A 43,069-nucleotide genomic window follows, 5' to 3' on the forward strand; every position below is an offset into this window, starting at 1 on the left:
CGCACAGGTCACCGTCAACGCGCGCACCACCGATCCGGCCGCGTTCCTGAAGAAGGAGATCGGTGGCGCGCACGGTGCGCTGGTCACCGCGGTTTCGCCCAAGGCCTTCGAACAGGCGCTGGGCATGGTCCGTCGCGGCGGCACGGTCTCGCTCAACGGCCTGCCACCGGGCAACTTCCCGCTGGACATCTTCGGCATGGTGCTCAACGGCGTCACCGTCCGCGGTTCGATCGTCGGCACCCGCCTGGACCTGCAGGAATCGCTGCAGTTCGCCGCCGAAGGCAAGGTTGCCGCCACGGTCAGCACCGACCGCCTGGAGAACGTCAACGAGGTGTTCGCGCGCATGCACGCCGGCACCATCGAAGGCCGCGTGGTGATCGACTTCGCTGCCTGACCCCCCTGTGCATGGCCGCCGTGTCCGTTTCCCTCTCCCACGGGCGCGGCGGCCATGCCGATCTGCCGGCAGCGCCGCGCACCCCGGCGGCCGTACAATGCGCGCATGCCCGGCACGCTCAAGACCGTCTTTCTCTCCCTGCTCGCACTGATCGGCGCGCTGCTCGCGCTGGCCCTGGTCAGCAGTGCCGCGGGCTGGCTGCCATCGCTGCTGGGCATGACGCCGGGAAGCGAGGCCCAGCTCGGCTGGGACCTGGCATTCACCGTGCTGGGTGGCATCGCCGCCATTGCCTTCGCCACGTATTACGCGCCGTGCTGGCCACGCGCGCATGGCACCTCGATCTGGTCACTGCTGGTGCTCGGCGCGGGCTATGGCCTGTGGATGATGGGCGGCGATTTCCCGCACTGGTTCGTCATCGGCCTGCTGGTTTCGCTGCCGGTGCAGCTGCTGCTGGGCTGGTGGTTCGGCCGCCGCGCATCGCGCGATCGGCGCTGAGCGGATACCGGTAGTGCCGGCCGCTGGCCGGCAACCTCGATGATCCTGCAGTTGCCGGCCACTACCGCTGCAACGTCGCTGTTTCAGCCCGTGAATTTCCAGACATAGGCAACGTCGGCAACTGCTGTTTCACCCCATGAATGCCCGGACATGGGTAGTGCCNGCCGCNGGCCGGCAAGCCCAGCAAACCTGCAGTTGCCGGCCGGCGGCTGGCACTACCGCTGCAGCGTCGGCAGCGTCTGCTTCAGCGCCTCGATGCCCTGCCACGGATCCGCCTTCAAACGCTTTGCCCGTGCCAACGCCTTGGCCATCGGAAACGCATCGGCCGCGCTCACCCGCGCCAGTTGCTCCCAGCGCAACGGCACCGCGACTCCCGCGCTCTCCCGCGCACGCAGCGACCACGAGCACACGCTGGTCGCTCCTCGTGTATTACGCAGCCAGTCGATGAAGATCACCCCGCTGCGCTTGGCCTTGCTCATCGTCGCCACGTAGCGGTCCGGCGCCTGTTCGGCCATCGCCTGTGCGAACGCTTCGCAGAACGCTTTCGCGTCGTCCCAGTCGGCTGCGGGTTGCAGGGGTACCACCACATGCACGCCCTTGCCGCCCGACAGCCGCACGAAGCTCTGCAGCCCGGTTTGCTGCAGTCGATCGCGCACATCGCGCGCGCCGCGCTTCACGTCGGCCCAGCTCACGCCCTCACCCGGATCAAGATCGAACACCAGCCGGTCGGGATGTTCGGGATCGGCCACCGTCGCGCCCCACGGATGCAGTTCCAGGGTGTTCATCTGCACCAGCTGCAGCAGGCCGCGTTCGTCATCGATATAGACGTAGTCCTCGCGCCCGCTCTTCTGCTGCAGCGGCACCGCATGCACCGCATCACCCAGGCCCTGGCCATGGTGCTTCTGGAAGAAGCAGGCCTTGCCGACGCCGTCGGGACAGCGCAGCAGCGACAGCGGTCGCCCACTGATTTCCGGCAGGATCCAGCGTGCCATCTGCCGGTAGTAGTCGGCGACATCACCCTTGCTGAGTTTCTTCTTCGCAAACACCATGCGCTCGGGATGGGTGATGGCAACGTCGTCGCCGTCATCGGCCGGTGTTGCACTCATCGCCAGGTCCTCCTTCTTCTTGTCACTGCGCAGCCGCTTGAAGCTGGCCTGGCGCAGCAACCCTTCCTTGCCCCAGCCGCGGAACGCGACCTCGGCCACTGTCACCGGCTTGACCCAGCGCACGCTCGCCGCACGGAACGGCACGTGCGCCGGCAGCTCCAGCACCGCCTCCTTCACCGCCAGCGGCGCGAGCGTGGCCGCCAGCGCGCGCAGCCCCTCATCGTCGAAGCCGGTACCGACGCGGCCGACATAGCGCAGGCCGCCCTTGTCCGGCGTGGCCAGCAGCAGCGAACCGAATCCCACCCGCGAGCCTTTGGGTGCGGTGTGGCCGATGATAAGGAATTCATCGGTGTCCTCATGCTTCACTTTCACCCAGCTGCGTGCGCGGGTGTTCACGTAAGGCGCATCGGCCTGCTTGCTGACGATGCCTTCGAAACCCTCCTTGCCGCTGGCCTCGAACACGGCAGGGCCATGGTCGATGACGTGCTCGCTGAAGGCCAGCGTGCCCGGTTTGTCGCCGATCAGTTCCTTCAGCAGTGCCTTGCGTTGCAGCAGCGGCGCGCGGCTGACATCGACCCCGGCCACGCCCGGCAGGTCGAACACGATGTAGCGCAGCGGTTGCTTCGAGCTGCCGTCGATCACCCGCTGCAGCGCGGCGAAGTCGCTGCGGCCCTTGTTGTCCAGCACCACCAGTTCCCCGTCAAGACGTGCATCGCGCACCGGCAACGCCTGCACCGCCTGCACCACGTCGGGAAAATCGGCCGTCCAGTCCAGGCCATTGCGCGAGCGCAGCGTCACCTCACCTTCGTGCACATCGGCCAGCAACCGGTAACCATCCCACTTGATCTCATGCAGCCAACGCTCGCCATCGGGCGCGGTCTCGCGGTGATCGGTGAGCTGCGGCTTGAACTGATGCGGGTAGCTTCTGTCGCGCGCCCCGTCCAGCTGCAGCGCGCGCGCATGCCAGCGTGCATCGGCCTTGCGGGTTTGCGCGGAACGCGGCGCGGGAGGTGACGCTGGCGCCGCTTTCTTCGCTGAAACACGGGACTTCTTCGCGGAGGTTCGCGCTGGCGTGTGCAGCAGATCGTCCGCCTCCGCATCCCGTGCCTGCGCGTCATCGCGCTTGATCAGCAGCCACTGCACCTGGCGGCCCTTCATCGCCGTGCGTACCAGTTTCCAGCCACCGGCCAGGCGCTGCCCGTGCAGCACGAAGTCGATCTTGCCCGCAGCCAGTGCCTGCAGCGGATCACCTTCGCAGGCCCAGCTGCCGTGATCGAATACATCGACGTGGCCGGCGCCGTAGTGGCCTTGCGGAATATCACCTTCAAAGCCGGCGTAGGACAGGGGATGGTCTTCCACTTCCACCGCCAGGCGCTTCTCACCCACCCGCAGCGACGGCCCCTTCGGCACCGCCCAGCTTTTCAGCACGCCATCCATTTCCAGGCGGAAATCGTAGTGGCGGCTGCTGGCGTGGTGCAGTTGGACCACGAAGATCGGCCGCCGCTTCGGTTTGCCCCGTGCCGGTGCATCGTCCGGCTCCGGGGTCTGTCCACTGCCGCCGCCCAGCCGGCGCTTGCGGCGGTACTGATGCAACGACATGGATCAACCTGCCTTGCGTCGCGCAGGGGCTTTCTTTGCCGCCTTCTTGGCGGCCTTTTTTGCCGGTGCCTTCTTCGCCGCTGCCTTCTTCGCTGGCGCCTTGCGCGCGGCCGCCTTCTTCGCCGGCGTGCGCTTGTTGGCATCCAGGCTCTTCTGCAGCAGCGCCATGAAGTCCACCACGTTGGTGGTCGCATCCTCGCGCGGTGCCGGCTCGTCCTCCACCTGGGTGGTGCCGCCCTTGGACTTGATGCGCTTGTTCAGCACCTGCTGCAGGCGTTCGCGGAACTCATCGTGATACTGCGAAGGATCCCAGTCACCGGCCATCGACTCGATCAACTGCTCGGCCATCGCCGTTTCCTTGCTGGTGATGCGGTAATCGGCAAGCTTTCCACTGGGCAGCTTGTAGTCGTCAGGCTCGACCAGTTCCTGCGGATAGCGCAGGATCATCAGCACCAGCGCGTCATCGTTGGGCATCACCGCGCACAGGTATTCGCGCGTGCGCACCACCACCCGGGCGATACCCACCTTGCCAGTGCTGCGCAGCGTTTCCCGCAGCAGCACGTAGCCCTTCTCGGCCTTTTTACCCGGCACCAGCAGATAGGGCTTCTCGTAGTAACGCGGGTCGATCTGGCTGGCGTCGACAAAGGTTTCCACCTCCACCGTTTCATGGCTTTCCGGCGCCGCCGAACGGATATCGTCTTCCTCCAGCACGACGTAGCTGCCCTTGTCGTACTCGTAGGCCTTGACGATGTCCTTCCACGGCACTTCCTCGCCGGTGTCGGCGTTGACCCGTTCGAAGCGGATCGGTTTGCGATCGCGCGAATCGAGCATGCGGAAGTGCAGGTCGACCTTGCGCTCGCCGGACATCAGCGAGACCGGTACGTTGAGCAGGCCGAACGAAAGCGTACCGGTCCAGATCGGGCGGGCCATGATGCGCACCTGTGTTTCAGCAGGGGTAGCCAGCTTCAGCCGGCTACCGTGAAACAACCGTGTCGGCCACGTGCAGACCGTGCGGGTAGTGCCGGCCACTGGCGGCAGCTGCTTGAATCCCGGCGATGCCTGCCAGCGTCGGCACTACTGCAGCAGCGGCCTCACCGCAGCCGCGGGGATATGGTCCAGCGCGCGCCAGGCATCTTCCACTACCGGCTGCGCCTGCGCCCAGTTCAGGCGCGACTGTCCGCGCATCTGGTCCCAGTGCTCGGCCAGTTCGCCACTGGTGTCGGCCTCACCGCCACGCGGCCAGTCAGCGGCATGGGTGGTCAGCGCGAAGGCGTAGACCGGGCACAGATCGCGCCAGTTGCGATGCCCCTGCCCGCGGCGTTCCTCGTAGTCGCTCAGCATGTACTGCAGATAGTCCTGCGCCACCGCCTGCGGATCCTCCAGGCGGCGCGTCCGGCGCTGCGCGCTGCGCTGGCCAAGCGGATCCAGCAGGGCGTTGAACACGGACGGGGCGGGGCGTTCAAGACGGGGCATGGCCGGCTCCTGCAGCAGGGCGGGTGGGCAGGAATACGCGCGCCGCCGTTATCCAGTCGTGACAAAGATGTTCATGACGCCAGGTTCGCAGTGGCTTTACTTCGTCCGCGCTCTAGTGGAGGCCTACCGGAGGAACGCCCCATGACCACCACCCGTGACCCCCTGCGTGAGAACCACACCCCCGAGCCGGGCGAGCAGCGCGGCAAACACGATCTGGCCGACGCCGAGAACCGTGGCGCGGGCATGTCGGTGCCGGACGAGGGCGCACTGCCTGTCGTGCGCCGGCCTGAACAGGCCGCCCAGGACCGCAAGGACTGCGGTGACCGCAATCGCGGAGGCCAGGAAAGCCCGCTGAAGCGGCGCGAGCGCAAGCAGCGCGCCAGCGACAACCAGGACGAGGCGCTGGAAGAGACCTTCCCGGCCAGCGATCCAACCTCGCCGTTCGTACCGGCCAAGGCCCCCGACTGAGCGGTAGCGCCGGGCCATGCCCGGCGGATCGGTCACGTCCGCGCTGCGCGCTCGCCGGGCATGGCCCGGCGTTACCGGGGCCCGCCTAACGCCATGACCACTGCAGGCCAACGCTGGCGCGGCGGTCCGGCCCCGGTTCGAAGAACCGGCCGTTACCGTCATTGACGATCACCGAACCGATGTAGCGCTGGTCCAGCACGTTGTCGATCCGCGCGAATGCGCGCAGGTCACCGGCCTGCAGCGTCCAGCTGTGGCCGGCTTCCAGGTTCAGCAGCGCGTATCCCGCTGCGCGCTCGGTGGCGATGTCGTTCACCACCACATCGCTGCTGGCGGCGGCTTCCAGCGCCCACTGCCACTGCCCCGGCGACCACTGCAGGCGGGCATACGCCTGCTGCCGGGGCACGCCGGGCAGGCGGCTGCCAGCGGCAACCACGGTGTCGGGCACTGCGCAGTTGCTGGCCGCACAGGCCAGATAGGGCGAACGCACCTGCGCCTGCAGCCAGGTCCAGGCCAGCTGCAGCTCCAGCTGCTCGGCCAAGGGTTGCCGGTATTGCAGTTCCACGCCTTGGCGGCGGGTACTGCCGATGTTGCGGTACGTGCTGCGGCCATTGGTGTTGCTGGCAACGGCCAGCTCATCGTCGGTATCTGCACGGAACAGGCTCACATCGAGCTGTCTTCCATTCTCCGCGTGCCACTTGCTGCCCACTTCCAGGCTGCGGCTGCGGGCGGCCGCAAGATCCAGCGCCAGCCCGGCCTGGCCGTCGGCGCGGTAACCCAGCTCGTTGAACGTCGGGGTTTCAAAGCCACGCCCGATCGCCGCGTGCAGGCGCCACTGCGGGCTTGCCTCGAAACTGACACCCGCCACTGGCGTGGTGGCCTGGTAACGACGGCGACCACTGTCGTCCGGGTTGCGCCCGACGATGTAGCGATCATCCGATTCGAAGCGCACCGTGCTGTGCCGCACCCCGGCCAGCAGCGACCAGCGCGGGCTCCATTGCCACCACGCCTGGGCGAACGGGTCCACGTTCTGCACGATGTCGATCTGGTCGCGACGCAGACGGCCGCGTACCCCCACGGTGTTGCCGACGAAGTTCTCGTAGCCGGTGCGGTGCTGGCGCTGGCGATCGGCATTCACGCCCACCACCAGGTCCAGCGGGCGCCCCAACAGATCGCCGTTCCAGCCCCAGCGCGCGTCCAGCCCGCCGTAACCGCTATCCAGGTCGATCACGCCACCGGCATGCAATGGGTTGGCCTGCGGTCCCGGCGGAATCGGCAGGTACTGGGTCACCGCGCGCTGCCCTGCATAGCCCATCAGCTGCCAGCGCTGCGCGCCGGCTTCACGGGTCCAGCGCAGGCCTGCCTGCTGCTGGCGCACCGATTTGCGGGTGTTGTACTGCTCAGCCACCGCCGTGGCTTGGCGTGGATCGGCCGCCACCTGCGCGCGGGTCAGGCCCAGCGGGTCCTGCGCGTTGGGCGCGTGCAGCGCATTGAGCAGCAGCTCCAGGCGGCCGCCAGCGAGCTCGGTGCCAAGGCGCGCGTTGAGCGATTCACGCCGCGCGCGGCTGTGGTCACGCCAGCCATCGGTGCTGAAATGGTTGGCGGCCACGTTGTAGTCGACGCCAGGACCCGCCCCGCGCAGCTGCGCGCCGACGCTGAGCGTGTTGTCGGCACCGGCATTCACCCGCAGCCGCCACGGGTCACCGGCCTGGCCCTGCGCGCTCCACACCTGCAGCACGCCGCCGGACGAATTGCCGTACAGCGCCGAGAACGGCCCGCGCAGCACCTCGATGCGCTCGGCACCGAGCAGGCTGGCGTGCGACAGCTGGCCCTGGCCATCGGGCATGGTCGCTGGCACCCCATCGATCAGCACCCGCACCCCGCGCACGCCAAAGGTCGAACGGGCGCCGAAGCCACGGATCGACAGCTGGGTGTCCTGCGCGAAGTTCTGCCGGTCCCGGGCCAGCAGGCCCGGCACCCCGCCCAGCGCCTCGGACAGCTGCGTGCCCGGGCCGGTACGGTCGGCGTCGATCCACACCGTATCCAGGCTGGCGGGCAGGGCGAAGGGGTCAACGCCGGGCACCCGCGCGGCCTGCACCTGCACAGCCGGCAGGGCGGTCGGCAATAGCTCGGCCGCCACCGCCAAAGGCGACAGCAGCAGGGCGGACAGCGGCAGGAAACGACGTCGTGCGGCGGGATTCATGATTCAGGTTGATGGATCGGGCGGCAACGCACGCCATGGTACGGGCAGGCGGATGACGATGGCGGCGGCCAGCCCCGGCAGGCTTTGTTACGATGGGTCGGTTTCGGCCGACAGGCCGCAAGCCGCGTGGCGCAATTCCTCCCCCTTTCCGTCTACCGAACGAGTACCGCCGTGTCCTTCTTTGCAAACGTGGAACTGGTCCCAGGCGACCCGATCCTGGGCCTGACCGAGGCGTACAACGCCGACAGCCGCCCGACCAAGGTCAACCTGGGTGTGGGCATCTACTACGACGAGAGCGGCCGCATTCCGCTGCTGCGCGCCGTCAAGCAGATCGAGCAGCAGCTCGCCAACGAAGCCAAACCGCGCGGCTACCTGCCGATCGATGGCCTGCCGGCGTACACCCAGGCCACCCGTGAGCTGGTGTTCGGCAAGGACTCGCCGTTGCTGGCCGCCGGCCGCGTCACCACCGCCCAGACTGTCGGTGGCAGCGGTGCGCTGCGCGTCGGCGCCGACGTGCTGAAGAAGCTGCTGCCGCACGCCACCGTCGCACTCAGCAACCCGAGCTGGGAAAACCACCGCGCCGTGTTCAGCGCCGCTGGTTTCGAGGTGGTCGATTACACCTACTTCGACCCGACCACCCATGGCGTCAACTTCGACGGCCTGTTGGCCGACCTGGGCAAGCTGGAAGCGGGCACCGTGGTGCTGCTGCACGCCTGCTGCCACAACCCCACCGGCGCCGACCTCACCGTCAGCCAGTGGAAGCAGGTCGCACAGCTGCTGAAGGACCGCCAGCTGTTCCCCTTCATCGACATGGCCTACCAGGGCTTCGACAAGGGCATCGAGCAGGACGGCGCCGCGGTGCGCATCATCGCCGAGGCCGGCATCGACAGCTTCATCGTCGCCAACTCGTACTCCAAGTCGTTCTCGCTGTATGGCGAGCGCGTGGGTGCGCTGTCGATGGTCGCGCCGACCGCCGCTGACGCCAAGGCCGTGCAGTCGCAGGTCAAGCGCGTGATCCGCACGATCTACTCCAGCCCGTCCACCCACGGTGCCGCGCTGGTGGCTGGCGTGCTGACCAATCCCGAGCTGCGCGCGATGTGGGAGCAGGAGCTGACCGAGATGCGCGAGCGCATCCACGCCCTGCGCCAGGGCCTGGTCGAGAAGCTGGCCGCCGCCGGCGCCCCGCAGTTCGGCTTCATCAACGAACAGGCGGGCATGTTCTCGTACTCCGGCCTGAGCCGCGAACAGGTCGAGCGCCTGCGCGACGAGTTCGGCATCTACGCCGTCGGCACCGGCCGCATCTGCGTGGCCGCGCTGAACCAGAACAACCTGGAATACGTCGCCAAGGCCGTGGCCACCGTCGCCAAGGGCTGAAGCACCACTCCAGTGGTTTGAAAACAAAGGCGCCGCAATGCGCCTTTGTTTTTGCACCTGCTTTGCCTTTGCCACACCCTCCGCGCTCGCGGCGCACCCTGAAGCGCGTGGGAGGGGGAGCGATGCAGGACCGTTGGCGCCAAGGGCGCGAGGCATGCCTCGGGCGGGTTGGGCAGGATGCCCAACCCCGGTCTTGCCGTGTGCGCAGGACAGCGCACACGAGCAAGGCGCCATCGAGCTTACAGGGACGTACTTGCAGCGTGTCCCGCATCGCCTCCCCCTCCCACGAGCCTCGACAGAAGGAAGGCGCCACGAGCGCAACGCCTCTGGAAACGATTACGCCTACCCTCGCTCACCCACGCGCAAGTCAGACCAGCGACAATAGGCGTTTTCCCGTTGCCGAGACCTGCCCGCCCATGTCCCGTACCTCGTTGACCCGCTTCCTGATCCAGCAGCAGCACGCCGGCCGCATCAACGCCGACCTGCGCCAGCTGATCGCGGTCGTCGCCCGCGCCTGCACCAGCATCTCCATCGCCGTCAGCAAGGGCGCCCTCGGTGGCGTGCTCGGCGAGGCCGGTACCGGCAACGTGCAGGGCGAAGCGCAGAAGAAGCTGGATGTCATCAGCAACGAGATCCTGCTGGAAGCCAACGCCTGGGGCGGCCACCTCGCCGCCTGCGCATCGGAGGAGATGGACCACAGCCAGCCGGTGCCGGACATCTACCCGCGCGGCGATTTCCTGCTGCTGTTCGATCCCCTTGATGGCAGCTCCAACATCGACGTCAACGTGTCCGTCGGCACCATCTTCTCAGTGCTGCGTTGCCCGACCAACGTCGAACTGCCCGGCGATGACGCCTTCCTGCAGCCGGGCAGCAAGCAGATCGCCGCCGGCTACTGCATCTACGGGCCCAGCACGCAGCTGGTGCTGACCGTCGGCCACGGTACCCACGCCTTCACCCTCGACCGCGAAACCGGCGAGTTCGTGCTGACCACCGAGAACATGCAGATCCCGGCGGCCACCCAGGAGTTCGCCATCAACATGTCCAACCAGCGCCACTGGGAAGCGCCGATGCAGGCCTACGTGGAAGATCTGCTGGCCGGCAAGGAAGGCCCGCGCGGCAAGAACTTCAACATGCGCTGGATCGCCAGCATGGTCGCCGACGTGCATCGCATCCTGACCCGCGGCGGCATCTTCATCTACCCGTGGGACAAGAAGGAACCGGGCAAGGCCGGCAAGCTGCGCTTGATGTACGAAGCCAACCCGATGGGCCTGCTGGTGGAGCAGGCGGGCGGCGCTGCCTGGACCGGTCGCGAGCGCATCATCGATGTGCAACCCGACCAGCTGCACCAGCGCGTGCCGGTGTTCCTCGGTTCGCGCGAGGAAGTCGCCGAAGCGGTGCGTTATCACCAGGAGCATGACGCGAAGAGCGTCTGACAGCGGCCATCCCTACAGCGGTCATGGCAGATTGATGACATGACCGCAGGGTGACAGCAGCAGCGGCAAACGGCACCATCAAGCCCTCGCCGTCGAAGGAATGCACGCATGCACGAGCCGGGTCCTGTCGATTTCATCGAGGTCATCCACAACGCCGTCCCCAGCGACGTGTGCGCTGCGATCGTCGCGCGCATGCGTGCAAGCCAGAGCCTGAAACCAGGCGCAGTGGGCAGCGGTGTGTTCCCGGAACTCAAGCACAGCAAGGATCTGCGGATCAGCGGCGTGGATGGCTGGCAGGATGTGGACCAGCAGCTGCAACAGGCGGTATTTGCGGGTCTGCAGACTTATCTACGCCGTTATCCACAGGCATTGATCGCGCCGTTGATGTTGCAGATCCAGGACAGCAACGGCCAACCGCGACGCCTGTCGGCCGAGGATTTCCCCGACATGGCGCCGGAGCAGCTGGCGGATCTGGCGCGCACCTGCCTGCGCCCGGGCGCGATCAACCTGCAGTGGTATGCGGCGGGCGAGGGCGGCTACCCGTACTGGCACTGCGAGCTGTACCCGAAGGACGCGCAGGCCGAGACCCTGCACCGGCATGTGCTGTGGACGCTGTACCTCAACGACGACTTCGACGAAGGCGAAACCGAGTTCCTGTTCCAGGGCCGCAAGATCGCACCGCGCACCGGCAGCCTGTTGATTGCGCCGACTGCGTTCACCCATACCCATCGCGGCAACCGGCCGCAGGGCGGCGACAAGTTCATCGCCACCAGCTGGATCCTGTTCCAGAGCGCGCAGAGATTGTTTGGGGGAGGGTGAGCTGACCCGCCCTGGAAATTGGACTCAAATTTAGCGATTCTTGTTTTGTGCAGAAGATTTGACTAGGGGCTCTCGTCTGGTTGACAACGCTTGCGAGGTCGACGGCAATAAAGCATCCCACCTGCGGCTGCACCGAACACGGCCATACCGAAGCCAACAAGTTGTTCTGCTCCAAGGGGGCTACCGGACATCAGCTTACCGGCCGTTAATAGAAGAAAATTCAATGGAAGCATCCACAAGAACGCGATGCCTACCCAGTAGATGATCGTCATTTATCTAGTTCCCGCCACAGTCAAAAAGAGATGCAGGTCCACCGCCATTCTCGTTGACGCCCGTGGCGATTTCATGCGCGTGCGACAGTGAGGACACTGAGCCGGTAGGCATGGTCGTATGCCTTCCTCACCACCTGCCGGGCCTTTTGGATCACATACTCAGGAGCGCCCAGTGCAACGGGCTGCGCGCAAAGTTCATCCGGCGACTGGGTAGCTCACGACCTTTGGCTCAATACTAGGGTTTCGGCTTCCTCCATGGTCTGATCAGGGTCTTGTACATAACCCAGGCGATCCAGCCGCAGACCAATCCGATTCCCGCGACAATGATTTCCTCTTCTTCAAAGGGAGCGCCATTTAGCCCTTGATAGACGACAAAAACCATTGCTCTCAATGACAGCAAAGAAAATACGACTACAGGCGCCCAAAGTAGAATCTTCATCATTATCTCAATTGCAATCGCATGGGTCGGCGCTGGACGATTGGCCATCTAGCATCTCTTTCCCGGCTTTTGCGGCGTCATAAGCTCCTTGCAGAGTCGCTTTACCTCGCATGACGTTCCTCAGGCCTTTGAATGCACCGCGAATGGTCGTCCAGTCAGAGACGATTCCCCCCTTGGCTCCGTACAGACAACGCGTGAACCGTTAACAATAGGTTTTCGCCGAGTGTAACGGTTCTCCACGCGTCGCAACTGGCCCCAGCGCGGTGTCATCTCCATACGCCCCGTAACTTCCTAGAACAACGACCCCTGCAGCGAATCCTCGCGCGGCGGCAGCGGGCGTAGGAACCGGCTGCAATCCAGCTTCGGCCAGTGGCTGTTCTGCGCGTTGAAGCCCAGGCGTTTGCGCGCCAGCTTGAAGCGATTGCTTAGCAGCTCTGCGTAAACACCCTGGCCGCGCATGCGCGTGCCGAACTGACTGTCGTAATCCTTGCCGCCGCGCAGCTGCTGGATGGTGCTCATCACATGCGCGGCGCGATCGGGATGATGAGTATCGAGCCAATCGCGGAACAGCGGCGCCACTTCCAGCGGCAGGCGCAGCAGCACGTAGCCTGCAGTGCTGGCGCCGGCATCGTGCGCAGCCTCCAGCACGGCTTCCAGTTCGCTGTCGTTGATCCACGGAATCACCGGCGCCACCATCACGCCCACCGGAATGCCCGCCTCGTACAGGCGCTTCATCGCGCGCAGCCGTGCATGTGGAGCCGAGGCCCGCGGCTCGAGCTTCGCCGACAGATGCGGATTCAGCGATGTCACCGAGAAATGCACGCTGACCAGATTCTCCGTCGCCAGTGGTGCGAGCAGATCGATGTCGCGCTCGACCAGCGCATTCTTGGTGATCAGCGAGAACGGATGCTTCGTCTCCAGCATCACTTCGATCAGCTGGCGGGTCAGCTTGAACTTGCGCTCGATCGGCTGGTACGCGTCGGTGTTGATGCCCAGCGCGATCGGCTGCGGCACGTAGCCCGGCTTCGACAGTTCCTTGCGCAGCAGCTGTGGCGCGTTGGTCTTGGCAAACAGCTTGGTCTCGAAGTCCAGGCCAGGCGACAGGTTCAGATAGGCATGCGAGGGGCGGGCGAAGCAGTAGGAGCAGCCATGCTCGCAGCCGCGATACGGATTCACCGATTGGCTGAAGCCGACGTCCGGAGAGGTGTTGCGGCTGATGATGCTGCGAGCAGTCTCCGCGCGTACTTCGGTGCGCAGGCGCGGGGCGAGGAACTCCTCGCTGTCGTCCACTGCCCAGCCGTCGTCCACCGCTTCGCTGACGGTACTTTCAAAACGCCCCGCAAGATGGGACGTGGAACCCCGGCCCTTGATGGCGGCCTGGGCGTTGCGAGGGGGGTGCTGCATGTTGCCCTCCGGCCGTTGCGGGATATTAGTATTATTGCTAACCACAGGTGGAGCAAGCGGCCAGGATTCATGTAGCTGTAGGCGCGCAGGCACATGGGGCGACACGTTGACCCCAGACTTGTCCACAGGGTCGTCTGGCTTGGTACCGGGCGCGCGCCATCGCCGCGGCAGGCCAGCATGGGCCACGGGTGTCTCAGCAGCTGCGATGGGAAGATCGGCTACAGGGGCGCTTGCCAGGCCGGAACACGGGGATCTTCCGCACGTCTTCGGGCTTCAACCCAGCGGAGAAGTCCGACGCACTGCTACAGCAGTGCCAGGTAGCCCTTCACCGTGGCATCCAGGCCGTCGTACAGCGCCTCGCCGATCAGCGCGTGGCCGATCGACACCTCCAGCACCTCCGGCACGGCGGCCAGGAAGTCGCGCAGGTTGTCCTGCGACAGGTCGTGTCCCGCATTCACACCGAGGCCGACGGCCTGTGCACGGCGCGCGGCAGTGGCGAACAGTTCCAGCATGGCGCGGGCGTCGCCGGCGGCATGGGCCTCGGCATACGGGCCGGTGTACAGCTCGACGCGGTCGGCGCCGACATCGGCAGCCTGCTCCAGCAGCGCGTTGCCGGCATCCACGAACAGGCTCACCCGGCATCCCATCGCTTTCAGCTCCGCCACCAGCGGGCGCAGTCGCTGCGCGTCGCGTTCGAAGTCGAAGCCGTGATCGGAGGTGATCTGGCCATCGCCATCGGGAACCAGCGTGGCCTGCGCCGGGCGCGTCTGCGCGCACAGCGGCAGCAACCCGGGGTAGCCCTCACGCGGCGGCGCGAACGGGTTGCCTTCGATGTTGAATTCCACCCCACGGGCACGGGTCAGCGCCGACAGCGCCAGCACATCCTCGGCGGTGATGTGGCGGCGGTCGGGCCGCGGGTGCACGGTAATGCCATGCGCGCCGGCATCCAGGCAGGCCTGGGCGGCACGCACCACGTCCGGTTCGGCACCGCCACGCGAGTTGCGCAGGACGGCGATCTTGTTGACGTTGACGCTGAGCTGGGTCATGGAACGGGACTACGGGGAGTAAGAGGGAGGGTCGCTGCCGTCGGCCGGAGCAACCTTGGCCTGCTCGCGCAGACGCCTGAGTTCATCGCTGTCCACCAGTGTCGCCGGATCACGCTGAAGGTCGCCGAAGCGTGCGGCGTATCTCCCGCGCACCCATGCCAGCAGGAAGGCGAGGGTACCCAGCAGGGCCAGCGACATCAGGCCCATGTTCGGTGTTTTCAGCGCAAAGGCGAAGCAGCCCAGCGCCAGCAGCAGGTACAGCCAGTACATTGTCAGTCTCCCCGGGCCACCGCCGCAGTGTAGCGCTGCCTCACAGCAGCGGCGAGGCCAATCGCGCGAAGGCTTCGGGCAGCCGGTGCAGCCACAGCGAGCGTCCTGCCTGGTCGTGCACGCGGGTGGCACGCTCGAATTCGGACTGCAGCAACGTAGACAGTTCCGCCACCCGGCCACGATCGCTGATCATCATCGACAGCTCGAAATTCAGGCGGAAGCTGCGGTGATCGAAGTTGGCGCTGCCGACGATGCAGACATCGTCGTCGGCGATGAACGCCTTGGTATGCAGCATGCGCGGGCCGTACTCGTAGATCTTCACCCCCGCGTGCAGCAGCTCGTCGAAATAGGAGCGCGCGGCCTGGGTCACGAACCAGGAGTCGCTCATCTTCGGCACCAGCAGGCGCACGTCCAGGCCACCGAGTGCGGCCGAGGTCAGTGCCATCCGCGCCGCTTCGCCGGGTACGAAGTAGGGGGTGACCAGCCAGACCCGCTCACGTGCTTCCTGGATGGCGGCCACGTGCAGGCGATGGATGGTCTCCCATCCCGAATCCGGGCCGGACACCAGCACCTGCGCGTTGATCGCGCCGTCCCCGCGCAGGGGCATGTCGCTGGGCCACAGCCGGGCGATATCGAACCGCGAGTGGTCCTGGCCACTGGCGTACAACCAGTCCTCGGCGAACACCAGCTGCAGGCTGCGCACCACGTGCCCACGCAGGCGCATGTGCAGATCGCGGTAAGCATCCGGGTTGCGGCTTTCGTCTTCGTCGTCGGTGATGTTGATGCCGCCGGTGAACGCCAGCCGGCCATCGACGATCACCAGCTTGCGGTGCGTACGCAGGTTCAACCACGGTCGCTTGAACGGCTTCAGCAGCTGCCGCGGGTGGAACCAGATCACCTCCGCTCCCGCATCCAGCAAGGGCTGCAGAAAACGTCGGTGGACGGCGGAGGAACCTACCGCATCCAGCAGCAGCCGCACCTGCACACCGGCGCTGACCCGTTCCACCAACGCATCCCGCAACGCGGTCCCGGCGTGGTCCGGATTGAAGATGTAGTACTCCAGATGCACATGGTCCTGCGCCTGTGCCACCGCTTCCAGCAGCGCGGTGTAGGTAGCCGCGCCGTCGACCAGCCAGGTCACTTCGGTGGCCGTGCTTGGCGCCAGCCCGGTGGTCGCCTGCGCGATCTTGGCCAGTTCGGTGCAGTCGGCATCGGGCGGGCAGACATCGCTGTAGTGCTCCATGCCCGAGCGCGCGCGACCGCGCCGCAGCCGTTGCCGCTTCACCTTCTGTGGGCCCAGCAGGTAATAGATGAAGAGGCCGAGGTAGGGCAGCAGCGCCAGCGACAGGATCCAGCTCAGCGTGGCCACCGGCTCGCGCTTCTGCAGCATGATCCAGGCCGTCAACGCCAGCAGATACAGCAGATAGGCCACCGCCAGGATCGTTCCCAGGTGGGCGATGCCATCAAGCCAATGGCGCACGGAATCGAAGAGGGCGAGCATCCGCCGATCATAGCGGGGACAGGCACCGGCCAGAGGCATTCATTGCCGACGGCGTTGCCGGGCAGACGCCCGCACGCACAAAAAAAGACGCCCCTGTTTCCAGGGGCGCCTGCAGTCGCGTCATGACTGATGTATTGCGGTGTAGCGATTTACTGCTGCACGAAACCGATCTTCTTCATCTGAGCATTCTTCGCGGCGGCCAGAACCTTGGCCATCACGTCGTACTCCGAATCCGGGCTGGCATCGATCCGCAGTTCCGGCTGGTTGGTCGGGTCACGCTGGACCTCCTGCTCCATCCGCTGCTGCAGTTCATGCGTACCGATCGGGCTGTTGTTCCACGAGACCTGGTTGCTGGCGTCGATCTTCAACTCGATCGGCGGCGGCGGTTCGACCAGCTGCGGCGGTGGGTTGAGCACGCGCTGCGGCAGGTCCACGGCGATCGGGTACGTCATGATCGGCGCGGTCACGATGAAGATGATCAGCAGCACCAGCATCACGTCCACGAGGGGCGTGACGTTGATGTCTGCCATGGGGCCCTTGCCACCACCACTACTGAATGCCATGGCTTATTGCCCCTTCTCTTTGGTCGCCACGAAGCCGACGTCCAGCATGCCCTGTTCCTGCGCGACCTTGGTCATCTCGTTGATGACACGCATCTTGGTGGTGCGGTCACCACGCAGGTTCAACGGCGGCTGCGGGGTCTGCTGGGCGGCGGTCGCCAAGCGCGACTCGAGGGTCTGCTTGTCGATCTCTTCGTCGTTCCAGTAGATCGAACCGTCTTCCTTGACTGCCAGGGTGATGGGACCCTTGCGGTCGTTGGTGTCGTCCGGCTTCTGGACCAGATTGGCCTCCGGCAGATCCACCTTGACCTTGTGGGACATCAGCGGCGCCGTGATGATGAAGATGATCAGCAGCACCAGCATCACGTCCACGAGGGGCGTAACGTTGATGTCGGCCATGGGGCCGCCGCTGTTACCACTACTGAAAGCCATAACGGGCTCCGTCTAGATCTTGGTGACTACGTTCTCGCGGGTACAGCGCGTCGCAATCAGCGGACGCGCGAACCGGTGGCGAAGAAGTCGTGCAGGTCGTGCGCGAAGGTATCGAACTTGCTGATGGTCGCGCTGTTGATCTTGCTGAAGAAGTTGAAGGCGAACACGGCCGGGATCGCGACGAACAGACCGATGGCGGTCATGATCAGTGCTTCACCCACCGGGCCGGCAACGGCGTCGATCGAAGCGGAGCCGGTGGCACCGATCTTGATCAGCGCGCCGTAGATGCCCCACACGGTACCCAGCAGACCGACGAACGGAGCGGTTGCACCGACGGTGGCCAGCAGGGTCATGCCCGACTGCAGCTTGTTGCTTTCGCGGGTCACGGCCTGGCGCAGAGCGCGGTCGACGAACTCCGAACGGCTCAGGTTCTCACCCACGCCGCCAACAGCGCCGCCTTCAGCACGCTGGTGGTGCGCAGCAGCCTGTGCAGCGTCCAGTGCGATCTTCGAGAACGGCTCCGAAGCCGGCTGCTCTTCCATTGCACGGATGGCGTCCTGCGCGTTCGGGGTATCCCAGAACAGGCTGACGACGCGATCAGCGGCGCTCTTCAGGCGGGTAGCACGGAAGATGTTGATGACGGTCCAGTACCAGGACATGGCGGACATGACGACCAGGGTCAGCAGCACGACCCAGGAAACCGCGAAATCACCCGGCTTGGTGGTCATTTCGTGGATCAGATGCTCGAAGCCCATCTGCGACAGGGCGTTGGACGGATTGCCCCCGGCAGCAGCGGCGATGAAAATTTCCTGCAGCATGACGCTTACCTTTGTTGTGTGTGGTGATAAAGGGTGTAGCTAAGCTAGACAATCGAACTGGAGGCGAGGGTGGCCAGGCGGCCACCCGGGCGCATCAGTTCAGCGCAAAGTTGACCGGGACGCGGACGCGGCCAGCAGCCTTCTTACCGCCAGCTTCGGCGGCGTTGAAACGCCACTTGCGGGCAGCTTCCATCGCAGCACGGTCCAGATCGCGGTTACGGCTGGACTTTTCCACCGTGACATTGGTGACGTTGCCGCTGGCATCGACATCAATGATCAGGATCACTTCGCCCTGGATACCAGCGCGGAAGGCGGCCGGCGGATAGCGCGGCGGATTCATGGCCTTCGACGAGATGTCCACGCTGGCCTCGATCGAGGTCGGCGGTGCCGGCGGCGACGGCGGCGACGGCGGGGTGACGATATCGTTCGGGCGCGGTTCCGGCACGTCGACGACCGGCGCCTGCGGCGGCGGCGGCGGCGGCGGTGGCGGCGGCGGCGGTGCGTCGACGATGGTCACCATGACGTTGCGCTCCTTCTCCGCCACGGCCTTGGGAGCCACGGCAGGAATCAGGAGCATCATGAAGGCGGCCAGATGCAGGGCGATTACAAACGCGATACCGACGATGCGAGGCCAGCTCAGCCCCTTGTCATCGGGTTGTTCGTACCGGTGAACGACTAGTTGTTCCGTCATGCGCCAAGAGCTCAATAGTGGGGCCGGAATCCCGGGGGCGGGATCCCTGATCAGCGGTGCATGACACCGCAGGAACCTCCAAGCTTATACCAATCCTGAGCGCTTGCGCATCAACTGGGCAGGCGTTCAGGCGTTATTCCTACTTACTTCAGGTTGATGATTTTCTTGGCATCCGCCTGGTTCTTCACGCCCTTCGCCAGCGCCTGCTGGGCGGCCTGCTTGGCCTCCGGGACACGACCTTCACTGTGCAAAACGCGTGCCAGATTCAGGTAGGTCTCACCGTCCTTGGAGAGCGGGGCGGCCTTCTGCCACGCTTCGATCGCCTGCGGCACCTGGTCGGAGTAGTAGTAGGACTGGGCCAGCGCCAGGTAGACCTGGTAATCCGGCTTCAGGATGCCCTTCTGCAACCCTTCGTTGATGACCGCGATGACGTCCTTTTCCTTGTTCTCGGTGTTGGCATAGATCGAGTACAGCTGCTTGTACTCGCGCTCTTCGGTGAGCTGGCCGCTGCTGCGCAGCTTGTCCATCACCGCGGCGGCCTTCGGCATCTGGTCGGCCTGCATGTACATGTTGGCCAGGTTCAGCTGCGCTTTCTTGTCGTTCGGGTTCTTGGCCGCCAGCGCTTCGGCGGCCTGCACCGCCTCACCGGTCTGGCCGGCTTCAGCCAGCGCGGCCATCAGCAGCTGGTTCCAGTTGTCCTTCGGCTCGGCAGCACCGGCGATGGCCTGCTTCAGCACCGGGATCGCTTCCTGGTAGCGCTCCAGCTGGTACAGCGCCTGGCCCTTGATGATCAGCTCTTCCGGCTTGGTCGACTTGCTCTCGGCGAAGTACTTGTCCAGGGTCGCCAGGCCTTCAGCGGTCTGGTCTTCCTGGATCTGCAGCTGGCCCAGCATCAGCATCGACTGGAAGTGGCCGTTGTTGTCCAGGCCGTTGAACTGCAGCACCTGCTTGAGGTAGGCGATGGCGGCTGCGGTGTCGTCAGTCTGGTAGGCGGCCTGGGAGGCGAGCTGCGCGGCCAGGGACTTGTCGTACTCGTTGGCGCCGTCGGTGGCCAGGATCTCGTCGGCCAGCGTGCGGGTCTCCGGGAACTTTTCCTTGTTGTAGCTGTCAATCATCTTCTGCAGCTTGCTGCCCAGCTTGGCCGACGACTTCGCTGCCGGTTCCTGGCGGGTCGCGTTCGGGAACAGCACTTCGGCCTTGGCCTGCTTGCCGCCACGGTTGCCACGCTCGGACGAACGCGAGGACTGCGCGAACGCGTCGGTGACCACGGCGCCGGTCAGGGCAGTGGCGATGAGGACGGAAAGCACAGCTTTGTGGTTACGGAAAATCATCGTTCACCTCGATCGAACCGCCGGTAGCGGCAAAGTCGGACTGTCAGAAAAATCTGAGCCGCCAAACGTATCAGAAACAGATGGCGTGAGAAATCGTTTTATGTGCTGCAATACAGCATGAATCTGCGCACTCAGCCACACTTTGGCCGGCGTCCGGCCGCCTGCGCCTGCTGGTAGACGGGGCCGAGCGCCGGCACATCACGCTGCAACTCCCTGATCCGATTGGCTGGATCGGGATGGGTCGACAACCATTGCGGGCTGCGACCGCCACTGGCGGCCATCATGTTCTGCCACAGATCGACGGCCTGGGCGGGGTTGAATCCGGCCTCGGCCATCAGCCGCTGACCGATCACGTCAGCCTCACTCTCCTGGGTGCGTGAGCCGGGCAACAGGAACGCGGTCTGCGCCCCCATCCCGCCCAGCTGGTTGACCGTACTGGCTGCGCCTTCGCCGCCATAGGCGCCGGCCAGCGCGCCCAGCACCGCCAATCCGGTCTGCGCGCCCATCTGCCGGGTGATGCGTTCTTCGTGGTGGCGGGCGATCACGTGGCCGATTTCATGGCCGATCACCGCTGCCAGCTGATCCTGGTTCTTGGCAACGCTGAAGATGCCGGTGTTGACCCCGACCTTGCCGCCGGGCAGGGCGAAAGCGTTTGGTTCCTTGTCGACGAACACCGCCGTTTCCCACCGTACGCCACGGTACTGAGGCGGCAGCTGTGCGACGAGCGCGTTGACCACGCATTGCACGTAGCCGTTCTGGCGCCCATCGCTGCTGATCTTCTCTTTCTGTTTGGTTTCGGCGAACGCCTGCGCCCCCAGCTGGTCCAGCTGCGCCTGCGACACACCGCCCACCATCTGCCGACGGCCGGTGGGTGAGGTGGTGGTCGCGCAGGCGCTGACCAGAGTGGTGATGATGATGGCCAGCAGCAGTTGTTTCATGGACCCACCCCCGTGTTCAGAAGCCCAGTGTGTAACGGGGCTGCTTAATCTTTCGTCAAGCGGACAGAACCTTACGTCGCTCCGAAAAATACCAGGGCCGCAAGCGCCACGGCATTGTTCAGCGCATGGGCGGCGATCGCTGCCCACAAGGTGCCGGTGCGGCGGTACAGCCAGCAGAACGCGGCGCCCATGCCGCCGTAGACCAGCCAGAGCTGGGCGATCTCGGCCGGGCCATTGGCGCTGGTACCCGGTATTTCATGGATGAGCGCGAAGGCCAGGCTGCTCAGGATCATGCCCAGCCAGGGCCGGCCAGCCTGCCACAGGCGGCCAAACAGAACCCGGCGGAACAGCAGTTCCTCGTAGGCAGGGGCCAGTACCACGGCAAACAACGTCAGGAACAAGGGGAAACGGCTGACGGCGTTCTGCATGAGTTCCAGATTGGTCGGCACCGGCTCGATACCCATCTGCTTGGCCAGGAAGGCGATACCGTTGCTGCCGATCACGATCGCGCTGGCCACCAGCAGGGTCCATCCCCAGGTGGAGGGGCGACGGAGTGCGTCGCGCGACCGCTGGCGTTCGGCAGCATTGGCCGGTCGGCGCCAGAAGTACACCAGCAGCGCTGCGCCACCGGTGGCAACCAGTGCCATCAGGATCTGCCCGAGCGCACCGGGCTGGCCCAGCTGCTGGGTGACCGCTGCCGGGTCAGGCGTGCCACCGCCGGATTTGGCGCTGGCGTATCCCACGACAATGCCGCGATAGAGTCCCCAGACCAGACCGCCCACCAGGCTCAGCCCGAACAGGGCGACGGCGGCGATTCCCAGATCGATGAAGAAGCCCGCCAGCGGCGAGGAGGCGCGGGGCGTGACAGTAGCCGGTGGAACCGGCGGCGGAGCGGAAACCGGGGCGGAAGCGGACATCGATTACCTGCGATCAAGGGACAAAAGCCGGCGCGCCTCCCCGCGCGCCGGCCACCATCCGATTGTGTCAGATATCCAGGTTGGCGACCTTCAGCGCGTTGTCTTCGATGAAGTCGCGGCGCGGTTCGACCACATCACCCATCAGGGTGCTGAAGATCTGGTCAGCGGCCACCGCATCTTCGATACGGACCTGCAGCAGGCGACGGGTATCGGGATTGACGGTGGTGTCCCACAGCTGTTCCGGATTCATTTCGCCCAGACCCTTGAATCGCTGGATCTGACGGCCGCGCTTGGCTTCGTCCAGCAGCCAGTTGCGGGCCTGCGCGAACGATTCGACCTCGATCGACTTGGCGCCACGGGTGATGACCGCGCCTTCACGGACCAGACCGTGCAGCAGCTGCGCTGCCTGGTGGATGCCACGCAGCTCGCCGCTTTCAAGCGCGGACAGCGGCAGCACCTGGATGTGCTGTTCGCCCATGTGGCTGCGCGTGACCAGCACCGCAGCCGGGCGCTGCTCGTTGGGTTCCTGCAGTTCCAGGGTGAAACGGGCGCTGCCGAGGTTGCCCTGATTGAGGTGCTTGGCCAGCGCGTCCAGGCCTTCGCCGGGACCTGCGTTGCGCAGGTTTTCCAGCTCCAACGGCATGAAGTCGACCAGCGCTTCGAGCAGGTTGCGGTCGTAACGATGGGTATTGCGGTTGATCGTGTCCTGCGCGGCAGCGTAGGCGAGCAGCAGCTTTTCCAGCGCCACGCCATCGATCGGCGGCTCGCCGCTGGCCGGCACCAGCCCCGCGTTCTCCACTGCGCTGCTGGCCAGATAGCTGTCCAGCGCCGGATCGTCCTTCAGGTACAGCTCCTGCTTGCCCTGCTTGATCTTGTACAGCGGCGGCAGGCCGATATAGACATAACCACGCTCGATCAGCTCCGGCATCTGACGGTAGAAGAACGTCAGCAGCAGGGTGCGGATGTGTGCGCCGTCGACGTCGGCGTCGGTCATGATGATGATCTTGTGGTAACGCAGCTTGTCCGGATTGTACTCGTCGCGACCGATGCCGGTGCCCAGCGCGGTGATCAGCGTACCCACCTGGTCCGACGCCAGCATGCGGTCGAAGCGTGCACGTTCCACGTTGAGGATCTTGCCGCGCAGCGGCAGCACCGCCTGGTTCTTGCGGTTGCGGCCCTGCTTGGCCGAACCACCTGCGGAGTCACCCTCGACGATGAACAGTTCGGACAGCGCCGGATCCTTTTCCTGGCAGTCGGCCAGCTTGCCCGGCAGGCCGGCGATATCCAGCGCACCCTTGCGGCGGGTCAGGTCGCGGGCCTTGCGCGCGGCTTCGCGGGCACGGGCAGCGTCGACGATCTTGCCGGCGATGGCCTTGGCTTCGTTCGGGTTTTCCTGCAGGAACTCTTCCAGGCGCTGGCCGAATGCGCTTTCCACGGCCGGACGCACATCCGAGCTGACCAGCTTTTCCTTGGTCTGGCTGGAGAAGCTCGGGTCCGGCACCTTCACCGACAGCACGGCGATCATGCCTTCGCGCATGTCATCGCCGGTCAGGTTGATCTTGGCCTGCTTGGCGATGCCGTTCTGCTCGATGTAGTTGTTGAGCACGCGGGTCAACGCGCCACGGAAGCCGGCCAGGTGGGTACCGCCGTCCTTCTGCGGAATGTTGTTGGTGAAGCAGTACATCGTCTCCTGGTAGGAGTCGGTCCACTGCAGCGCCACTTCCACGGTGATGCCGTTGGATTCGCCGGTTACCGAGATCACGTTCGGGTGCAACGGCGTCTTCAACTGCGCCAGATGCTCCACGAAGCTGCGGATGCCGCCCTCGTAATGGAAGTCGTCGCGGCGGCCATCACCACGCTCGTCCACCAGCACGATCTTGACGCCGGAATTGAGGAAGGACAGTTCGCGCAGGCGACGGGCCAGGATGTCGTAGTGGAATTCCACATTGTCGTGGAAAGCCTTTACCGACGGCCAGAAGCGCAGGGTGGTACCGCGCTTGGTGCTGGGACCGACCTGCTTGAGCGGATGCAGTGCTGCGCCGTCGGCATATTCCTGCTGGTAGTGGAAACCGCCCTGGTAGATATCCAGGACCAGCTTCTGCGACAGCGCGTTGACCACGCTGACGCCCACGCCGTGCAGGCCGCCGGAAACCTTGTAGCTGTTGTCGTCGAACTTGCCGCCTGCGTGCAGGACCGTCATCACGACTTCGGCTGCAGACACGTCGCGGTCGAGCTTCTTGCTCATCTGCTCGTGCTTGCCCGTCGGAATGCCGCGACCGTTGTCGGACACTCCAACCGAGCCGTCGGCATGGATCGTCACTGACACGTGGTCGGCATGGCCGGCGAGGGCTTCGTCGATCGAGTTGTCGACGACCTCGAACACCATGTGATGCAGGCCGGTGCCGTCATGGACGTCGCCGATGTACATGCCTGGGCGCTTGCGGACAGCCTCCAGGCCTTCCAGGGCCGTAATGCTGTTGGCGTCGTAGTTGCCGTTGTTTGCCGGGGTGTTCTGTTCGTCGGTCATTGCGCTTGCCGTAGGCTCCGCAGGTCGGACACCGCCTTGAGCGATGTGCCGAGAATGAAGGGATAGCAGCCTGAATTATACCAGCCGGGGCTGAGCGGCCTTGCCGTGCCTACTATGGCACAGCCACGATCTGTGCATGTTCCACGTGGAACCGGGTGATGTTGCCCAGAGTCTCCAGTGCTGCAGGTGTTTCTGTTGCAGTGATGAATATCTGCGCCGGTGCCGCCAACAGGCGGTGCAGTACCCGGGCCTGGTGGGTGCGATCCAGCTCCGAGGCCAGATCGTCGAGCGCGATGACAGGCCACTCGCCACGCTGCTCGGCGTAATCTTCCGCCTGCGCCAGCAGACAGGCGAGGGCGGTGAGCTTGGCCTGGCCGCGTGACAGCGCATCGCGTCCCGGGATGCTCTGGAACGCCACGCTCCAGTCCGCCCGGTGCGGGCCCAGCGATGTGTAACCCGCCTGACGGTCGCGATCGCGCGCCAACAGAAGGGCATCTGCCAGCGGAACCTCGTGCCGGCGCCAGCCGGGACTCAGATTCAGGCCGACGATTCCGAGTTGCGGAGCCAATGCCTCAGCCAGGGCGATGGTTCGGGACTGCAGCCGCTCCAGGTAGTGCTGCCGACGACTGGTCAGCGGTTCTCCCGCCTCGGCCAGCTCGTGATCCCAGGTATCGAGCATCCGCAACGGCCCGCCCTGCTTGAGCAGGGCATTGCGCTGCTTCAACGCGCGCGAATAGCGCCGCCACAAGGAAAGGAAGTCTGGTTCCACGTGGAACAGGCCCCAATCCAGAAAGCGCCGTCGCGGCTCGCCACCACCACTCACCAAGGCGTGACTGCCCGGTTCAAAGGTCACCACAGCGAGGGCGGCACACAGGTTTCCGAGTTGGGCGACGTCTTCGCCATCCAGCCGCCCCTTCCACTCCTGCCCGCTATGCCGCAACCCGGCTTTTCGCCTCTGCACGGACAGATCACCGCGTTGCTCGTCCCATTCCACGAAGACTTCCAGAGCTTCATGGCCCTGACGCACCAGGCCATCCCGTACCCGCCCGCGGAAACTCCGCCCATAGGCCATCAGATGCAACGCTTCCAGGACGCTGGTCTTGCCAGCGCCGTTGTCACCGGTCAGCAGATTCACCCCTGGCTGGGGCGACAGCTCCACCGCATCGAAACGACGCAAGTGGTGGAGGGCAAGACGACGAATCTGCATGGGATGCGACAGACCATCCGCACATGGCGGTAGAGGGGCGGGGAATCACCCAGCTTACTGCATTGGTCAAGCCAGCCAGCGTGGATCGGACGTGGACCGGCATCAGCGGGGCGTTGCAGCCTTGGAGAACACGGGTTCCAGGTGGCGGAGGCCTGCCGGCATGGAGGCGGCCGGAGACAGTGGCCGAAATCGTTCAAATCCGGCAGGAAGCCAAGGCTCAAGGCGCCCAGATTTCGCCATTCCGAAGACGGTTTCCCCGGCTCATGGCCTGACTCCACACCGAGATTGCAGTCAGTGCTCCACAGATTTCTTGAAATCTGCGACCAACACCCCTGCCAGGTTCCACAGATTTCAAGAAATTCAAAGCGGCAGTTCCACGCCATCCACAGCGGGCCTGTATGACTTATACACAAGGTGTGGGCGAACTGTGGATAAAAAAGGCACTTTTCCTCGGCTGTAAAACTATCCACAGGTTCCCCCCCAGGCTTGATGGCCTATATACAGGGGGTTTCAACCCTATAAAAGCTTTTTAAAACAGACACATAGCCTACTTTTACATGAAATCTGGCCCTACCATCACCACCAAGCTTTTGATTTATACCCAGATTTAGAAGCTAGGGAAACGCCGAATTCCTACGAAAGAGGCCTGTGGACAGAGAGGTCAGCACGCAAGCGGAAGCCGCTGGTTCGGATCCCGCTGCGTGCTCATATCCAACGTGTCTCGACATCTCAGCATGTGGATTCCACAGCTGGCTTCCCGGGATCGTGGGTTCCATGCGCCGACAACCCATCAGGGCAACGCGGATGCTCTCATCGGCAAGGAGCGACGAGGGCGGCGGTAAGCATTCGCAACGATGCTCCACGTGGAACAAAAAAAANGACGCCCGGGATCTCCCGGGCGTCCATGTGTTCCACGTGGAACGGCGAAGCTGTCAGAGGCGCAACGGCATCACCACGTGACGCGACTTCTCGCTGCTGGATTCGCGCACCAGCGCCGAGGAATTGGAATCGCGCAGCTGGATGATCACTTCTTCGTCGCGCAGGGCGGAGAGGGCATCCAGCAGGTAGTTCACGTTGAAGCCGATGGCCAGGTCGCTGACCGTGGTGTCGGCCTCGATCTCTTCCTGGGCTTCTTCCTGCTCCGGGTTGTGCGCGCTGATCTTCAGGTTGCCCGGCGAAACTTCCACGCGGATGCCGCGGTACTTCTCGTTGGACAGGATCGCAGCACGCTGCAGCGAGGCACGCAGTGCTTCGCGATCAACCTTCACCTCGCGGTCGGCACCAATCGGAATCACTGCCTCGTAATCCGGGAAGCGACCGTCGATCAGCTTCGAAGTGAAGGTGACATCGTCGCGCTTCACGCGAACGTGGCTGCGGCCGACTTCCAGTTCGATCTCGCGATCACCGCTTTCCAGCAGGCGCTGCAACTCGGTCACGCCCTTGCGCGGCACGATGATCTGGCGCTTGGAACCGCTGGGCTTGGCCAGATCGGTTTCGCACAGGGCCAGGCGATGGCCGTCGGTGGCGACGGTGCGCAGCGCATCACCGCGCAAGTCGAACAGCAGGCCGTTGAGGTAATAGCGCACGTCCTGCTGGGCCATCGCGAACGCAGTGCGCTCGATCAGCTCCTTCAGGGTTGCTTCGCCGATCGCGACACGCTCGGTGGCTTCCACTTCGTCCACCGACGGGAAGTCGTTGGAGGGCAGAGTGGCCAGGGTGAAGCGGCTGCGTCCTGCCTGCACGGTGATCTTGTCACCGGTCTGCGAGACGGTGATCCGGCTGCCATCAGGCAGGGCGCGGATGATCTCGAACAGCTTGCGGGCGGGAATGGTGGTTTCGCCGTCCTGGGCATCTTCAACCGCGATCCGCGACACCATCTCCACTTCCAGGTCGGTACCGGTCAGCGACAGCTGGCCGTTCTGCACCTGCACCAGGAAATTGGCCAGAACCGGAAGGGTCTGGCGGCGTTCGACCACGTTGACGACCTGTGCCAACGGCTTGAGAAAGGCTTCGCGCTGCAGTGTGAAACGCATGTGGTTCCGTGCCCCTATGCTTTAAAAAAATGTGGAATAAATCAAAAGCTTGGTGGTGCTGGTAGAGCCAGAATCGCTGGAAAACGCTGATAAGTCCTTGTAAACAAAAGGAATTAAGCCCTCGAAACCCTCTGCATTACCAGCCCCCAAGGGGTGGGGAAAGCTGTGGATAAATCTTCCGGGAAATCCAACGGCATTTTTATCCACACCCTGTCCCGCGCTTGCTACCGGATTCTGCACCGTTTTATGCGGTGACGCCTCATCGGCGTACGTGCATCATTCGCTCAGCTTCCGGATCAGCTTGTCCCAGTCCTCGCGAAGCTTGCCGTCGGCTTCCATCAGGGTGCGGATCTGCCGGCAGGCATGCAGCACCGTGGTGTGATCGCGACCGGCAAAGGCGTCGCCGATTTCGGGCAGGCTGTGTTCGGTCAGCTCCTTGGTCAGCGCCATGGCAACCTGGCGCGGACGGGCCAGCGACCGGGTCCGACGCTTGGACAGCAGATCCTTGATCTGCAGCCCGTAGTAATCGGCAACGGTTTTCTGGATGTTGGGAATGCTGATCGCCTGCTGCTGGGCGCGCAGCAGGTCGCGCAGGGTTTCCTGGGCGAATTCGGTGGTGATCGCGCGGCCGGTGAAATTGGCGCGGGCGGTCAGGGTATTCAGCGCACCCTCGAGGTCGCGCACATTGGAGCGCATCTTCTTGGCAATCAGGAACGCAACGTCATCGGGAATCTCGGCACCACGCTCGCGGGCCTTGGCCAGCACGATCGCCGCGCGGGTCTCGAAGTCCGGTGGCTCGATGGCGACCGACAGGCCCCAGGCAAGCCGCGACTTCAGGCGCGCTTCCAGGCCTTCGACTTCGCGCGGATAGCGGTCGCAGGTCAGGATGATCTGCTGCTTGCCATCGAACAGCGCGTTGAAGGTGTGGAAGAACTCTTCCTGGGTGCGATCCTTGCCAGCGAAGAACTGGATGTCATCGATCAGCAGCGCGTCGACCTGCTGGAACTGGCGCTTGAACTGATCCATGGTCTTTTCCTGCAAGGCCCGGATCATCGCGCTGAAGAACTGTTCCGAACGCAGGTACAGCACCTTGGCGGCCGGATTGGCCTGACGCATCGCGTTGCCGGCGGCGAACATCAGGTGGGTCTTGCCCAGGCCGGTGCCCCCGTACAGCAGCAGCGGATTGTGCGCGCGGTCGCCCGGCTTCTGCGCCGCCTGGAATGCTGCGGCCAGGCCCAGCTGGTTGCTGCGGCCTTCCACGAAGTTGGCGAAGGTGTAGTGGTTGTCCAGGTTGCCGGCAAAGGGAACCTGCGGCTGCACTGGCGCCTGCGCCGAATGGTTGGAAACCGGCGCGATCTGCGCGTCCACGGGCCGCGGACGCGAGCCGATTTCAAGAAATACGTCGCCGAAACCGGCAAAGTGGGTGACCAGCTCGCGGATCCGCGGCAGGTACAGTTCGCGCACCTGATCGACAATGAAGGCATTCGGTGCATACAGCACCAGGCTGTCAGCGCGCAGATCTGCCTGCAGCGGCTTCAACCAGGTGTGAACATCCTCGGGCGGGAACTCCGCCTCGAGTCGCTCGAGACTACGTGACCAGGCATCCATCAGCAATAATTGTCCGGTGGCCGATGCATAGGCGCGAAAAGGCGCCCAAACACAGGCCTGAAAGGGGGGAAATGGATGGCTCAGCCTACCACCGAGCGCCCGCCTTCGGAATGCTTGTCCCCTACTTATTCACAAAAAGATCCACAGCTATTGCACAGCCCGGTGAATTGGCGTAGCAGACAGGGGTTGACGGGAGGGGGGACACCTCTCTAAAATTTCCGGTTCTTTCCGTCCCATTCATACGAGAGGCCCACATGGCCACCAAGCGCACCTTCCAGCCCAGCAACCTCAAGCGTAAGCGCGACCACGGCTTCCGTGCCCGTATGAAGACCGCTGACGGCCGCAAGATCCTGTCGCGTCGCCGCGCCAAGGGCCGCAAAGTCCTGAGCGCCTGATTGCCATGCCGCATCCAGCGGCAGACGCAATCCATTCGACAGTGAATACTGCAGACCCGCGCAAGCGATTCCCTCGCTCTGCGCGGGTTCGCACGCGTGCCGAATATTCAACGGTCTTCAACGGCGCCCGCCGTGTGTCCGATCCGCTGATGACCCTGCACTGGCTACCGGCTGACCGGCCGGCCAGGCTGGGTCTGGCGGTTTCCCGCAAGGTCGATCCTCACGCCGTTGGGCGTAACCGGATCAAGCGCGTCCTGCGCGACGCCTTGCGTCAGACACGAACCGACATGCAGCCAGGCGACTTCGTCGTCGTGGCTCGTACTGCTGCGCGTCATGCCAGCAACGAAGATATCCGCCAGGCCTTCCTGCGCCTGCTGCGGCGCCTGCGCGCATTGCCCGCGCCGGGCGTGGACGGCACAATGCCGCCGCCTGATGGCATTGCCATTTCCTCCATCACCGAGCCGGCACCGCGTCCCGGCCCCGCTGAGCCTGCCTGCTGATGAACCAGACCCGTGTTTTCCTGATCTTTGCCTGGCTGATGGTGGCCGTGCTGCTGTGGATGGAGTGGAGCCGTGAGAAGTCCGCCCCGACCCCGGCGCCGACGACCAGCTCGGCCCCGGCTGCCGCCCAGAGCGTCCCCGGTGCGTCCCCGGGCAGCATCCCCAGCGCGCAGGTTCCCGGTGCCCCGGGTCAGGCCGCTGCACAGGCCCAGGCCAGCGCCACCCCGTCCGCACAGCGCGTGACCATCACCACCGACGTGCTGCGCCTGGTGCTCGATGGCGGCCGCGTGCTAGACGCCGAACTGCTGCAGTTCCCGCAGAGCAAGGACGAAGGCAGCCCGCCGGTGCGCCTGCTGACCGAAGATCCCGCCCATCCCTACAGCGCGGTCAGCGGCTGGGCCAGCGAAGACAAGAACACCCCGGTGCCGGGTACCGACGGCTTCAAGCTGGTCGGTGACACCCGCGACTTCGTGCTGGCCAAGGGCCAGAACGAACTGCAGGTTCCGTTCGTATGGACCGCCGACAACGGCGTGACCATCAAGCGCACCCTGATCGTGGGCCGCAACGAGTATGCGATCCGCTTCAAGGACGAAGTCAGCAATGCCGGCGCCGCGCCGTGGAACGGTTACGTCTACCGCACCCTGGACCGCACCCCGACGATCCTGTCGCGGAGCATGACCAACCCGGACTCGTTCAGCTTCAACGGTGCCACCTGGTACGACAACGACAAGAAGTACCAGCGTCGTGCGTTCAAGGATTACCTGGACGATGGCGCGCTGAACCAGAACATCACCGGCGGCTGGCTGGCGATGCTGCAGCACCACTTCTTCACCGCCTGGATCCCGCAGAAGGACCAGACCGCACACTACGTGCTGTCGCAGGTGGCCGGTCGTGACCTGATCGAAGCGCGTGGCCCGGCCTTCACCGTGGCCCCGGGCCAGTCCACCAGCACCGAGGCCCGCCTGTGGGTCGGCCCGAAGCTGGTCAACCTGATCGCCAAGGAAGACGTGCCGGGTCTGGACCGTGTGGTCGACTACAGCCGCTTCTCGATGATGGCGGTGATCGGCCAGGGCCTGTTCTGGGTGCTCAACCAGGTGCACAAGCTGGTGGGCAACTGGGGCTGGGCCATCGTCGGCCTGGTGGTGCTGCTGAAGATCGTGCTGTACCCGCTGTCGGCGACGCAGTACAAGAGTGGCGCCAAGATGCGTCGCTTCCAGCCGCGCATCGCACAGCTGAAGGAACGCTATGGCGATGACCGCCAGAAGTTCCAGACCGCGATGATGGAGCTGTACAAGAAGGAAAAGATCAATCCGATGGGCGGCTGCCTGCCGATCCTCATCCAGATGCCGATCTTCTTCGCCCTGTACTGGGTGCTGGTGGAATCGGTCGAACTGCGCCAGGCGCCCTGGTTCGGCTGGATCCAGGACCTGACCGCCCGTGACCCGTACTTCATCCTGCCGGTGATCAACGTAGCGGTGATGTGGTTCACCCAGAAGCTGACGCCGGCACCGGGCATGGACCCGATGCAGCAGAAGATGATGCAGTTCATGCCGCTGGTGTTCGGCGTCATGATGGCCTTCATGCCGTCCGGCCTGGTCCTGTACTGGGTGGTCAACGGTGGCTTGGGCCTGCTGCAGCAGTGGTGGATGACCAAGCGCCACGGCAGCGACCCGGTGCCGGCCACGGCCACCACCGCTCCGGCCAAGAAGAAGTAAGGCGCGTCTGCGCCGATCGGTAGAGCCGGCCGCTGGCCGGCTGACCTCAGCAGAAGCCCGCCGCAAGGCGGGCTTTTCGCATGCGGCGTTAGAATCGCCGGCACACCCTATCCTTTTGCTCGAGTCCGCCATGCCGCGTGCGCCGTCGTTCCGCCTGTTTCTGCCCAGTCTGCTGCTGACCCTGCTCGTGGGCGGCTGCGGCGAAAAGGACGCGCAGGCACCAGCGGCAGTCACCCAGCCGAGCGCACAGGCCGCTGCCGCCGCAGACCCGGCCGCCGCGCCGTTGCTGGGCGCATTGCAGAAGCAGCTCGACGGCTATCGACGGATCATCGTGCTGCTGGCCGATGAGGAACGGCAGTCCGCGGCCGATCGCACCACCTCCACCCGCATCGGCCAGCAGCTGTTCCACGATGGCCTGGAACAGCGCAGCGCCATTGCCACGCAGTTCGACACCCTGCTGCGCGGCACCAGCCCGCAGCGCTTTGCTACCCTGGGCACGGTGCTGGATTACATCGAGTCGGCACCGGAACTGTTCGATGCCGATCGCCTGGCGTTCCGCGAAGTGCTGCGTGACCTGCACGAACGCATCGGCGCCGATTCCTCGTTGCCGGCGGTGAAGCTGCACCAGCGCATCGGTGAAGATCTGGAGGCGCTGGACGAGATCGAGCGCAACTACAACCAGGAACTGACCCGCATCTTCAGCCGCTTCGAGCGCACCCGTGCCATCGAACTGAAGCGCGAGAAGTGGGACGACTACATCGCGCACCTGCAAAAGGACTACAGCCGCGAAGCGATCCTGCGCGACTACGGCGTGATCGAGCCGTACCCGATGTCGATGAAGGACAGCGACCGCGAGATCTTCGGCCGCGATCTGCCGCCGAAGACGGTGGTGCTGACCTTCGACGATGGCCCGCACAAGGCCTATACCGATGAAGTGGTGGCCATCCTCAAGCGCTACGACGTACCGGGCGTGTTCTTCGAGGTTGGGCGCAACCTGGGCAAGGTCGATGCCGACGGCAAGGTCAGCCTCGGCCCGATGGCCAAGATCAGCCGCAACCTGATGGAAGAGGGCTACGCCGTCGGCAACCACAGCCTGACCCATGCGCAGCTGTCTCGCACCACCGGCGATGCGCTGCGCCAGCAGGTGCTGGACACCGACACCCTGCTGAAGGACGTGGACAGCAAGCGCGCGCCGCTGTTCCGCTTCCCGTATGGCGCACGCAACGCCGAAGGCCTGCAGCTGCTCAACGAGGCGGGCCTTAAGTCGATCATGTGGAACATCGATTCGATGGACTGGGCCGACCCGGTGCCTGAATCGATCGTGCAGCGCGTGCTCGACCAGGTGAACAAGGAACAGCGCGGCATCATCCTGTTCCACGATATCCACGACCGCGCGGTGAAGGCACTGCCGCAGATCCTGGACCGGCTGATCGCCGACGGCTACCAGTTCGCCGGCTGGAATGGCCGCGACTTCAGCGTCGCCCGACCGCGCAAGGGCAGCGACCGCGATGCCACCGTCACAACCGGTTATGAAAAATCGTGGGCGATCGTGGTCGGCATCGACAACTACGCCAAGTGGCCGAAGCTGGAATACGCCAGCCACGATGCCCAGGCCGTGGCCGATACGCTGACCGGGCAGTTCGGCTTCCCGTCCTCGCAGGTGATCGTGCTGAAGAACGAGCAGGCCACGCGCAACAACATCCTGGCCGCCTTCCACGACCGCCTGGCCGATGACCGCACCGGAAAGAACGACCGCGTGTTCGTGTTTTTTGCTGGCCACGGTGCTACCCGCCAGCTCGCCTCCGGCCGCGACCTGGGCTACATCATCCCGGTGGATTCGGATCCGAAGGAATTCGCCACCGATGCCATCGCGATGACCGACATCCAGAACATCGCCGAGAGCATGCAGGCCAAGCATGTGATGTTCGTGATGGATGCCTGCTACAGCGGTCTGGGCCTGACCCGTGGCGGCCCGTCGTCATCGTCGTTCCTGCGCGAGAACGCACGCCGCAGCGCGCGACAGATGTTGACCGCCGGCGGTGCCGACCAGCAGGTGGCCGATGCCGGCCCGAACGGCCACTCGGTGTTCACCTGGGTGTTGCTGCAGGCATTGGCTGGCAAGGGCGATCTCAATGGCGATGGCCTGATCACCGGTACCGAGCTGGCCGCCTATGTGGCGCCGGCGGTGTCGGCGGTGTCGCAGCAGACGCCGGCGTTCGGCAGCCTGCCCGGCTCGCAGGGGGGCGAGTTCGTGTTCCAGGTGCCGGACAGCCAGGAATACCTCAACGCCGATACGCGCCAGCTGACTGCCGATGCGATCGCCCTGAACAACAAGGTCGACGCTGCCCAGGACGCCAAGAACAGCGAAGCGCCAGTGACCGTGGCCGACCTGCAGGGCGGCAAGGCCAAGCTGGTGGTGCCGACGGCCGGACCGGCCTCTGACCGCCAGCGCTCGCAGCAGGCCAACGACCGTGGCCTGCAGCTGTACCGCGAGAAGCGCTACGACGAAGCCGCCGTGCAGTTCGCCGAGGCACTGAAGCTGCGCCCGGATTTTGCCCAGGCGGCCAACAACCTCGGCTTCGTCTACTACCGCCAGCAGCGCTATGCCGAAGCCGCGCGCTGGCTGGAGAACACGTTGAGGATCGACCCGTCGCGCGCGGTGGCCCATCTCAACCTGGGCGATGCCTATTTCCACGTTGGCGACAAGGCCAAGGCGAAGCAGGCCTACACCACCTACCTGGCGCTGCAGCCGCAGGGCAGCGGTGCGGCGCAGGCCCGCGCGCAGCTGGAGAAGCTCTGAGCGATGAACGACATGAAGCGTACCGAGACCATCGTGGCCATTGCCAGCGCACCCGGCGCGGGTGGCGTCGGCCTGCTGCGCCTGTCAGGCCCGCGTGCCGCAGCGATTGCCAACGCGCTCGGCGCACCGACGTTGCGCCCGCGGCATGCGCATTACGCGCGCCTGCGCGATGCAGACGGTGAGGTGATCGATGATGGCATCGTGCTGTGGTTCCCGGCGCCGAACAGCTTCACCGGCGAAGAAGTGGTGGAACTGCAGGGCCATGGCAGCCCGGTACTGCTGCAGCAGCTGGTCGCACGCTGCATTGCATTGGGCGCGCGGCAGGCGCGGCCGGGCGAGTTCAGCGAACGGGCTTTCCTCAACGGCAAGCTCGACCTGGCTCAGGCCGAAGCCATCGCCGATCTGATCGCCGCCGGTGACAACCGCGCGGCACGTGCTGCACGCCGTTCGCTGGATGGTGTGTTTTCGCGCCGCATCGATGCGGTGGTCGAACAGCTGGTAATGCTGCGCGTCCACGTGGAAGCGGCCATCGATTTCGCCGATGAGCCGCTGGACACACTCGGTGGCGCACAGGTGCGGCGTGGCCTGGAGCAGGCGCGCAGCGATCTGGCCCTGCTGCGTCGCGACGCAGAGCGTGGCCGTCGTCTGCGCGATGGCCTGCATGCGGTACTGATCGGCCCACCGAATGCCGGCAAGAGCTCGCTGTTGAACGCACTGGCCGGCAGCGAGCGTGCCATCGTCACCGACATCGCTGGCACCACCCGTGACACGCTGCGCGAGACCATCCGCCTGGATGGGCTGGAACTGACCCTGGTCGATACAGCCGGTCTGCGCGATGGCGGTGATGCCATCGAACGCGAAGGCATGCGTCGCGCGCGTGCGGAGATCGAGCGCACCGACCTGGCGTTGATCGTGCTGGATGCACGCGACCCGGCAGCCGGCGAAGCCGCGATCGGCGAAGCGGTACTGGCGGTGCCGCACAAGGTCTACATCCACAACAAGTCGGATCTGTTGGATGCCATGCCGGTGCAGGACGACCCGGATCGGGTGTTCGTTTCGGCCGCCACCGGCGCCGGGCTCGAAGATCTGCATGCGCGCCTGCGTTCGATCGCTTCGGCCGGGGCAGGGGAGCAGGTGGAGGGCGAATTCTCCGCACGCACCCGCCACGTCGATGCGATCGAACGCGCACAGGAACACGCGCAGCGGGCGGATGGCGAGCTGGTGCACGAGCACCTGGAGCTGGCGGCCGAGGAGCTGCGGCTGGCGCACGACGCGCTGGGCGAAATCACTGGGCAGATGAGTGCCGATGATCTGCTGGGCAGGATTTTCTCCAGCTTCTGCATCGGCAAGTAGTGCCGCGATGAACTGCGACATGCCTGGATTTCATGCAGTACAGCGACTCCCTCTTGGTACGATTCGACAATGGACCCGATAACCGACAGCGACGTCAGATCCGCGCTCCTTCGGAAGGTGATCGCTGAGCACGTTGCCAATCCCAATACGCTGGTCGTGGAGGAGATGGGGCTTGCTCGCGGTGCCTGTCGGGTTGATGTCTGCGTCATCAACGGTCACCTGCACGGCTACGAGATCAAGAGCGACGTGGACACGCTGCGCAGGCTTCCCATGCAGCAGCAGTTCTATTCAAACGTTCTCGACAAAGCGACGATTGTCGTGGGGCAGCGGCATCTTGACCACGCGCTGGAGGTCCTGCCGGAGTGGTGGGGCGTTCGCACTGTATCGCGCGGCGCGCGTAATGCGGTGCGAATGGAGCTTTTGCGACCCGCCAGGCTCAATCCGTCGGTCAATGGGATGGACGTTGCCGCCCTTCTCTGGCGTGATGAGATCACGACACTGATATGTGCACGGAACCCGGACAAGGCAGCGCTGCGCGGCAATCGCACAGCGCTGTGTGAGCGGCTTGGAGAGGTATACAGCCTCGCCGAGATCCGCACGCTGGTCAGGGAACAGTTGAAGTGCCGGACAGATTGGCGAGGTCGCGAACAACCTTAGTCAGGTGGTGATTGGTCGCCACCGTTGGCCAGGTCGAACTTCCGCCTGTACTGGCGACGTTGTTGGCGCAATCTTCGATGTACTCGTCGCCAGCACTGTAAGTTCGCCCCATGAATACCACCGGGCGATCAGAAATCAGGTGCCTGCACAGGTCGCGATACTGGTCTCGGCCATTGCGCTTGACCTGGGTGCCGACGATGATCCGCCACTGGTCATCGATCGTGTACTTGATCTTTGCATTCGGGTCGAACAGGCGTGGGTCCATCATCTCCGTCTGTGGTGACGCGCATCCGTAGTCACCGAACCATGGCTGACGCTGCAGGGCACCGGCTGTCAGTCGGGTGTACCCCCGCCATTCGCGACGGTGAACGTCACCATGAGGGCGATAGCCTGCTGACGGGCTCAGGCTTGCAGGGAAGCTGCCACCGGCCACGGTGAGCGATCTCCATCGGCTGATGTAGGGCAATCCAGCGATCCATGCCTGCCAGACCGATGCCTGCAGGGTCGGAGAATCTGCGACATCTGCCGTACTGTCCAGAACGATGTCCACTTGCTCCGGGGCTACACCCAGGAGATGCAACAAGCCGTCGATCTTCGCCAGAGGACTGCCTTCCAGATCATCGGGAACCAGACGCAGTCCGCACCCACGATCATCCTGGGCGATGATGCTGGCGACTGCCTGCTGATACGCCAGATGCCGGCCGATACCGGTTACCGGAATGGCCTGGCAGCCCGACGCCCGTGCGAGATCGAAGACGCGCGCGAGGTGATGGTCTCCATTGGCCATCGTGTCGTCGCCGGCAAGATGCGGTGAATCGAACAGGCAACGGCGTTTCTTCCAATTGGTGCTCAGTCGCTTGCCTACATTCTTCAGGTGATCATCAAGCGACTTGGCGGGTGTCTCGTTCTCGAAGTCCCACTGTTCAACCGGGATCTCGAACAGGGGATACATCCAGTCCTTTATGGTCTCGCGTGTACGACCTACCGCGAGGTACTCACCTTGTCGCCATTTCAGGATAGGCATGTACATTGTTTTCTCCATGGTCCGATCCTCCGCCAACATCGGTGTTGGTCAGTCGAGGCTATGACCCATCGTTTCCGCGGTTCAATCGGAAAAATTGCAGAATCCAATCCGAATTGCGGTCACCGCGATCATTGGCCAACCGCAGGCAGCCGGCCCCCAGCTCCCCCAACCTGTCACATTCCCGCCGCATACTGACGCCCATCACAAACCGCTTGAGGAAGTCGCAGTGAAGTCGTGGGGTCGTGCGTTGCTGTTGTCGCTGGCCGTGGCACCATCGGTGGCCATGAGTGCTGAATCCTCCCCTCCGGCCGCGCCCAGGGCGTCGGTCTACGGCCACCGCGGTGCAAGCGCATTGCTGCCCGAACACACGCTGGCAGCCTATGCGCAGGCCATCGCCGACGGTGCCGATTACATCGAACCGGACCTGGTGATGACCAAGGACGGGGTGATGGTGGCCCGCCATGAGAACGAGATCGGTGGCACCACCGATGTGGCCGAGCACAAGGAATTCGCCAAGCGGAAGACCCGCAAGGTCATCGACGGGCAGACGGTCGAAGGCTGGTTCACCGAAGACTTCACCCTGGCCGAGCTGAAGACGCTGTACGCCCGCGAGCGCCTGCCGGAGTTCCGCAGCACCGCCTATGACGGCCAGTTCCGCGTCGCCAGCCTGGACGAGATCCTGGCGTTCCTGGTCCAGCAGGCCGGTCGTGCCAACCGTGGCATCGGCCTGGTGCCGGAGATCAAGCACCCGACCTACTTCCAGTCGATCGGCCTGCCGATGGAAGACACGCTGCTGGCCGCGCTGCGCGGCAACGCCTATACCAACGTCGGCCCGGTCACCATCCAGTCGTTCGAGACGGCCAACCTGCGCTACCTGCGCGGCAAGATCCCGCGCGGCAGCAACATCCGCCTGCTGCAGCTGCTGTGGAAGGGCGACACCCAGCCGGCCGATGTCGCCAAGGCCGGCGGCGCGCTGACCTATGCGCAGATGATGACTCCGGCGGGACTGAAGGACATCGCCGCCTATGCCGACGGCATCGGCCCGGAGCTGCGCTCGATCATCCCGCTGGAGGCCAACGGTGCGCTGGGCACGCCGACGTCGCTGGTGCGCGATGCGCACGCGGTGGGCCTGATGGTGATTCCGTACACCTTCCGCCCGGAGAACCATTTCCAGGCCAGCAACCTGCGCAAGGGCGCGGACAATGCGCGCAACGCGGAGGGGTCGATCGCGGAGATGCGTGCCTACCTGGCGACGGGCATCGATGCGTTCTTCACCGATGACCCGGCCTTGGGCCGGCAGGCGGTGGATGGCATGGGCGCGGCAGGTAACGCGGCGGACTGACCCGTCAACGTCGCCGGGCATGGCCCGGCGCTACCCGGGCGTCCACACACGGTAGCCCCCTAACAGCGCACCCGTTAAACTCAAAATTTCGCAGAACCACCGGAATCGACAGACATTCGAATTCTCTGGAGCTTTTCGAAATCAGGCCTACCGTGCCTCTCACTGGAGCTACTACCATCCGGGTAATAGAATACCCCGCTATCACCTATTCGCTTTACTTTTGGCCCAACCGAATACACTGCGTAACGAGAGTGAAGGATGGGTTCAAATTCTATACTCCGACCATTAACCGCCCTGTACATAAGATCCCCTTCACCGCTCCTAGTTAAATGCACCACCCTCCTGCATCCACCAACAAAACTCTCCCTCACCCACGGATAATAGTCAGGTCTAAGCACAAAATTGCCATCTTCTTCGAAATTTGGACCACCATATGCAGAATCGGCTTCATCAAACATAACGACAACGCCCCCGCCGACGCCATAGGTCACATCCTCACCAAACTGACTGGTGTTTTCGTACTCAACGCCGAAAATCACGTTACTCAACTTCCATCGACAACTTCCGCCACCGTCGACAGCAAGCTCGGCCCGCAGAATCTCAGTACCTCTCTCAGGCGTAGCTTGCGCCTCCAGCTGCCTATAGCTATCCCGCCGATATGATTCTCCGTTCACGTCGTAAGCGACGAAGGTGCACACGGTAGAACGATAAGTAGCCTGCACTTTTCGCGCGACCAATTCATTGGGAACTTTAACTTTTATGACAACCTTCTCACCACTGAAGTCGGGATATAAACCACCATCCACGGCATATCCATTCCATGAAATCACAAACAAAAATAACCCCATCAGCTTGATATATTTCATATAACACCAAAGAAGAATAATTACCAACAGCACATCCCTTAACAACATGCCTTTGATTCTGCTGGAACCTCAAACCTGCGCAAGGCATGCGCTCCAACTTCAACCTGAGGCGTTACCAACAGAGCCCAACCCAAACGATTCCGCACATCAAGGAACATCCGGCGCGCTGAAGTTCACTCACAAACATTTGCCAACAAAGAGTTTACCCGTACTTCTCTCGCCCATAGAGCCAATCAACCATGCGGCCCGCCTAGAAACCAGGCGGCTGCTCGACCCATCTAACAATGGGGCCGCCAGCACCAGATAAGCCACAAGATGGGATTAACCTCCCGCCATTTGAGTTGGCCGAATATTTAACATATCTAACCCCCTCGTTAGCCTTACACACAAGAAAGGCAACGCTGTAGACATCAGCCGAAAGAGATGCGCTACTGACTTCAAACACATATACCTTGTTTATTTCTATTGTTAATGGCTGTTTGTACGCATCAAATTTTTCGACCTCGTAGGCATCCGGCACCACGCCAAATGAGAGGCAGTCCCCCGGTTGCATGGTCACAGGAGCCCTCCCCTTTTCAAGCGCCAGGCCCCAAGCTCTGGGACTTCGCGCATAGCTTTCAGACAGGGTCGCCCAGCCCACAGAGAATGTCCCTTTCGCATCAGCAGGCAGACATATTGCTGGCTGACCATCTATGGCTGTAATTTCTGCAAGCGCCACATATCCCAAAGGGGTCGCGCAAGCTGCCCCCACACTGAAAATCAAGCAACAAACAACTGGCAGGTAAGGCCTCATAGTTTCGTCCGTTCCTGGGAAGATCAGCTTTATCAAAGGAATTCATAAGAAGCCACGCCACAGTTTTAGCCGGCAGATCGGGATTCTTAGCAGAATTTTCTCTACTCCAAACCCTCATCGGGTCTTTCACGAGGCAGATCATGTGGCAGCCCGGTACTATTTCGCCCTGTTACTGCACCGGTTCGAACTGGAGTTTTACCCGGTGGCGGCCTTCCAAGTCGATATGGCCATACCCGCCAGTGAAGGTAGCCATTTGGCCTGGGTCGAGGGTCACGCTGCCGCCGATGCCGCTGCAGCGGGTTCTCCCGTTTAGGAAGCGCCCATGCTTCACGCGAGCGTAGAAGTAGTCGTTCTCGCTTTCCAAGCCCTCGCCCAGGGCGATTGCGTCACCCCGCGCGATGTAGCGCTCTCCTAGTGGTAGCCCTCGCCATAGGGGAGAGATCGCCTCGGCCATTCATGCCCCTTCGAGTAACGCCGCAGTATCGCGGCGGTGACAGGCGCTGGCATGGATATGCTGCTCCACGGCCGCGTAGCTGATCTGCGGCGCCCATACTCCATCCTGCCCACGCGTTCGCTTGTGCCGGCGCAGGTCCACGCCACTGGCGCGCAGTTCGCTGGCCAGCCACCGCATCAGGTTCGGCGTATCGCTGGTGAGGAAGTAATAACCCGGTGCAGTCAGCAGCACGTTGTGCAGGTTCGGCGCATACAGGCGCACGCGTGCGACGCGTTGCACGAGATGATCGGGCATGCGCCCCAGCCAGGTCTGTTCCATCGCCTCCTTCACCACGATGCCGGTGGTATGCAGGCGTTCGCCGGGGTCGGCGTTTCCGTGTGCGTCCACCACGGAAAANAAAGAAGAAAATCANAAGCAACAGCGGGTCGCTTCGCTCGTTCCCCGCGATCATCTTTCCGATGGATCCCCATCCATCAGTTCNCAAACGAAAAGAGCCGAGCAGATGCTCGGCTCCATCGCGAATGCTTCATCCACGCATGGCGTGGATCTACTGTGTCGNCCAGGGTCGACACCCACCAACAGCAGCACAGACGCCGTTNCGACAGCAGCGGAAAACNGTCGAAGGCGGGGTGGTGTCGGGTTGCGGGGTGTCAGCCGCATGGATGCGGCTGNCAAGCCTTATCTGATTGGAATCTGGCACCGTAGGTGTCGAGAGCCGGCGTGGGCCGCCGTGTAAGCCTGGATCTCGACGATCGCCTTGTAGCTTGGCGCCCACGCCGGAATCTCCCTTGATCCGCCCGAACAGTTGCTGGCCTCTGACAATTTCCGTGTGCGTCCACCCACGGAAGAGAAAAAAAGAAGAGCAGGAGCCAAAGCGGGTCGCTTCGCTCCACGGCCGTCGGGGTCGGATCTGTTTTCCGCAGGAAAGCGGCTCCGACCCCTTCTTCGTTGATCCGACACCAGAAACCGCCTTTGTTTCCGCCTTTGCCGTCCGCTCCGCCCCATGAACCTGTCGAGGCCGGGGCGGTGTGGGCTCGCGGGGGCGTAAGCGCCATGGATGGCGCGCCCGAGCCTCCAGGGGTGAGGGCGCTTTGATTGCGAAGCACTGCTTCGCAAGCGCCCGAACGCACAGCCGCCAGCGGCTGGGCCGGTCTGGGGATTTACGGCGTCCCCCGCGGGCCCACACACGGCGTCCCCCGCAACCGGACCCACCCCGCCTTAGACAGTTTTTCCGCGATCTGTTGGNANGGCATGNCCTGCTCTTGGTGGGTGTCGACCTTGGTCGACACGTAGATCCNCGCCGTGCGTGGACGCGTGCCCGGTGCTGCCGGGGTTGTTCGGTTAATGCGCCATGTCGATTTGTGGTTCTGTGGTTCGTCGAATGGGTACTTTCCAGACAACAGGGAGCAGCACATGAGCACCGACAGCAAACCCAAGGGCCCGGCGTCCTATTTTCCTTCCATCGAAAAGACCTACGGGCAGCCGGTGGCGCATTGGCTGGCGCTGCTGGCCAAACGGCCGGGGCTGAAGCACATGGAACTGGTCAGCTTCCTGAAATCCGAGCACGGGCTGGGCCATGGCCACGCAAACGCCCTGGTCGCCCACCACCTGGCCACCCAGCGCTGAGACAACCGCTCCACCAAGCGCAGCGACCCGCTTCTGCTCTTCTTTTTTCTTTACGTGGCTGGACGCGCACGGAACCTTTCCAAGGCCGGGCGGGTGGGCTGTGCAGGGGCGTGAGCCGCATGGGCCCGAGGCATGCCTCGGGCGGGTTGGGCAGGACGCTCAACCCCGGTCTTGCCGTGCGCGCAGGAG

38 protein-coding genes and 1 pseudogene (1 of these 39 only partly in view) are annotated in these 43,069 nt (G+C 64.1%); 14 read left to right on the forward strand and 25 right to left on the reverse strand.

The genetic code is table 11. The features are described 5' to 3' along the window. A protein-coding gene (gene adhP / locus TEP_RS19465; RefSeq protein WP_132826381.1) for an alcohol dehydrogenase AdhP crosses the window boundary here: on the forward strand, positions 1-394 show its 3' end. Its footprint begins 635 nt before the window's first position; only the last 394 of its 1,029 coding nucleotides appear in the window; the start codon falls outside the window, past its left edge; it ends in the stop codon at positions 392-394. A 105-nt stretch (positions 395-499) separates the two neighbouring features. Continuing rightward, a complete protein-coding gene (locus TEP_RS19470) occupies positions 500-889 on the forward strand; it encodes a hypothetical protein (RefSeq protein ID WP_132826382.1) in 390 nt (129 codons plus the stop codon). Between the two features lie 215 nt (positions 890-1,104). On the opposite strand, the gene ligD is transcribed toward TEP_RS19470, so the two are convergent. The 3 genes from ligD to TEP_RS19485 form a co-directional block, all read right to left on the reverse strand. Beyond that, positions 1,105-3,594 (reverse strand): DNA ligase D, encoded by a 2,490-nt coding sequence (gene ligD / locus TEP_RS19475; protein ID WP_132826383.1) that lies wholly within the window; start codon positions 3,592-3,594, stop codon positions 1,105-1,107. A 3-nt stretch (positions 3,595-3,597) separates the two neighbouring features. Further along, positions 3,598-4,524, reverse strand: a complete 927-nt coding sequence (locus TEP_RS19480; protein ID WP_132826384.1) for a Ku protein — start codon at positions 4,522-4,524, stop codon at positions 3,598-3,600. A 144-nt stretch (positions 4,525-4,668) separates the two neighbouring features. Then, positions 4,669-5,067, reverse strand: a complete 399-nt coding sequence (locus TEP_RS19485) for a hypothetical protein (RefSeq protein WP_132826385.1) — start codon at positions 5,065-5,067, stop codon at positions 4,669-4,671. Between the two features lie 141 nt (positions 5,068-5,208). Between TEP_RS19485 and TEP_RS19490 the strand changes: the two genes are divergently transcribed. Then, positions 5,209-5,535: a hypothetical protein gene (locus TEP_RS19490; protein WP_132826386.1), complete on the forward strand. Its 327-nt coding sequence runs from the start codon at positions 5,209-5,211 to the stop codon at positions 5,533-5,535. Between the two features lie 85 nt (positions 5,536-5,620). Here the strand turns inward: TEP_RS19490 and TEP_RS19495 are convergent, their stop codons facing one another. Next, on the reverse strand, positions 5,621-7,735 hold the full coding sequence (locus tag TEP_RS19495; RefSeq protein ID WP_132826387.1) for a TonB-dependent receptor: 2,115 nt from the start codon (positions 7,733-7,735) through the stop codon (positions 5,621-5,623). Positions 7,736-7,906: 171 nt separating this feature from the next. Here TEP_RS19495 and TEP_RS19500 point away from each other — a divergent pair, with 171 nt between their 5' ends. The 3 genes from TEP_RS19500 to TEP_RS19510 all read left to right on the forward strand — a co-directional run bounded on the left by TEP_RS19500 (position 7,907) and on the right by TEP_RS19510 (position 11,361). Beyond that, a complete protein-coding gene (locus TEP_RS19500; protein WP_025875527.1) occupies positions 7,907-9,109 on the forward strand; it encodes an amino acid aminotransferase in 1,203 nt (400 codons plus the stop codon). A 416-nt stretch (positions 9,110-9,525) separates the two neighbouring features. After that, positions 9,526-10,542 (forward strand): class 1 fructose-bisphosphatase, encoded by a 1,017-nt coding sequence (locus tag TEP_RS19505; RefSeq protein WP_093820351.1) that lies wholly within the window; start codon positions 9,526-9,528, stop codon positions 10,540-10,542. 108 nt (positions 10,543-10,650) lie between these two features. Beyond that, positions 10,651-11,361, forward strand: coding sequence for a 2OG-Fe(II) oxygenase (locus TEP_RS19510; RefSeq protein ID WP_132826388.1), 711 nt, complete (start codon positions 10,651-10,653; stop codon positions 11,359-11,361). Positions 11,362-11,868: 507 nt separating this feature from the next. Here the strand turns inward: TEP_RS19510 and TEP_RS19520 are convergent. The 16 genes from TEP_RS19520 to dnaA all read right to left on the reverse strand — a co-directional run bounded on the left by TEP_RS19520 (position 11,869) and on the right by dnaA (position 29,355). Further along, positions 11,869-12,120, reverse strand: coding sequence for a hypothetical protein (locus TEP_RS19520; protein WP_132826389.1), 252 nt, complete (start codon positions 12,118-12,120; stop codon positions 11,869-11,871). 243 nt (positions 12,121-12,363) lie between these two features. Beyond that, entirely contained in the window at positions 12,364-13,476 is a 1,113-nt protein-coding gene (locus TEP_RS19525) for a PA0069 family radical SAM protein (RefSeq protein WP_132826390.1), read from the reverse strand. Positions 13,477-13,778: 302 nt separating this feature from the next. Next, positions 13,779-14,522 (reverse strand): pyridoxine 5'-phosphate synthase, encoded by a 744-nt coding sequence (locus TEP_RS19530; RefSeq protein WP_132826391.1) that lies wholly within the window; start codon positions 14,520-14,522, stop codon positions 13,779-13,781. 9 nt (positions 14,523-14,531) lie between these two features. Then, positions 14,532-14,792 carry a hypothetical protein gene (locus TEP_RS19535; RefSeq protein ID WP_099844507.1) on the reverse strand — a complete coding sequence of 87 codons (261 nt, stop codon included), beginning with the start codon at positions 14,790-14,792 and terminating at the stop codon, positions 14,532-14,534. A gap of 40 nt (positions 14,793-14,832) precedes the next feature. Next, positions 14,833-16,293 carry a cardiolipin synthase gene (gene cls, locus TEP_RS19540; protein WP_132826392.1) on the reverse strand — a complete coding sequence of 487 codons (1,461 nt, stop codon included), beginning with the start codon at positions 16,291-16,293 and terminating at the stop codon, positions 14,833-14,835. A gap of 149 nt (positions 16,294-16,442) precedes the next feature. Further along, entirely contained in the window at positions 16,443-16,856 is a 414-nt protein-coding gene (locus TEP_RS19545) for a biopolymer transporter ExbD (protein WP_025875547.1), read from the reverse strand. Between the two features lie 3 nt (positions 16,857-16,859). Next, positions 16,860-17,285 (reverse strand): biopolymer transporter ExbD, encoded by a 426-nt coding sequence (locus tag TEP_RS19550; protein WP_025875550.1) that lies wholly within the window; start codon positions 17,283-17,285, stop codon positions 16,860-16,862. A gap of 56 nt (positions 17,286-17,341) precedes the next feature. Then, on the reverse strand, positions 17,342-18,103 hold the full coding sequence (gene exbB, locus TEP_RS19555) for a TonB-system energizer ExbB (RefSeq protein WP_025875552.1): 762 nt from the start codon (positions 18,101-18,103) through the stop codon (positions 17,342-17,344). A 94-nt stretch (positions 18,104-18,197) separates the two neighbouring features. Beyond that, a complete protein-coding gene (locus TEP_RS19560) occupies positions 18,198-18,794 on the reverse strand; it encodes an energy transducer TonB (protein ID WP_132826393.1) in 597 nt (198 codons plus the stop codon). A 143-nt stretch (positions 18,795-18,937) separates the two neighbouring features. Then, a complete protein-coding gene (locus tag TEP_RS19565) occupies positions 18,938-20,125 on the reverse strand; it encodes a tetratricopeptide repeat protein (protein WP_132826394.1) in 1,188 nt (395 codons plus the stop codon). A gap of 131 nt (positions 20,126-20,256) precedes the next feature. Further along, the gene (locus tag TEP_RS19570) at positions 20,257-21,063 is read right to left on the reverse strand and encodes a M48 family metallopeptidase (RefSeq protein ID WP_132826395.1); all 807 of its coding nucleotides are present in this window, start codon (positions 21,061-21,063) and stop codon (positions 20,257-20,259) included. 71 nt (positions 21,064-21,134) lie between these two features. After that, on the reverse strand, positions 21,135-21,980 hold the full coding sequence (locus TEP_RS19575; protein WP_132826396.1) for a CPBP family intramembrane glutamic endopeptidase: 846 nt from the start codon (positions 21,978-21,980) through the stop codon (positions 21,135-21,137). 67 nt (positions 21,981-22,047) lie between these two features. Continuing rightward, a complete protein-coding gene (gene gyrB, locus TEP_RS19580; RefSeq protein ID WP_033832640.1) occupies positions 22,048-24,507 on the reverse strand; it encodes a DNA topoisomerase (ATP-hydrolyzing) subunit B in 2,460 nt (819 codons plus the stop codon). 112 nt (positions 24,508-24,619) lie between these two features. Beyond that, on the reverse strand, positions 24,620-25,714 hold the full coding sequence (gene recF / locus TEP_RS19585; protein WP_132826397.1) for a DNA replication/repair protein RecF: 1,095 nt from the start codon (positions 25,712-25,714) through the stop codon (positions 24,620-24,622). 932 nt (positions 25,715-26,646) lie between these two features. After that, entirely contained in the window at positions 26,647-27,747 is a 1,101-nt protein-coding gene (gene dnaN, locus TEP_RS19590; RefSeq protein ID WP_005411731.1) for a DNA polymerase III subunit beta, read from the reverse strand. A 276-nt stretch (positions 27,748-28,023) separates the two neighbouring features. Then, entirely contained in the window at positions 28,024-29,355 is a 1,332-nt protein-coding gene (gene dnaA, locus TEP_RS19595) for a chromosomal replication initiator protein DnaA (RefSeq protein ID WP_132826398.1), read from the reverse strand. A 254-nt stretch (positions 29,356-29,609) separates the two neighbouring features. Here dnaA and rpmH point away from each other — a divergent pair, with 254 nt between their 5' ends. From rpmH to TEP_RS19625, 6 genes are all read left to right on the forward strand, one after another. After that, a complete protein-coding gene (gene rpmH, locus TEP_RS19600) occupies positions 29,610-29,750 on the forward strand; it encodes a 50S ribosomal protein L34 (protein WP_006404565.1) in 141 nt (46 codons plus the stop codon). Between the two features lie 5 nt (positions 29,751-29,755). Continuing rightward, positions 29,756-30,250 carry a ribonuclease P protein component gene (gene rnpA / locus TEP_RS19605; RefSeq protein ID WP_132826399.1) on the forward strand — a complete coding sequence of 165 codons (495 nt, stop codon included), beginning with the start codon at positions 29,756-29,758 and terminating at the stop codon, positions 30,248-30,250. Beyond that, positions 30,250-31,965 (forward strand): membrane protein insertase YidC, encoded by a 1,716-nt coding sequence (yidC, locus tag TEP_RS19610; RefSeq protein ID WP_132826400.1) that lies wholly within the window; start codon positions 30,250-30,252, stop codon positions 31,963-31,965. The genes rnpA and yidC overlap by 1 nt, the downstream gene beginning before the upstream one ends. A 130-nt stretch (positions 31,966-32,095) precedes the next feature. After that, positions 32,096-34,765 carry a polysaccharide deacetylase family protein gene (locus tag TEP_RS19615; RefSeq protein WP_132826401.1) on the forward strand — a complete coding sequence of 890 codons (2,670 nt, stop codon included), beginning with the start codon at positions 32,096-32,098 and terminating at the stop codon, positions 34,763-34,765. Positions 34,766-34,768: 3 nt separating this feature from the next. Continuing rightward, entirely contained in the window at positions 34,769-36,118 is a 1,350-nt protein-coding gene (gene mnmE, locus TEP_RS19620) for a tRNA uridine-5-carboxymethylaminomethyl(34) synthesis GTPase MnmE (protein WP_132826402.1), read from the forward strand. Positions 36,119-36,187: 69 nt separating this feature from the next. Continuing rightward, entirely contained in the window at positions 36,188-36,775 is a 588-nt protein-coding gene (locus TEP_RS19625; protein ID WP_132826403.1) for a sce7726 family protein, read from the forward strand. Here TEP_RS19625 and TEP_RS19630 read toward each other — a convergent pair. Then, entirely contained in the window at positions 36,723-37,805 is a 1,083-nt protein-coding gene (locus TEP_RS19630) for a beta family protein (protein ID WP_240790729.1), read from the reverse strand. The two genes, TEP_RS19625 and TEP_RS19630, sit on opposite strands and share 53 nt — an antisense overlap. A gap of 220 nt (positions 37,806-38,025) precedes the next feature. Between TEP_RS19630 and TEP_RS19635 the strand changes: the two genes are divergently transcribed. Further along, positions 38,026-39,141 (forward strand): glycerophosphodiester phosphodiesterase, encoded by a 1,116-nt coding sequence (locus tag TEP_RS19635; protein WP_132826405.1) that lies wholly within the window; start codon positions 38,026-38,028, stop codon positions 39,139-39,141. An 80-nt stretch (positions 39,142-39,221) separates the two neighbouring features. Here the strand turns inward: TEP_RS19635 and TEP_RS19640 are convergent, their stop codons facing one another. The 4 genes and pseudogenes from TEP_RS19640 to TEP_RS20055 form a co-directional block, all read right to left on the reverse strand. After that, a complete protein-coding gene (locus TEP_RS19640) occupies positions 39,222-40,007 on the reverse strand; it encodes a hypothetical protein (RefSeq protein ID WP_132826406.1) in 786 nt (261 codons plus the stop codon). 250 nt (positions 40,008-40,257) lie between these two features. Continuing rightward, positions 40,258-40,836: a hypothetical protein gene (locus tag TEP_RS19645; protein WP_132826407.1), complete on the reverse strand. Its 579-nt coding sequence runs from the start codon at positions 40,834-40,836 to the stop codon at positions 40,258-40,260. Positions 40,837-40,969: 133 nt separating this feature from the next. Continuing rightward, positions 40,970-41,254 (reverse strand): hypothetical protein, encoded by a 285-nt coding sequence (locus TEP_RS19650; protein WP_132826408.1) that lies wholly within the window; start codon positions 41,252-41,254, stop codon positions 40,970-40,972. Between the two features lie 129 nt (positions 41,255-41,383). Continuing rightward, positions 41,384-41,623, reverse strand: a pseudogene (locus TEP_RS20055) (NAD(P)/FAD-dependent oxidoreductase); the annotation flags it as partial. A gap of 1,044 nt (positions 41,624-42,667) precedes the next feature. Between TEP_RS20055 and TEP_RS19660 the strand changes: the two are divergent. Then, the gene (locus TEP_RS19660) at positions 42,668-42,880 is read left to right on the forward strand and encodes a DUF4287 domain-containing protein (protein ID WP_032977298.1); all 213 of its coding nucleotides are present in this window, start codon (positions 42,668-42,670) and stop codon (positions 42,878-42,880) included. The last annotated feature ends 189 nt before the right edge of the window (positions 42,881-43,069 follow it).

It is taken from the genome of Stenotrophomonas sp. TEPEL (assembly GCF_004348785.1).
Taxonomy (GTDB): Bacteria; Pseudomonadota; Gammaproteobacteria; order Xanthomonadales; family Xanthomonadaceae; genus Stenotrophomonas; species Stenotrophomonas indicatrix.

Bases quoted from the DNA above. Each gene is read 5' to 3' on its own strand.
- TEP_RS19490 (WP_132826386.1), top strand. From the start codon at position 5,209: ATGACCACCACCCGTGACCCCCTGCGTGAGAACCACACCCCCGAGCCG.
- TEP_RS19545 (WP_025875547.1), bottom strand. From the start codon at position 16,856: ATGGCATTCAGTAGTGGTGGTGGCAAGGGCCCCATGGCAGACATCAAC.
- yidC (WP_132826400.1), top strand. From the start codon at position 30,250: ATGAACCAGACCCGTGTTTTCCTGATCTTTGCCTGGCTGATGGTGGCC.
- TEP_RS19560 (WP_132826393.1), bottom strand. From the start codon at position 18,794: ATGACGGAACAACTAGTCGTTCACCGGTACGAACAACCCGATGACAAG.
- TEP_RS19660 (WP_032977298.1), top strand. From the start codon at position 42,668: ATGAGCACCGACAGCAAACCCAAGGGCCCGGCGTCCTATTTTCCTTCC.
- recF (WP_132826397.1), bottom strand. From the start codon at position 25,714: ATGCAGATTCGTCGTCTTGCCCTCCACCACTTGCGTCGTTTCGATGCG.
- TEP_RS19535 (WP_099844507.1), bottom strand. From the start codon at position 14,792: ATGTACTGGCTGTACCTGCTGCTGGCGCTGGGCTGCTTCGCCTTTGCG.
- dnaN (WP_005411731.1), bottom strand. From the start codon at position 27,747: ATGCGTTTCACACTGCAGCGCGAAGCCTTTCTCAAGCCGTTGGCACAG.
- TEP_RS19470 (WP_132826382.1), top strand. From the start codon at position 500: ATGCCCGGCACGCTCAAGACCGTCTTTCTCTCCCTGCTCGCACTGATC.
- TEP_RS19640 (WP_132826406.1), bottom strand. From the start codon at position 40,007: ATGAAATATATCAAGCTGATGGGGTTATTTTTGTTTGTGATTTCATGG.
- TEP_RS19505 (WP_093820351.1), top strand. From the start codon at position 9,526: ATGTCCCGTACCTCGTTGACCCGCTTCCTGATCCAGCAGCAGCACGCC.
- rpmH (WP_006404565.1), top strand. From the start codon at position 29,610: ATGGCCACCAAGCGCACCTTCCAGCCCAGCAACCTCAAGCGTAAGCGC.
- TEP_RS19625 (WP_132826403.1), top strand. From the start codon at position 36,188: ATGGACCCGATAACCGACAGCGACGTCAGATCCGCGCTCCTTCGGAAG.
- TEP_RS19520 (WP_132826389.1), bottom strand. From the start codon at position 12,120: ATGGCCAATCGTCCAGCGCCGACCCATGCGATTGCAATTGAGATAATG.
- TEP_RS19550 (WP_025875550.1), bottom strand. From the start codon at position 17,285: ATGGCTTTCAGTAGTGGTAACAGCGGCGGCCCCATGGCCGACATCAAC.
- TEP_RS19485 (WP_132826385.1), bottom strand. From the start codon at position 5,067: ATGCCCCGTCTTGAACGCCCCGCCCCGTCCGTGTTCAACGCCCTGCTG.
- exbB (WP_025875552.1), bottom strand. From the start codon at position 18,103: ATGCTGCAGGAAATTTTCATCGCCGCTGCTGCCGGGGGCAATCCGTCC.
- TEP_RS19565 (WP_132826394.1), bottom strand. From the start codon at position 20,125: ATGATTTTCCGTAACCACAAAGCTGTGCTTTCCGTCCTCATCGCCACT.
- rnpA (WP_132826399.1), top strand. From the start codon at position 29,756: ATGCCGCATCCAGCGGCAGACGCAATCCATTCGACAGTGAATACTGCA.
- TEP_RS19650 (WP_132826408.1), bottom strand. From the start codon at position 41,254: ATGGCCGAGGCGATCTCTCCCCTATGGCGAGGGCTACCACTAGGAGAG.
- TEP_RS19615 (WP_132826401.1), top strand. From the start codon at position 32,096: ATGCCGCGTGCGCCGTCGTTCCGCCTGTTTCTGCCCAGTCTGCTGCTG.
- gyrB (WP_033832640.1), bottom strand. From the start codon at position 24,507: ATGACCGACGAACAGAACACCCCGGCAAACAACGGCAACTACGACGCC.
- cls (WP_132826392.1), bottom strand. From the start codon at position 16,293: ATGCTCGCCCTCTTCGATTCCGTGCGCCATTGGCTTGATGGCATCGCC.
- TEP_RS19630 (WP_240790729.1), bottom strand. From the start codon at position 37,805: ATGTACATGCCTATCCTGAAATGGCGACAAGGTGAGTACCTCGCGGTA.
- TEP_RS19530 (WP_132826391.1), bottom strand. From the start codon at position 14,522: ATGACCCAGCTCAGCGTCAACGTCAACAAGATCGCCGTCCTGCGCAAC.
- TEP_RS19570 (WP_132826395.1), bottom strand. From the start codon at position 21,063: ATGAAACAACTGCTGCTGGCCATCATCATCACCACTCTGGTCAGCGCC.
- dnaA (WP_132826398.1), bottom strand. From the start codon at position 29,355: ATGGATGCCTGGTCACGTAGTCTCGAGCGACTCGAGGCGGAGTTCCCG.
- TEP_RS19510 (WP_132826388.1), top strand. From the start codon at position 10,651: ATGCACGAGCCGGGTCCTGTCGATTTCATCGAGGTCATCCACAACGCC.
- TEP_RS19575 (WP_132826396.1), bottom strand. From the start codon at position 21,980: ATGTCCGCTTCCGCCCCGGTTTCCGCTCCGCCGCCGGTTCCACCGGCT.
- TEP_RS19480 (WP_132826384.1), bottom strand. From the start codon at position 4,524: ATGGCCCGCCCGATCTGGACCGGTACGCTTTCGTTCGGCCTGCTCAAC.
- ligD (WP_132826383.1), bottom strand. From the start codon at position 3,594: ATGTCGTTGCATCAGTACCGCCGCAAGCGCCGGCTGGGCGGCGGCAGT.
- mnmE (WP_132826402.1), top strand. From the start codon at position 34,769: ATGAACGACATGAAGCGTACCGAGACCATCGTGGCCATTGCCAGCGCA.
- TEP_RS19525 (WP_132826390.1), bottom strand. From the start codon at position 13,476: ATGCAGCACCCCCCTCGCAACGCCCAGGCCGCCATCAAGGGCCGGGGT.
- TEP_RS19495 (WP_132826387.1), bottom strand. From the start codon at position 7,735: ATGAATCCCGCCGCACGACGTCGTTTCCTGCCGCTGTCCGCCCTGCTG.